Consider the following 56,574-nt stretch of genomic DNA (forward strand, 5'->3'; position numbering starts at 1 on the left):
GATGGTACTGCACCGGGGACGGTGTGGGAGAGTAGGACGCCGCCGGACAATCTTTGTGAAGGGCCGCCCCTGTTGGGGTGGCCCTTCCGCATTTGTTGGGGGTTTTTCCCCGTGTTTGTTCCTGGGATGTGGTGCCCCGGCTGTGGTTGGCTGGGGCTTTCGCATGTCCGGGGTTGGCGTGTCCGGGCTTTCGCGTATCGGACCCACCCGACTCCAACAGCCGTCCGCTGCCCGCATCGTGGAGCAGCCCGTGCCCAGATCACCCGCACCGCGTACCGCCTCGTGAAGGGGCGGCCACGAGTTCCCGTACGCTGAGGGTCGTGGAATATCGAGCCGTCGAGCAAGCGATCATGGCACGGGGAGTGGAGTGGGATTTCAGCCCCACTCTTGACCGGATCACCGCGCTGATGGAGATCCTCGGCGACCCCCAGCATTCGTACAAGGTCGTTCATGTCGCGGGCACCAACGGGAAGACGAGCACCGCGCGCATGGTCGAGGCTCTGCTGCGCGAGCGCAACCTGCGGGTGGGCCGCTACACGAGCCCTCATCTGCAGTCGATGCGCGAGCGCATCTCGATCGACGGCGAGCCCCTGTCGGAGGAGCGGTTCGCCGAGGTGTACCAGGACGTCGCCCCCTACCTTGAGATGATCGACGCCAGGGTGGGCAAGCTGAGTTTCTTCGAGGTGCTGACGGCGATGGCGTTCGCGGCATTCGCGGACGCCCCCGTGGACGTCGCCGTGGTCGAGACCGGCATGGGCGGCACCTGGGACGCGACGAACGTCGCTGACGGAACGGTCGCCGTCATCACGCCCATCTCGCTCGATCACACGGACTACCTCGGTCCGGACATCGCGACGATCGCCGGTGAGAAGGCCGGCATCATCAAGCCGAAGGCGACGGCCATGCTGGCGCAGCAGGCGCTACCGGCCGCCGAGGTGCTGATGCGGCGCGCGGCCGAGGTCGGTGCGGTGGTCGCCCGCGAGGGGCTGGAGTTCGGGGTGCTGAATCGCGAGCTCGCCTTGGGCGGCCAGATGCTCCAGCTCAGAGGCTTGAAGGGCGTTTACGAGGACGTGTTCCTGCCGTTGTACGGCGCGCATCAGGCGGGTAACGCCGTGGGCGCCCTGGCCGCGGTGGAGGCTCTGACGGCCGGCGACGACCCGCTGGGCGATGAGGTCGTACGGCAGGCCTTCGCCCAGGTGAGCAGCCCCGGGCGGTTGGAGATCGTGCGACGGGGCCCGACCGTCCTGATCGACGCGGCGCACAACCCCGCGGGCATGGAGGCCACGGTCGAGGCGCTGACCGAGGCTTTCGGATTCACCCGGCTCGTCGCCGTGGTGGCCATGATGGCGGACAAGGACGTGGACACGATTTTGGAACTGCTGGAGCCGGTGGCCGAGGAGATCGTGGTCACCCGCAACTCCTCGCCTCGATCGCTGAGCCCGGACGACCTCGCGGCGCGGGCGGAGGCCGTGTTCGGCCAGGATCGCGTCCACATCGAGGACCGGCTCGACGACGCCATCGACAGGGGCGTCGCGCTGGCCGACCAGGGCGACGAGTTCGGCTCGGGGGTCCTCATCACCGGTTCGGTCGTGACGGCGGGCGACGCGCGCATTCTCCTCAGGGCCGCCAAGTGAGCAGCGTCGTGTTCGAGGTGACCCCCGGCATGCGCCGGCTCTGCGCGACCGTCCTCGGGATGCAGGCGATCGTCGTCGCGCTCATCAGCCCTGTCGCGATCACCATCAACCACGTGTCCACGCCGCTCGCGCTGACCGTCGGGCTCGGGCTGGCCGTCCTGTGCGTGGTGGTCGCCGGCCTGCTGAAACGCCCGTACGCGTACATAGCGGGCACTGGGCTTGAAATCCTGACAATCGCTACAGGATTCCTGGTCCCGGTCATGTTCTTCCTCGGAGTGATCTTCACTGCCCTGTGGATAACGGCCATCTTCGTCGCTCGCCGTGTCGAAGGGGCAACGAAGCGCTAAAGTCGGCAACCATGGCCGTCCCTCCCGTACCGCAGGCACGGACCGCCGTGCCGGTCCGTGCCGTGCGCGTCCCCCTGCTGGTCGACGTCGTCATCGGGCTACTCACCCTGGTGGCCCTTCCGCTCGCGCTCGTCGCCATCCCGAACACGATCTCCGTCGTGGCGGCGCTGCTGCCGCCGGGCATGTCGCAGGTCGAGATGATCCGCGCGCATGGCCTTGCGTTGCCCGCCATGCTGGTGACCGTGCCGCTCGCCGCGGTGGCGGTGCGCAGGTTCCGCGCGGCGCCGATCCTTGTGGCGGGTCTCACGCTGCTCGCGCTCGCCGACGTCGCCGGGGGCTACACCGACACCGTCACGCTCGTCGGCGTGCTGCGGGTGCTCCACGGGATCGGCGCGGGCATGCTCGTGCCGGCCACTCTGGTCGCGGTCGCCGAACGCCCCCGGCATCGGGTGCTGCTGCCGATCTGGGCGGGCGCGCTCGCCGCCTCGCTGCTGTCGGCCCAGGCCCTCGCCCTGTGGGCGATCCGCGACGTGTCCTCCTGGCAGGTCACCCTTCAGCCGTACCCGCTGCTCACGGGGGTGGCGCTGGCGCTCGCCGCGGCATACCTGGTGCTCTGGATGATCTCCGGCGACGGCGGGACGCGGGCCGAAGGGAAGATCCTGCCCGCGGGCCGGCCGACGTCGGCGGAGCGCGGGCGGCTCGCGCTGGCCATCGTGCCCGCCGCGGCCATCGCGGTGCTGGGCGTCGGGATCACCTTCGACTGGCCGCCGCGCCTGGTCGTCATCGCCGCGGCGGTCGTGGTGGTGGCGATGCTGGCCCTCGCGGCGCTCGGCACGTTCGAGGGGCTCGGCGGCCGTACGCTCGCCTTCGTCAACGTCGCGGTGGGGCTGGTGGTGCTGCCGACCGCCGCGCAGATGACCTACATCGAGCTCGGCGGTCCCCTGGGCGGTCCCGGCCTGAAGGGCCTGTGGATGCCGTTCCTGGTGGCCGCGGTGATCGCGTTTGTGGCCGCCGTTCTCGCGGGGCGGACGCCCGAGACGTTCGCGGCCCGGATGACGGTCCTCGGTCTCGCGGCCGTCGTCGCGGGGCTGGCCGCGATCAGGCTGCTGGTTCCGGCGCCGTCGGGCACGCCGCTGGTGGTGCCGTTCGTCCTGCTGGCAGCGGGGTCGGCGGTGGCGCTGGTCGGCGCGTTCCGCACGGCGGGCCTCGGATCGGCGATGCTGGGGCTGTCGCTGTGCTTCCCGGCCGTGCTCGCGGGCTTCCTGCTCGGCACCGGCATCCAGGTGAACCGGCTGCAGGACGCCGCGGCGACCGCACAGGGCGACGGGAACGCCCTGGTCGACGGGTTCATCGACGCCTTACACATATGGGCGCTGGTCGGTGGGTTCGTCGTGGTCGGAGTGATCGTGCTCGCCTCCGTCCTGACCCGGCGGGCCGCCGCCGCGTCGGTGGACGGTGAGGTGGTGATCCCCGCGCCGACGCCCTCGCCCGAGGAGGACGACAACATCCCCAGGGGCGCCGGCCCCGCAGACTGACACCACCCACCACACCGCCACGCAACGCCGCGCTGCGCCACACAGCACCGCCGCACGTTGACACCGCCGCACACGGGGACGCCGTCTCGGACGATCCGCCCAGCCGCCACAGACCCGCCGCCACACACCCGCCGTCACCGGGCTCGCCCGATCGGCGCGGCGTTCCCGGACCGGTAAGCTGCCGTTGCGTCGGAGCTCCTCAGCCGGGAGCTCCCCAGACGCGTGACGAGTGGGCCTGCGATCCACCGGGCCACCGTGTACGGCGAGTCAAACGACCTTAGGAGAAGAGACCGTGTCCGAGCGTACGCTTGTCCTGATCAAGCCCGACGGGGTCCGTCGCGGCCTCATCGGGGACGTCATCGGCCGCATCGAGCGCAAGGGCCTCAAGATCGTGGCGATGGAACTGCGCACGCTCGACGCCGAGACGGCCAAGGCCCACTACGCCGAGCACTCCGAGCGCCCGTTCTTCGGCGAACTGGTGGACTTCATCACCGGAGGCCCGCTGGTCGCGATGGTGCTTGAGGGCCCCCGCGCCGTCGAGGCGTTCCGCGCCCTGGCCGGCCTGACCGACCCGGTGAAGTCCGCGCCCGGCACCATCCGCGGCGACCACGCCCTGGAGATCGGCGAGAACGTCGTCCACGGCTCCGACTCGCCGGAGTCCGCGGCCCGGGAAATCAAGATTTTCTTTCCGGACCGTTTCTAGTCTTTACCACGCGAGAGGCCTCGGTTCAAACCCGGGGCCTCTCGTGTTTTTCCAGGTGGTGACCGAGCTTAGGCAGGGGCACAGCGGTTTTTCCGGGGGCTTGAGAGGTCGATGTGCCCAGTCATGAGCACAGGCCGTTACGATTCGAATGCGATGCGTCATCCCGCACTCCCGCTGAACCCGGTAACCGCTCACCACCTGAAGGAAGGCTTCCTTCCGCATGGGCAGCAAGCTGACATTCCTGGGCCGTGACATGGCTGTTGACCTTGGCACGGCGAACACTCTCGTCTACGTCCGAGGGCGCGGCATCGTCCTGAACGAGCCGTCCGTCGTCGCCATCAACGTCACGACCGGAAAGATCGTGGCAGTTGGGATAGAAGCGAAGCGGATGATCGGGCGGACGCCCGGAAACATCGTCGCGATCCGTCCCCTCAGGGATGGTGTCATCGCGGATTTCGATGTGACCGAGCGAATGCTTCGGTACTTCATCCAGAAGATCCACAAACGGCGGCACTTCGTGCGCCCGCGCATCATCGTGGCCGTGCCGAGCGGCATCACCGCCGTGGAGCAACGCGCGGTGAAGGAAGCGGGCTACCAGGCCGGGGCCCGCCGCGTGTACATCATCGAGGAACCGATGGCGGCCGCCATCGGAGCCGGCCTGCCGGTGCACGAGCCGACGGGCAACATGGTCGTCGACATCGGCGGCGGCACCACCGAGGTGGCCATCATCTCGATGGGCGGCATTGTGACCAGCCAGTCGATCCGCGTCGGGGGCGACGAACTCGACCAGGCGGTCATCTCCTTCACCAAGAAGGAGTACTCGCTGATGCTGGGCGAGCGCACCGCGGAGGAGGTCAAGATCGCCGTCGGGTCCGCCTGCGTCACAGGCGAGGACTTCCATGCCGAGGTGCGCGGCCGCGACCTCGTCAGCGGCCTGCCGAAGACGGTCGTCATCAGCGCCGAAGAGATCCGCAGGTCGATCGCCGAGCCCGTCAACGCGATCGTCGACGCGGTGAAGTCGACGCTGGACAAGTGCCCGCCTGAGCTCTCCGGTGACCTCATGGACCGAGGGATCGCCGTGACCGGTGGCGGCGCCCTGTTGCGCGGCATGGTCGACCGATTGCGCGAGGAGACCGGCATGCCGGTCCACCTGGCCGAGAACGCGCTCGACTCGGTCGCGCTCGGCTCCGGGCGGTGCGTGGAGGACTTTGAAGCCCTCCAGCAGGTGCTCGTGCCGGAGCCCCGCAACTAAGGAGCGTCATGAGAGACACCCGCCGCGCCCGTCTCACGCTCGGAGTCCTCCTCGCCGTGGCGCTGATCCTCATCACGGTGGATCACCGGGCCGGGGACAACCACGTCCTCGGTCCGGTGCGCGACTTCGCGGGCGCCGTGTTCGGCAAAGTGGAGCGCGTCGGCGCCGCAGTCACCCGGCCGATCACCGGATTCGTCGGCATGCTGCGCGACGCGCCCTCCGCCCAGCGCGCCATCGCCGACCTGCGCAAGGAGAACGCGCGGCTCCGGGACGAGGTGTCGGCGCAGCGGCTCGACAAGGGGCGGGCCGAGAAACTGGACCGCATGCTCGGTCTGGCGGGGCTTGGCCGCTACCGCATCGTGCCGGCCCAGGTCGTCGCGCGGCGTACGGTGGCAGGTTTCGAGGACACGGTCGAGATCGACGCCGGCACCGGTGACGGGATCCGGCCCGACATGACGGTGCTCAGCGATGCCGGGCTGGTCGGCCGCGTCGTGCAGACAGGCCCGGCCGGCTCGACGGTGGCCCTGCTGAGCGACCCGGCCCTGTCCGCCGGAGCCAGGCTGGAGGGCGGCAACGAGCTCGGAGTCGTGAGCGGCCTCGGCGAGGCGGGCGGCGGCGGCAACCTCATCAGGTTCCGCCTGCTCGACTCCACCGTGCCGATCGGCGTCGGCCGCCGGATCGTCTCGTTCGGTTCTCAGCAGAGCAAGCCGTACGTGCCGGGAGTGCCGATCGGCGTGGTCGAGCGGGTCGACAACACGCCGGGTGAGGTGACCAGGACGGCCTACGCGCGGCCCTTCACCGACTTCTCCGCGCTGGACGTCGTCGGCGTGGTGGTCGCGGCGCCCAAGCGTGATCCGCGCGACGCGGTGCTGCCCGCGAAGCCGCCGCCGCCGAAGCCGCCCCGCGAGGACCAGCGGCGTGGTGACGACGGCCGCGGGCAGGGACGCACCTCGCTGGAGGCCGAGTGGGGGCTCGGCGATCGGGGTCGCGGCGCGGGCGACGAGTCGCGGGCCACGACCGAGCGGCAGGCGCGCGAGGGGCGGCCCGAGGCCGCGCCGGAGCGGCGCGGCCGGCACGGCACGCAGGCGGTGGACGGGGAGCAGTACGCCCAGGAGCCGCGCGCCCGCGAGCAGGACGCCCAGGAGCCGCACGCGCAGAAGGCGCCCGCCGTCCATGAACGACCCGCCGCCGTCGAGCCGCGCAACGCGCCTCGGCAGCACGACGGCGCCGCGGCGGACGACGCCCGCGGCGGGAGGAACTGACCGATGGCCCGCAACCTCCTCGCCGCGCTACTGCTCTTCGTCGCTCTGGTGCTCCAGGTCAGCGTGGTCAACCGGCTGCTGTTCTCCTGGGCGCCCGACCTGGTGCTGTTGACGGTCGCCGCGCTCGCGACCAGGCGCGGGCCCGTGCCGGGTGCGGTGATCGGCTTCTGTGGAGGGCTCGCCTACGACCTGCTGCCCCCCTCCAACCACACGCTGGGCCAGTACGCGCTGGTGCTGTGCGCCCTCGGCTACGTGGCGGGGCGTGTGGGAGAGCGAGTGCCGCTGCTCGCGGTGGCGGTGTGCGCGTTGGTCGCGCCCGGCATGCTGGCGGGCCTGGGCGCGCTGATCGGCGCCCCGGGGGTCACCTGGCCGGTGCTGGCCACGGCATGGCCCCGGGCCGCGATCTGCAATCTCGTGGCCGCTCCGCTGGTGCTCTGGGCGGTCAAGGTCACGCACGGCGGCCACCGCAGGCGTGCCGGTGGTGGCGAGCTCGTGCCGAGCTGGAGACGGGGGACGGCATGACACGTTTGCGCGGACGCCTGCTCGTCCTGCAGGTGCTGGTCATCGCCATGATCGTGGTGCTTGTCGTCCGGCTGTGGCAGGTCCAGGTGGTGCAGGGATCGCGGTTCGTCACGGTCGCGACGGAGACGCGCACCCGCGAGGTGCGGGTCCCCGCTCTGAGGGGGGCGATCCTCGATTCCTCTGGGCGCCCGCTCGTGCGCAACCGTACGACGCTGGTGGTCTCCGTTGACCGCGGCCGGTTGGAGCGGATGCAGGACGGCGGCGACGCGGTCCTGCGGCGGCTGTCCGCCGTGCTGAAGGTGCCGCTGTCGAAGCTGAAGCAGGAGATCCGTGCCTGCGGCCCCGGCATCAGCCGCCCGTGCTGGCCCGGCTCGCCGTACACGCCGATCCCGGTCGCCAGCAACGTCAACCCGCGGGCGGCGCTGCAGATCCTGGAACGCCAGGAGGACTTCCCCGGCGTCACGGCCGACATCCAGGCGATGCGTGACTATCCCAACGGCAAGGACGCCGCCCAGCTCCTCGGCTACCTGCAGCCGGTGACGCAGAGCGAGCTGGAAAAGCGCGAGGGTCTCAAGGCCGACTACTCGGGCGTCGACCTCACCGGCCGCGACGGGCTGGAGCGCACCTACGACTCCGCCCTGCGCGGCGCGCCCGGTCTGCGCAACGTCCAGGTCGACCGGATGGGCAAGGTCATCACGGTCAACCAGCAGTCCGACCCGGTCCCCGGCGACGTCCTGGTGACCAGCATCGACGCCAACGTGCAGCGCATCGTCGAGAAGTCGATCGATCAGGCCATACGGGAGGTGCCGAACTCGGACGGCGCCGCCGCCGTGGTGCTCGACATCAAGACCGGCCGCGTGATCGCGATGGCCAGCCGGCCGACGTACGACCCCAAGGTCTGGACGGGCGGCATCCTGGAGAAGGACTACCGGCGGCTGCTGTCGGACAAGTCGGGCAAGCCGCTGGTGTCGCGGGCGATCGCCGGTGAGTACGCCCCGGGTTCGACCTTCAAGATCAGCTCGGCGTCGGCGATGATCGCCGACGGCGAGCCCCTGCACGGCACCTATCAGTGCCCGGGTTCCTACAACGTCGAGGGCCGGGCGTACCCGAACGCGGGCGGCATGAGCCTGGGCGCGATCTCGCTGCACGAGGCGCTGGTCAAGTCGTGCGACACCGTGTTCTACAAGGCCGGATACGAGGAGTGGCTGCGCGACGGCGGCAAGACGCCCAAGGCCAAGGTCAAGGAGCCGATGCCGAACATGGCCAAGGCCTATGGCTTCGGCAAGCGCACCGGCATCGACCTGCCCGGCGAGTCCGCGGGCCGCATCCCGACCCGGGCGTGGAAGCTCGACCTGTACAACTCCACCAAGTCGGAGATGTGCAAGCGCGCCAAGATCGGCTATCCGGACATGAAGGACCAGAGCCGGGCCGCGTTCGCCAAGCGGCTCGCCAACGAGAACTGCCTGGAGGGCATGATCTTCCACGCCTACGAGGCGGTCAACCTCTCGATCGGGCAGGGCGACGTCCTGGTCACCCCCCTCCAGCTCGCTCGGGCGTACGCGGCGCTGCTGGGCGACGGCAACGTGCGCAGCCCGCGTGTCGGCTGGGCGCTGATGCGTCCGGACGGCACCCTTAAGCAGGAGATCCCGGTCCCGATCGTGGCCCACCTGCCGGTCAACGACGAGACCCGCACCTATATCCGCAAGGCCCTCAGCGAGGTCCCCTCGGACGGCACGGCCGCGGGTGCGTTCCGCGGGTTCCCGATGAACGTCGTCAAGATCGGCGGCAAGACCGGTACGGCGGAGGTCTACGGCAAGGAGGACACGTCGTGGTTCGCGTCCTTCGCACCCGCGGACAATCCCCGGCTGGTCACCGTCGTGATGGTGGCGCAGGGCGGCTTCGGCGCCTCGACCGCCGCGCCCGCGGCGCGGCGCATCTGGGAGGGGATCTTCGGCATCGGCAAGGGAGACGACGGCAAGCCGCTCAAGCCGGCGCTTCCGGACGGCAAACCGGTGACGCGGCTGCCGGCCATCAGCCGCGAAACGCAGTGAGGCGGACCTGCCATGACTGAAGCCCTCGGGGTACGGCGGAGGTCGTTCGCGAGCCGCGTCGTCGGACGGGGATCGGTCGTCTGGCGGATGGACTGGCTGCTGTTCGGCGCGGTGGTCGCGCTCGGCGCGGTCGGCACGCTGCTGGTGTGGTCGGCCACCCGGACGTGGTCGTCGATCGAGCCGACGGGCATGGCCAAGAAGCACGTGCTCAACCTGCTTATCGGCCTGGCCCTCTACAGCGCGATCGCGGTGACCGACTACCGCTGGCTGCGCGCGTACGCGCCGGTCCTGTACGGCATCGCCGTCGTCGGGCTGATCCTGGTCATCAGCCCGATGGGATCGACGGTCAACGGTCACCACTCGTGGATCCTGCTGGGCGGGGGTTTCGCCCTGCAGCCGGCGGAGCTCATGAAGCCGGCGCTGGTGGTGATGCTGGCGCGGCTGCTGGCCCCGACGTCCGAGAAGGGGAAGACCAAGGACCGGCCGAGGGTCACCGGAGTCGCGCTGTCTCTCGCGGTGGTGGGCGGCGCGGCGGCGCTGGTCATGTTGCAGCCCGACCTCGGCACCACGATGGTGCTGCTGGCGACGACCGGCGCGATCATCGTCTTCGCCGGGATACGCAAGCGCTGGGTGGTGGCCGGGGTGGTGCTCGCGGCCCTCGCCGCCATGGCGGTGTGGTCGCTGGGGCTGCTCAAGCCCTACCAGGTGGCGCGGTTCACCGCGCTCATCGACCCGTCGAGCGACCCGCGCGGCGTGGGCTACAACAGCACGCAGGCGCTGGTGGCGATCGGGTCGGGCGAGGTGTTCGGCAAGGGCCTGTTCCACGGCGGCCAGACCACGGGACGCTTCGTGCCCGAGCAGCACACCGACTTCATCTTCACCGTCGCCGGTGAGGAGCTCGGCTTCGTCGGGTCGGTCACCGTGGTGGCCCTGCTCGGCGTGGTGCTGCTGCGCGGCGCGCGGATCGCCCGGATGTGCGGCGACCGGTTCAGCGCGCTTGTCGCCGGCGGCATCGTCGCCTGGCTGGCCTTCCAGACGCTCGTCAACGTCGGCATGACCATCGGCATCATGCCGATCACCGGCGTGCCGCTGCCGTTCGTCTCCTATGGCGGCACGGCGACGTTCGCGAACATGACGGCGGTGGCCATCCTGCAGGCGATCCATCTCCGGTCGCGGCCCGGGTGACCTGTGCCCGCGGGCACGCGAGCCCGGACCCGGCGCCCACCCGCAGGGCGCCGGGTCCGGGCTCGCGGACGCGTGACGCGACGGTGTCGCCCACGCCGGACCACGCCGCCGCCCGGCCTCGCCGGGCGCGGGCGTCGACCGGATCTGGCGCCCCTTCTGAGGATGGAAGATCCGCAGGGGCCACTCTCCGGAGCCGATACCCTGGATACATGTCTGTCGAGTCGTTGTTTCCCCGCCTGGAGCCGCTGCTGCCCAAGGTGCAGAAGCCGATCCAGTACGTCGGGGGCGAGCTGAACTCGACGGTCAAGGACTGGGACGAGGCGACCGTCCGGTGGGCCCTGATGTACCCGGACGCCTACGAGGTCGGCCTGCCCAACCAGGGGGTGCAGATCCTCTACGAGATCCTCAACGAGCTGCCCGAGACACTGGCGGAGCGCACTTACGCGGTGTGGCCCGATCTTGAGGCGCTCATGCGGTCCGAGGGTGTCCCGCAGTTCACCGTGGACGGGCACCGGCCGGTTCGCGCGTTCGACGTCCTCGGGGTGTCGTTCGCGACCGAACTCGGCTACACGAACCTCCTCACCGCGCTCGATCTGGCGGGGATCCCGCTGGAGGCGGCGGACCGCACCGACGAGGATCCGATCGTGCTGGCGGGCGGCCACGCCGCGTTCAACCCGGAGCCGATCGCCGGCTTCCTCGACGCCGCCGTCCTCGGCGACGGCGAGCAGATCGCCATCGCGATCTCCGAGGTGCTGCGCGAGTGGAAGGCCGAGGGCTCGCCCGGAGGCCGCGACGAGCTGCTGATGCGCCTCGCCTCAACAGGCGGGGTGTACGTCCCGAAGTTCTATGACGTCGAGTATCACCAGGACGGCCGCATCATGCGCGTCGTCCCCAACCGCGACGGCGTGCCGACGCGCGTGTTCAAGCACACGGTCATGGACCTCGACGAATGGCCGTACCCGAAGAAACCCCTGGTCCCGCTCGCCGAGACCGTGCACGAGCGGTTCAGCGTCGAGATCTTCCGGGGCTGCACCCGGGGCTGCCGCTTCTGCCAGGCGGGGATGATCACCCGTCCGGTCCGGGAGCGGTCGATCACCACGATCGGCGACATGGTCGAGGCGGGGATCAGGGAGTCCGGCTTCAGCGAGGTCGGGCTGCTGTCGCTGTCCAGCGCGGACCACTCCGAGATCGCCGGTGTCACGAAGGGTCTCGCCGACCGCTACGAGGGCGGCCAGATCGGCCTGTCCCTGCCGTCCACCAGGGTCGACGCGTTCAACATCGACCTGGCGAACGAGCTGTCCCGCAACGGCCGCCGTTCGGGTCTCACGTTCGCGCCGGAGGGCGGATCCGAGCGGATGCGCAAGGTGATCAACAAGATGGTCACCGAGGAGGACCTCATCCGCACGGTCACCACCGCCTACTCCAACGGGTGGCGGCAGGTGAAGCTCTACTTCATGTGCGGGCTCCCGACCGAGGAGGACGAGGACGTCCTCGGCATCGCCGACCTGGCCAAGAAGGTCATCAAGGCGGGCCGCGAGGCGACGGGATCGCGCGACATCCGCTGCACGGTCTCCATCGGCGGGTTCGTGCCCAAGCCGCACACCCCGTTCCAGTGGGCCGCCCAGTGCGACCACGAGACGGTGGACCGCCGGCTGCGCGCGCTGCGCGACGCCCTGCGCTCCGACAAGGAGTACGGCAGGGCCATCGGCTACCGCTACCACGACGGCAAGCCGTCGATCGTGGAGGGGCTGCTGTCGCGGGGCGACCGCCGCGTGGGCAAGGTCATCCGGGCCGTCTGGGAGGACGGCGGCCGTTTCGACGGCTGGAGCGAGCACTTCTCGTTCGAGCGGTGGATGGCCGCGGCCGAGCGTGCCTTCGCCGACGAGCCGGTCGACGTCGACTGGTACACGACGCGCGATCGGGACGAGCACGAGGTGCTTCCCTGGGATCACCTCGACGCCGGCCTCGACCGCGAGTGGCTGTGGCAGGACTGGCAGGACGCGCTCAACACGGTCGAGGTCGAGGACTGCCGCTGGACGCCCTGCTACGACTGCGGTGTCTGCCCCACGATGGGGACGGAGATCCAGATCGGCCCGACGGGCAGAAAACTGCTGCCACTCACCGTGATCTGATGCTCACGGCTTATTCTGGAAGACGATCGACCGACAGCGGAAGGACGACGGAGCTCTGAAACCCGTTCCCGACGGGCCCGCGCCCGAACCCACCGTGCAGCGCCTTCGCGTGCGCTACGCCAAGCGGGGCCGCCTGCGCTTCACCAGTCATCGCGACATCTCCCGCGCCGTCGAAAGGGCGGTGCGGCGAGCCGGTATCCCGGTGGCCTACAGCGCCGGCTTCAGCCCCCACCCGAAGATCTCCTACGCGGGCGCCGCACCCACCGGAGTGGCGAGCGAGGCCGAGTACCTCGAGATCGGGGTGAACCGTCCGTGCGATCCGCGGCGGGTTCGCGACGACCTCGACGCCTCGCTGCCGCCGGGGCTGGACGTGCTCGACGTGGTGGAGGCGCGGGACGGGAACCTCGCCGACCGGCTGGAGGGCTCGATGTGGGAGCTGCGGCTCCCCGGGGTCGATCCCGCCGAGGCCGAGCGGGCGGTGAAGGAGTTCCTCGCCGCCGACCTGGTGGAGGTCGAACGTCTGACCAAGAAGGGAATGCGGCGGTTCGACGCCCGCCAGGCGGTGCGTTCGCTGGCCGTCGTGGGGGAGCCGGGAATTACGGCAGGTCAGGAGACCGTTCAACCGTGTGTCATACTTCGTATGGTTGTTCGGCACGAAACACCTGCCGTCCGGCCCGATGACGTGCTCATGGGTCTGCGTCTCGTGGCAGGCTTCGCGCCGCCGTCACCCGCTGCGGTGACCAGGCTGGCGCAGGGGCCGCTCGACGCGATGACCGGTGAGCCCGCCGACCCGTTCGCCTTCGACCGGGCAGGCGGAGACCGATAAGACTTGCCGCCGAGGCGCCGACAGGAAGCCCGGCGGACCGCGAGAGACGAGAGCCTTCGCGCGGCGCGGCAACGTGCCCGGAGGCTGACGGGAGAGCGCCCGCATGCTCGACAACGAGCCCACCGACGGGGCTGTGAGCCTTGACGGTGACACGACAACGGAAGAACGCGGCCAGGCCGGGGGACAGGTTTCCTCCGGTCCGTCCGGCGTGTCCACGACGACCCCGCGCCGCCGGGCGGCGAGCCGCCCGGCCGGGCCTCCGCCCGAGCCGGACGACCTGCCGCCGCCGGTGACCACGGTGGCCGCGGCCACCAAGCCGAAGGCGGTAGGAGGCACTGCGCCGAAGGCCGAAGGGGGCACTGCGCCGGAAGCGGCCGAGCCGACCGCGCAGCCCGCGCAGGAGGAGCCCGTCGCGAAGGAACGGCCCAAGCGCGTCACCCGCCGCCGCACGAAGACCGCCGAGGAGCCGGTTGCCGCGGAGCCGCCGGCCGCCCCGGAACCGGTGTCGGCCGTAGAACCGGTAGCGGCCACGGCTGAGCCGGCGCCGGCCGCTGACGACGAGCCGGCCGTGCCCGCGCGGCGTCGCCGGACCCGTAAGAGGACCGACGAGACCGAGTCGTCCCCGCAGCAGGAGCAGGCAGGGGAGACAGAGCAGGCCGGGGAGAGGGTGCAGGCCGCGCAGGCCGAGGAGCCCGTCGCCCCGAAGCGCCGCCGCCGTGCCCGCGCCGAAGAGCCGGAGCCGGAACGATCCAGGGCGATGAGCGCCGCCGAGGCGGAGGTCGCCGCTGCTCTGCGGCTCAACCTCCCCGATGAGGAGCCGCTGGACGACGAGCCGCTCGACATCGAGGACGTCGACATGGAAGACGTCGACGACGAGGAGAGCGGCGGACGGCCGGACGTGGTGGCCGATCCCTTCGGTCTGTCCGCGCGGCAGCCGTCCGTGCCCTCGGTGACCTTCCAGGCGCCGTCGGCGCTGTTCCAGCCGCTCTTCCAGGCCCCCGACCCGTTCGCGGTGCCCGTGCAGAGGCCCGCGGCACCCGCGGCCGCGCCGGTGCCGGCGGAGGACGAGGAGGCGGAGGCGGAAGAGCCGGAGGAGACCGAGGAGCCGGCCGAATCCGGCGAGGACGAGTCCGAGGGTGAGGGCGGCAGCCGCAGGCGGCGCCGTCGCCGGGGCGGACGCGGACGCGGTGCCCGCGCCAGGGACGCCGAGGACGGCGAGGAGCCGGAGGACGAGGGCGAGGAGCCCCAGGCCGCCTCGACCGAGGAGGACGACCGCGAGCAGGCGGAGGACGACTCCGAGGGCCAGGCCGGCACTCGCCGCCGTCGGCGCCGCCGCCGCCGGGGCACCGAGGAGGCCGAGCTGGCCCCCGACGACCCGCCGAACACGGTCGTTCGCATCCGGGCGCCCCGCGCGACCAGGTCCACCTCCGTGGACGAGGTCCAGGGCGTACGGGGATCGACCCGGCTGGAGGCCAAGAAGCAGCGCCGCCGTGAGGGCCGTGAGCTGGGCCGCCGCCGTCCCCCGATCATCACGGAGTCGGAGTTCCTGGCCCGGCGCGAGTCGGTCGAGCGGATCATGGTCGTGCGCCGTCAGGGCGGCCGCACCCAGATCGCGGTGCTTGAGGACGGCATCCTCGTCGAGCACTACGTCGACCGGGAGGCCAGCCAGTCGTACGTCGGCAACGTCTACCTCGGCAAGGTCCAGAACGTGCTGCCCTCGATGGAGGCGGCGTTCGTGGACATCGGCAAGGGCCGCAACGCCGTGCTGTACGCCGGCGAGGTGAACTTCGACACAGCGGGGCTGGAGGGCCAGCCCAAGCGGATCGAGGCGGCGCTGAAGTCCGGGCAGTCGGTGCTCGTCCAGGTCACCAAGGACCCGATGGGCCACAAGGGCGCCCGGCTGACCTCCCAGATCAGCCTGCCCGGCCGCTACCTGGTCTACGTGCCTGACGGTTCGATGACCGGGATCAGCCGCAAGCTGCCCGACAAGGAACGGGCCCGGCTCAAGCAGATCCTGCGCAAGGTCATGCCGGAGAACGCGGGCGTCATCGTGCGCACCGCCGCGGAGGGCGCCTCGGAGGAGGAGCTCAGCCGTGACGTCGCCCGGCTGTCGGCCCAGTGGGAGAACATCCAGCGCAAGGCCAAGTCGGCCAGCCCGCCGGAGTTGCTGTCCGGCGAGCCCGACCTGACCATCCGGGTGATCCGCGACGTCTTCAATGAGGACTTCGGCTCCCTGGTCGTCGAGGGCGACGAGGTGTGGACGACGGTGGACGAGTATGTCCGCTACGTCGCCCCGCACCTGGCCGAGCGGCTGTCGAAGTGGGAGGAGGGGACCGATGCGTTCTCCGCCTACCGCATCGACGAGCAGATCGCCAAGGCGATGGAGCGCAAGGTGTGGCTGCCGTCCGGCGGCTCGCTGGTGATCGACAGGACCGAGGCGATGACCGTCGTCGACGTCAACACCGGCAAGTTCACCGGGCAGGGCGGCAATCTCGAGGAGACCGTCACCCGCAACAACCTGGAGGCGGCCGAGGAGATCGTCCGCCAGCTCAGGCTGCGGGACATCGGCGGCATCATCGTGATCGACTTCATCGACATGGTTTTGGAGAGCAACCGTGACCTGGTGCTCCGGCGGCTGCTGGAGTGCCTGGCGCGGGACCGGACGAAGCACCAGGTGGCCGAGGTCACCTCGCTCGGCCTGGTGCAGATGACGCGCAAGCGGGTCGGTCAGGGCCTGCTGGAGGCGTTCTCCACGCCATGCGACTGCTGCCACGGGCGCGGGATCATCGTGTCGACCGAGCCGGTCGAGGCGAAGCCCGAGCCACGCGGCACGCAGGGCAAGATGGCCATCGAGAAAGCGGTGGCCGAAAAGGTGGGAGCAGGCGACGGTTCCGTCGCCGTGGCGGCAGGCTCGGTGCGCCAGAGCGTCACCGACGCCATCGACGCCGATTCCACCGACTCCGACGGGGGCGACAGCTCCGTGTCGTCTTCCCGGGGGCGGCGACGTTCCCGCAGGAAGACGGCGGAGTAACGACCTCGTCATCCGGCGATCCGCTCGGTTCGACCTGGGTACCGGCTATCCGGTACTCTGGTCAACCGGTGCGCCTGGTGTTGGCGTGCCTGGCTTCGCGCGCCTGCCCGGATCGCCGGTCGTGTATCGACAGCAGCTGGATGCGGGGCGCGGCATCTCAGCATTTAGCCAGTAGAAGGGTTCCGCGGTGTACGCGATCGTTCGTTGCGGCGGCAGGCAGCAGAAGGTCTCCGTCGGGGACGTCCTCGAGGTGGACAAGGTCGCCGGAGAGGTTGGCTCCTCGGTGTCGCTGCCGGCGGTGCTCGTCGTCAACGACGGCGATGTCACCACCGACGCTGCCACGCTTTCCCGGTTCCAGGTGACCGCCGAGATTCTCGGCGAGACCAAGGGACCGAAGATCCGGATTCTGAAGTACAAGAACAAGACCGGATACAAGAAGCGCCAGGGTCACCGCCAGCGGTACACCCAGGTCAAGGTCACCGGCATCAACCCCGGACAGTAGTTTCCCGGGGGACGACCCCCGCTTACCCCCGAAAGGGAGTGAACCATGGCACACAAGAAGGGCGCCTCGTCCACCCGGAACGGCCGTGACTCGAACGCTCAGCGCCTCGGTGTGAAGCGTTTCGGCGGTCAGCTGGTGAACGCGGGCGAGATCATCGTCCGTCAGCGCGGCACGCACTTCCACCCCGGCGACAACGTCGGCCGTGGTGGCGACGACACGCTGTTCGCCCTGGCCACCGGCCGGGTGCAGTTCGGCACCAAGCGCGGTCGCCGCGCGGTGAGCATCGTCCCGGCCGCGGAGTAGATCCGCCCGGGACACCAATAAGCAGCGCGATGAGGCGGATCGAGCATTCGGTCCGCCTCATTCGTTTTTCCGTACGGCAGTAAGGGGGAGCGGCTGATGGCCGATTTCGTGGACCACGTCGTCCTGCACATCAAGGCGGGTGACGGGGGCAACGGCTGCGCCTCCATCCACCGGGAGAAGTTCAAGCCCCTCGGGGGGCCCGACGGCGGCAACGGCGGACGCGGTGGCGACGTCATCCTGGAGGTGGATCCCAACACCTCCACCCTGCTGGAGTACCACCACCGGCCGCACCGCCGGGGAGGCAACGGCAAGCAGGGCATGGGCTCCAACCGGGACGGCGCCAACGGGGAGGACGTCGTGCTGCAGGTGCCCAACGGCACGGTCGTGAAGGACGCGGGGACCGGCGAGGTGCTGGTCGACCTGATCGGCGCCGGCACCCGGTACGTCGCCGCGCAGGGCGGCTTCGGCGGCCTCGGCAACGCCGCGCTGGCCAGCGCCAAGCGCAAGGCCCCGGGTTTTGCGCTGCTCGGCGAGCCGGGTGACGAGGCCGAGATCGTGCTCGAAATCAAGACCGTCGCCGACGTGGCGCTGGTCGGGTTCCCCAACGCGGGCAAGTCGTCCCTGATCGCGGCGCTCTCCGCGGCCCGCCCCAAGATCGCCGACTATCCGTTCACGACGCTCATCCCCAACCTCGGCGTGGTGACGGCGGGCGAGACGATCTTCACGGTCGCCGACGTGCCGGGGCTCATCCCGGGGGCGTCCGAGGGTCGGGGCCTCGGACACGAGTTCCTGCGGCACGTCGAGCGCTGCTCGACGATCGTGCACGTGCTCGACTGCGCGACGGTCGAGCCGGGGCGCGACCCGCTCACCGACTTCGAAGTGATCGAGGCCGAGCTGGCGGCGTACGGCTCGCTGCAGGACCGGCCGCGGCTGGTCGCGCTGAACAAGGTGGACGTCCCCGACGGCCGGGACCTGGCCGACATCGTCACGCCCATGCTGGAGGAGCGCGGACTGCGCGTCTTCGAGATCTCCGCGGCCAGCCACGAGGGCCTGCGGCCCCTGGCGTACGCGATGGGGGAGATGGTGGCGACGGCGCGGGCGCAGGCCCCCGTGGAGGAGCCCACGCGGCTGGTCATCCGGCCCAGGCAGTTCGGCGAGACCGGGTTCGCCGTACGCCGCATCGACGAGAACCGCTTCCAGGTGAGCGGCGAGAAGCCCGAGCGGTGGATCCGCCAGACCGACTTCTCCAACGACGAGGCCGTCGGCTACCTGGCCGACCGGCTCGAACGGCTCGGCGTCGAGGAGGCGCTGATCAAGGCCGGCGCGACGGCCGGCGCCGAGGTGGTCATCGGTCCGATGGAGGGCGGCTACGTCTTCGACTGGCAGCCGTCGCAGGGTATGGAGGCGACCATGGGCCCACGTGGCACCGACGCGAGGCTCGGCTGACCGGAGGGCCGGAGTGGGAGATGGCGTGACAGGCAGACAGCGGATCCGCGAGGCCGCGCGGCTGGTGGTCAAGGTGGGGTCGTCGTCGCTGACGACGTCCCGGGGCACGATCGACGTCGACCGGGTGGACGCGCTGGTCGACGTGCTCGCGGTCCGGCGCCAGGCCGGCACGCAGATCGTGCTCGTGTCGTCCGGCGCGATCGCCGCCGGGCTCGGGCCGTTAGGTCTGCGCGCCCGGCCCAAGGACCTGGCCACCCAGCAGGCGGCCGCCTCGGTCGGGCAGGGCGTGCTGGTCGCCCGTTACACCTCCTCCTTCGCCAGGTACGGCCTGCGCGTGGGGCAGGTGCTGCTGACGGCCGACGACATGATGCGCCGCATCCACCACCGCAACGCCCAGCGGGCGCTGGCCCGGCTGCTGGAGCTCGGCATCGTGCCCGTCGTGAACGAGAACGACACGGTGGCCACCGACGAGATCCGGTTCGGGGACAACGACCGGCTCGCGGCGCTGGTGGCCCACCTCACCCACGCCGACGGGCTGGTGCTGCTGTCGGACGTCGACGCGTTGTACGACGGAGACCCGCGCAAGGCCGGCGCCCAGCGGATCGCCGAGGTCCGGGGGCCCGAAGATCTGGAGGGCGTCGAGCTGGGCACCTCCGGCCGGGTCGGCACCGGCGGAATGATCACCAAGGTGGAGGCGGCCCGCATCGCGACCGGGGCGGGCGTCCCGGTCGTGCTCACGGCGGCGGCGCACGCGGCGCAGGCGCTCGCCGGCGCCGACATCGGCACCTGCTTCCACCCCGGCGGCCGCCACCCCGGCACCCGGCTGCTGTGGCTGGCACACGCGACGACCGGCCGGGGCCGTCTGCACCTGGACGCGGGCGCGGTCGAGGCCGTGGTCGATCGGCGCAAGTCGCTGCTGCCCGCGGGCGTCGTGAAGGTCGAGGGGGATTTCGCCGCGGGCGACCCGGTCGACCTGTGCGCGCCGACGGGCGCCGTCGTCGCCCGCGGTCTGGCGAACTATGACGCGGGGGAGGTCCCCGGCCTGCTCGGCCGCTCCACCCGGGAGCTGGCGAGCACACTCGGCCCGGAGTACGAGCGCGAGCTGATCCACCGGGACGACATCGTGATATTGGAGCCTGTTCACCACCACAAGTGACGGAGCGCGAGGCAATGTCTGAGGCAGAGGAATTTCTGAAGGTCGCGCGGGCGGCGAGGGACGCCGCGACGGTGCTCGCGCCGATGCCGCGCGCGCCGAAGGACGCGGCGCTGCGCGCCGTGGCCGACGCCCTGGAGGCGGCCACGGACGAGATCGTCGCGGCCAACGCCGTCGACGTGGACCGGGCCAGGGAGAGCGGCACCTCCGAAGCGATGATCGACCGGCTGCGGCTCGACGCCGGCCGGATCGCGAAGATCGCCGATGCCGTCCGCGAGGTGGCCGACCTGCCCGACCCGGTCGGCGAGGTCGTGCGCGGCAGCACGCTGCCCAACGGTCTGGAGCTGCGTCAGGTGCGGGTGCCCCTCGGCGTCATCGGCATCATCTACGAGGGCCGGCCCAACGTGACCGTGGACGCGGCCGCGCTCTGCCTCAAGAGCGGCAACGGCGTGCTGCTGCGCGGGTCGTCCAGCGCGTACTCCTCCAACAGCGCGCTGGTGCGGGTCATGCAGGAGGCGCTGGCGGCGACCGGGGTGCCGGCGGACGCCGTGCAGCTCGTGCCGGGGCAGACCCGCGAGTCCGTCAAGCACCTGATGCGCGCCCGCGGGCTGGTGGACGTGCTGATCCCGCGTGGCGGCGCCTCGCTGATCAACAGCGTGGTCGAGGAGTCGACCGTGCCGGTGATCGAGACGGGGGTGGGCAACTGCCACGTGTACGTGGACGCCGACGCCGACATCGACACCGCCCTGAAGATCCTGGTGAACGCCAAGGCGCAGCGGCCCTCGGTGTGCAACGCGGCCGAGACGCTCCTCGTGCACGCCGCCATCGCCGACGAGTTCGTGCCCAGGGCACTGACGGCGCTGAAGGACGCGGGCGTGACCGTCCACGGGGACGAGCGGGTGCGGGCCTACGGCGCCGACGTCGTGGCCGCCACAGAGGAGGACTTCACCAGCGAGTATCTCTCGCTCGACATCGCCGCCGCCGTCGTCGACTCGCTGGACGACGCGGTCGCGCACATCCGCAGGTACGGCTCGGCCCACACCGACGCGATCGTGACCCGCTCCCAGCAGGCCGCCCGCAGGTTCGTGGCGACCGTGGACTCGGCGGCGGTCGCGGTGAACGCCTCGACCCGGTTCACCGACGGCGGAGAGTTCGGCTTCGGGGCGGAGATCGGCATCTCCACCCAGAAGCTGCACGCCCGAGGCCCGATGGGGCTGCCGGAGCTCACCTCCACCAAGTGGATCTACACCGGCGAGGGCCACGTACGGGCGTGACCGTCAGACGCAGGTGAGCACGGGACGCGAGCCTGCGGCGGGGTGAGGCGGCCGGGCGCCCGGCGGTCCGGCCGGCCTCGTCGATCCGGGGCCGGTCGGCATCGGCTTGTCCGCGATTCGAACGGCGCGCCTCCGCCTATTCGGACGGCCGGGCCGCTATGGTTGGCGCTCCTATGGCTGGACGTCTCGGGCGGGTCGGCCCCTACGCGCTGCTGGAGCGGCTGGGCCGGGGTGGCATGGGTGAGGTGTACCTCGCCGTCGGCCGCCGGGGCGACCGCGTCGCGGTGAAGATGCTCCGCGACCCCATCGAGAACGATCCGGACGCCCGATTACGGCTCGAACGCGAGGTGCGGGCGCTGCGCCGGGTCGAGAGCCCGTACGTCGCCCAGGTGCTCGACGCCGACCTGTCCGGCGACCGGCCGTATCTCGTCATGGACTACATCGAGGGGGAGAACCTCCTTGACGGCGTACGGCGTGGCGGGCCGCTGAAGGAGTCCCGGCTCATCACGCTGGCGCAGGGCCTCGCGGCGGCTTTGGCGATCATCCACGCGGGCGGGGTCGTGCATCGTGACGTCAAGCCGACCAACGTCCTGCTGGGCGAGCACGGGCCGGTGCTGATCGACTTCGGCATCGCCCAGGTGCTCGACGCGACGCGGGTCACGGTGACCGGCACGTTCCTCGGCACGCCTGGCTACTGCGCTCCCGAGGTCTTCGCCGACGAGACCGTGGGGGAGCCCGCCGACGTGCACGGCTGGGCCGCCACGGTGGCGTTCGCCGCCACCGGACGGCCGACCTTCGGCCGGGGCACCGCCGAGTCCCAGATGTATGCGGTGCTGAACGGCAAGGCCGACCTGGTGGGGGTGCCGGCCGCCCTGCTGCCTCTCGTCCGCGCCGCCCTGCATCGCGACCCCGCCCGGCGGCCGACCGCCGCGTTGCTGGCCGACCGCCTGTCCCGGCTCGCGCGGGCCGCCGGGGAGGCGTCGGTCGCCGAGACCACCACACGTACGCCCGCGGAGCCGGCCCGGGCACGTGCCGGAGCCGACACGAAGCCGGCGGCGAAACCGGCGGCCGGGAAGGCCGCCAGGACAGAGGACAAGCCGGCCAGGAAGGGCACCCGGACGGAGGACAAGCCGCCGGTCAGGAAGGGCACCAGGGCGGAGGACAAGCCGCCGGTCAGGAAGGGCACCCGGACGGAGGAGAAACCGGCCAGGAAGGGCGCCGAGACCACGGCGCGGGAACGGGCGGCGGCGGCCGAGCGGGGCGCACGGCGCGGCGGCCCCGGCTCCGCCGCCGGCCCCCGGCGGGTGAGGTCGGCCACGGCCCTCGCCACCGCACCGGAGGGGGCGGAGGGGGCGCTCGGCATCCCGACCGGGAACGCGGCCCTGGTCTTGGTCGCGCTGCTCGCCCTTCCCTGCGTGGTGGCGTCGGTGGTCTACCCGCTCGCCACTTTCGCGATCACGGCGGCCCTCGCGGTGGTGATCAGGGCCGTGTGGACCAGTCACTGGCTGGTGCGCAGCCGCAAACCCGGCCGTGCCCGCGCCTGCCTGCGCGCGCTGGCGTTCCCCCTCACGCTGGCCGGTTCGCTGCTGTCGGCCGTCGCATGGCCGGGGCTGCCCGCCGTCGCGGCGGCGTTCGCGGCGCTGTGGGTGGGCTCCGGGGGTCGCCTGGAGCCCGAGTGGTGGTCTCAGGCGGTGCCCGTCACCATCGCCGGCGTGGCCTTCGGCGTCGTCAGTGGCGCGATCACCGGCCGGGAGATCGAGCGCGCGGGCGCGGCCATTCCGGGCCTGCGGCGGGAGGGCCTGCGCGCGCTCGCCGTCCTGGGCGGCTTCGTCGCGCTCTGCGCCGCGGCCGTCCGCGCCGTGGCCTTCTTCTTCTGACGCTGCCGGGCCGGTTCGCCGCTCACGTGTCGCGGCTCAATTCTCTGGTTCGGTTCTCCTGGCTCAGTTCTCGCGCCGGGAGAAACGGTTGAAGATGCGCTCGCCGGCGTTGACCGCGCCCTCGGCGACGTCGCGCAGCACGCCGATGAACGGGTCCTGCGACTGCGCCCACGACTCGCGGTAGGAGTTGGCCGCCGCCTTGATCTCCTCGGTGATGCTGGCGTTGCCGTCGTCCTCGCGGCGCGGGTACGTGCCGCCGATGATCCGGTCGTACTCTCCGCTGCGACGCCAGCGGTCGAGTTCGGCGACGCGGGTCACCGCGAACGGGTGGGTCGTGCCGAGCATGTTGAGGACCTTGAGCAGGCCGTCACGCACGTCGCCCGCGGTGTCGTACTCCCTGGCCTGGTCGAGGAACGCCTCGATGTTCATCTCGTGCAGGCGGGAGCCGCCGGCGAGCTTCATGAGCGCCCGCAGCGCGGCGTCGGGGTCCTGCCCGGCGAGCAGGCCGCCGCGGTCGGCGGACATCTCCGCCTTGCGCTGCCATTCCTCCAGGGCGGCGACGATGACCCGCAGGCCGATGTAGCCGAGCGGGATCCAGGCCACCCGGGTGGCCAGGCGGGTCAGGATCGCGAGCATCGTGCCGTAGACGGCGTGGCCCGACAGGATGTGCGAGGTCTCGTGGCCGATGACGAAGCGCAGCTCCTCGTCGTCCATGAGGTCGAGCAGCCCCGTCGAGACGATGATGAACGGCTCGTCGAACCCGATCGCCATCGCGTACGCCTTCGGGTCCTGCTGCACGTAGATCTCGGGGATCCGGTGCAGGTCGAGGATGTAGGCGCTGTCGCGGCCCATGTCGTGCAGGGCGCGAAACTGGGTGTCGGTCGTGCGCACCGCGGAGGCCAGGAACATCAGGCGGAGCCGCCGCTCGCTGAACAGGCCGGACGTGCGCTTGAGCACCGCGTCGAATCCGGACAGCGAACGCATCGCGACGAGCGCGGAACGGTCGGCGGGGTGTTCGTAGGCTCGCGAGCTGATGCCGGTCAGCTGCACGCGATTGCGATCGGGAGTGGTCATGTTCCGCATGCTATGTCTCACGCGCCGGACGCGCGCGGACGTGGGGGGAGCCCCGGCCGTCATGGGAGGCCCGGGTTCCGGTAACGTCCGCTAGGCGCGTTATCGTCCGTTTCATGCGTAATGGGACGACGATCCGGCGACTGGGCGTGATGGGCGGAACCTTTGATCCGATCCACCACGGCCACCTGGTGGCGGCCAGTGAGGTGGCCCACCACTTCAACCTGGACGAGGTGGTGTTCGTCCCGACCGGCCGGCCATGGCAGAAGGCCGAGCAGAACGTGTCCTCGTCCGAGGACCGCTACCTGATGACGGTGATCGCCACCGCGTCGAACCCGCGCTTCTCGGTCAGCCGGGTGGACATCGACCGGCCCGGCCCCACCTACACGATCGACACGCTTCGTGACATCGGCGCCGCGTACGGGCCGGACGTGGAGCTGTACTTCATCACCGGCGCCGACGCGCTCGCGCAGATCCTGAGCTGGCGCGACGTCGACGAGCTGTTCACCATCGCGCACTTCGTCGGCTGCACCCGGCCCGGCCACACGCTCCAGGACCCCGGCCTGCCGGCGGGCAAGGTCAGCCTGATCGAGATCCCCGCCCTGGCGATCTCCTCCTCCGAGTGCCGCGACCGGGTGGCCGCCGGAGAGCCCATCTGGTATCTGGTCCCCGACGGCATCGTGCAGTACATCAACAAGCGCGGCCTCTACCACGACCCGGAGAGCTGACGGCCCGTCGCGATTCCCGCAGACCGTACGCCGCGGCGAGCGCGCCGGTGAACGCCGCCGCGTACAGCACCGGACGGTAGGAGGTCAGGGCGAGGAGCCCGGCGCCGAGCGCCATCCCCACGGCGGTCGGGACGAACAAGACGGTGTTGGCGGTCGCGGACACGGTGGCCAGCAGGTCTCGGGGCGCGATCCGCTGTACGGCGGTGAAGGCGGCGACCAGCACCCAGGGCAACCCCAGTCCCGACAGCAGGCTCGCCGCCGTCACGACGGGCGTCCAGGGGACGGCACGCAGCGCCACCGAGGCGGCGAAGATGAGCCCTCCCACGGCGGACAGCCGCGCCTCGCCTGCCCGGCGCAGCAACGGCCCCGCGATGAGGCCGCCGAGGACCGTGCCGCCGCCCTGGACCGCGGACAGCACGCCGGTGAAGCCGGGCTCCCGGTGCAGACCGTGGTCGACCAGGGCGAAGACGATCGCGCCGTTGACGCCGGAGACCAGCATCAGGGCCGCTCCGGACAGTATGAGGCGGCGTAGGAGCGGGTCGCGGAACAGGAAGCGCGCCCCCTCGGCCGTCCGGGCCGCCCAGCCGCGCGTCACACGGGCGCGCCGTGCGGAGGCGGCCGGAAGTCGCAGCGTGCCGAGCAGCCACGCGCCGGCCGCGAAGGTGGCCGCGTCGAGCGCGACCACCGCGTCGCCGCCCGCGACGGCGAACAGCCCGGCGCCCAGCAGAGGCGCGGCGAGGCGGGTGCCCTCCGACGCGCTCATGCGCATCCCGTTGACCTCGGCCAGAAGCGCCTCCGGCACGGCCGCGGGCAGGACGGCCGCCTCCGCCGCGTCGAGCACGACGAAGCTCACGCCGTACAGCAGGAGCACCGCGAACAGCAGCCAGACCTGCTCGGAGGAGCGGACCAGGAAGAGCAGGCAGAGCGCGGCGCCCATCACGACGTTCGTCCAGACGAGGACGGGCCGCGCGCCGAGGACGTCGACCACCGCGCCGAGTGCGGGCCCGGCCGCCGTCGGCGCCCAGAAGCAGAACGACGTGAGGGCGGCGAGGCTGTCTGAGGCGGTCAGCGACTTCACCCAGATGCCCGCGACCAGGGACATCGCCATGGTGCCGAACCCGGAGACCACGACGGCGCTCAGGTAGCGACGGGCGTTGCGATCGGCGAGGGCGGCTTTCATGCCGGGGATCATTGCCGCATGGCCGAGCTGGCCGACGTACGGGTCCGGCGGGGCGGCCGGGAGCGCCGCTACCGGGCGGCGGGAGGCACACCGCTGACCGAGCAGCGGGACGGCTTCCCGCTGCTCGCCGAGGCGCTGGCGCGGTCGCTGCGCGAGCGGGCCGGGCGGCGCCGCGCGGGCGAGGAGGGGGTCACGGCCGACGCCGAGCTGTGGGTCGAGCCTGAGCTGTGGCACGACGTCCGCGGTAGGATCCTCGCCGCGATCGTGGACCTGCACGAGGGCGCTGCGGCACCGCGTACGCCGGGGACGATCCGGGTCGGCGCGACCGTCGCCGCCTTTCCCTTGACGGAATCCACGGGCCCTGCAGGACGTTGAACTCCTGATCCCGGGCATAACACCGGAATCGACAGGTGTGCCGGTAGGGTCTCCCCGGGAAAGCCGGTTGTACGGAGCACGCGGACTGTGCACCCTGGAAGAACCCGTCAACGGAGGACAGAACCGAATCGTGACAGCATCCGAGAGATCGATCCAGCTCGTGCGGGTGGCGGCCGAGGCCGCCGCCGAGAAGCTGGCCGACGACATCATCGCCTACGACGTGAGCGACCAGCTCGTCATCACCGACGCCTTCCTTCTCTGCTCCGCGTCCAACGACCGGCAGGTGCGTGCGGTCGTCGACGAGATCGAGGAGCGTATGCGTGTGGAGGCCGACGCCAAGCCCGTACGCCGTGAGGGCGAGCGGGAGGGTCGCTGGGTCCTGCTCGACTACCTCGACATCGTGGTGCACGTGCAGCACGAGGAGGACCGCAACTTCTACGCGCTGGAGCGCCTGTGGAAGGACTGCCCGTCCATCGAGCTGCCGGAGAGCGTCAAGCGGGTCGCCGCGCAGCGCGGGCACGGAGCGGCCCAGTGACGAACCCTGTCATCGGGGCGGCCCGATGAGCCGTCGCGTCGTCTGCCTGCGGCACGGGCAGACGCTCTGGAACGTCGAGAAGCGCTTCCAGGGGCACACCGACATCGCATTGGACGAGACCGGCGTCGCGCAGGCGGCCCGGGCGGCGTCCCTGCTCGCGGCCCTGCGGCCGACCATGGTCGTCGCCTCGGACCTTCGGCGCGCGTACGACACCGCCTCGGCCCTCGGCCGGCTCACCGGCCTCGACGTGGCGGTGGACAAGGACCTGCGCGAGCGCGGCGGCGGCGAGTGGGAGGGCCTGACCCGCGACGAGATCAGGGCGGGCTGGCCGGTCGAGTACGAGGCGTGGGAGGCCCCGGGCGGCGAGGACGTGGCGCACGTCGCCGATCGGGTCGCCGACGCGATCGGGCGCTGGGCGTCCCGCCTCGACGAGAACGGCCTGCTGGTCGTCGCCTCGCACGGCGCCGCGCTGCGGCTCGGCATCTGCCGGATGCTCGGGCTGCCGCAGGAGCTCTGGTCGGCGCTGGGCGGCCTCGGCAACTGCTCGTGGTCGGTGCTGGAGGAGGGCCGCCGCGGCTGGCGCCTGCTGGAGCACAACGCCGGGACGCTGCCCGAGCCGGTCAGCAGCGACGACAGCCCGGCCGCCACCGCGGACGCTTGAGACTCGGGTGACCTGGGTGACGATTAGGTAAACGGACGGGCATACCTATATGCTCTCCGAGCGCCGCGCCGGGAACACCCGGGGCGGTGGCAAGGGGCTATAGCGCAGCTGGTAGCGCACTTCCATGGCATGGAAGGGGTCTGGGGTTCGAATCCCCATAGCTCCACCCTTCACCTGACCTGTGGTCCCGCCGGGCCTCAATCGGCGAGCAGCGGGCCGCGACGAGCGCCGCGCGTCGAGACCAGCCCTCCCACCAGGCCGCTCACGGCGCAGACCAGGACCAGAGCCAGGTACTGCGGCACGGAGAACGCGAACCACAGCTCGCCCACCGCGGCCTTGCCCAGCGCTGCCAGCGAGGCGGCGGCGATCGACGTGCCGAGCAGCGCGCCCGCACCCGTCACCACCAGCGACTCCCAGCAGACCATCCGGGTGAGCTGGCCCGGCCGAGTTCCCACCGACCGCAGCAGCCTGATCTCCTCCGCCCGCTCGGCCATGGACATGGCCGTGGCGTTCAGCACCGCGACGACGGTGAACAGGACCGCCGATCCCACCAGGACGGGAGCGACCCACCTGTCGGGCCCCGTACGCGTCACACCCGCCGCCGCGTCGGAGGTCGATATAGCGAACAGGAACGTGCAGGCGAGCGCCACGGTCAGCATCACCGGGGAGGCCACGGACATCGCCCGGCGCGGCTGCGTGACCAGTGCCGACCTGGCGAGCATCCCGGCGCCCGGGTCGAGCCAGGCCACGGGTGCCGCGATGGTCCAGCCCGCCGCCTTCAGCGCGACGGGGCCCAGCGCCGACGCGCCGACGCACAGGGCCATCGTCGCCGCCAGCCCAATCGGCAGCGCGGCCACCGGCTTCACCCGGGGAACCAGCCACAGCAGCGCCCCGCCCCCGGAGAGCGCGGTCACCCCGAGGGCCGCTCTCGGCCACGGCATGATTCGCTGCTGCACCGCGCTGTCACGCAGCACCTCCAACGGGCCCACCCGCACGGCCTTGCGCGCGGCCGCCCGCGCGGCGACCAGCGTCACCAGCAACCCGGCCACCAACCCCAGGACGAACGGCCCCGGCGTCACCGTGACCGGAACGCTCACGGGAGCCAGCCCGATCGCATGCAGGGCCCACCCGATCAACCCGGCGTACGGCACGGCCAGCGCGCACCCGGCCCCGCTCGCCAGCACGGCCACCACCAGCGCCTCCGTCATGATCAACCGGCGCAGCTGCCGGGGCGTCATCCCGGCCGAGCGGAGCAGGCCCCACGTTCTGCGTTGCCGCAGCACGTGCAGGCTCAACGTGCCCGCGACCACGAACACCGACACGAAGATCGACACCAGGGTGGACAGGACCAGCAGCCCCATGACGCCGCCCAGGTCGTCGCGGCCGCCGGCGCCGGCGATCAGCAGGCCGCTGCCGCTCACCAGCGCCACCGCCATGAGCACCGCGGTGAACGACGCGGCGAATCCGGCCGGGTCGGTCCGCACGTTGTTCCAGGCGAGCACGAGCGTCATCGCCGGCCCCCCAACCGCAGGCTGATCTGCTCCGCAGAGGGCCGGTCGAGCACGTCCACGATCCGTCCGTCGGTGAGGAAGAGCACCGAATCGGCCCGGGCGGCCGCCTCCGGGTCGTGTGTGACCATCACGACCGTCTGGCCGAACTCGTCGACCGCCTCCCGGAGCAGGTTCAGCACCTCGTGCCCGGTGCCGCGATCCAGCGCGCCGGTCGGCTCGTCGGCGAACAGGACCTCCGGTCTGCCGAGCAACGCCCGGGCGACGGCCACCCGCTGTTGCTGACCCCCCGACAACTGTGCCGGGCGATGTCCCTCACGTCCCGCCAGCCCGACCCGATGCAGCAGCTCGCGCACGCGCGCCGGATCGGGCCGGCGCCGGGCGAGCCTGCTGGGCAGGATGACGTTCTGCCAGGCGGTCAGCGACGGCACGAGGTTGAACGCCTGGAAGATCACCCCGACTCGGTCGCGCCGGAGCACCGCCAGCTCCTGTTCGCTCATCTTCGTGATGTCCCGTCCGGCGATGCGTACGGCGCCCGACTGCGGGCGGTCCAGACCGGAGGCGCACTGCAGCAGAGTGCTCTTGCCCGAGCCGGACGGGCCCATCAGATCAGCGTCGCGTTCCGGAGCGGCGCTTTCACCGCGGTTGGCGCAGGGCGACCGATTCCGTGCTGCCCCTGCCGTAGGTCCTCGACACCTTCTCGAGGACGACAGCGTGATCGCTCATGACCCCAAGTCTGCCTCGCCGGGGCGGGGTCAGAGGCTCTTGAGATAGGCGAGCGACGGCATGAAGAAGTACTCGCCGCCCTTCATGGTCACGGTCTGGGGGACCTGAGGCTGGGGAGCGCTGAGTTTCGTGCTGTCCCACGCCTTCGGGTACCGCACCTTGACGTCCCGCTTGCCCTGGCCGATCACGGGGTCGTGACCGGTGCCCCCGGCCGGGAAATCGGGGTTGTCGGCCCAGGTCTGCTGGGTGAACTCGAACTGGCTCTGCAGGCTGGAGTTGAACGCCATGAACAGCAGGCCCACCCCGCCGGTCGGCCGGGTCGTCGCGGGCGCGTCGTCCCACGGCCTGTCGGTGCGCCCGCCGTACGTCTGGCCGCGCCGGGCCATCATGACGCCGAGCGCGCGCTCCAGGCCGCCGTCCCGCGAGTCGCGGGGGTTGGCCTTGCGGATGTGCGCGCCGACCGGGCACCTGGCACCGGGGTCGTCGCGGTAACTGAAGTCGTTCTGCACCGGGTGGCCCTCGGAGCTCGGCTTGCCGTGCAGCCGCAGCGGGGTGCCGTTGCGGAACCGGCCCACCAGCATCGCGCCCGCGAGCGGCCGGTCGTCTCCCTTCAGGCCGAGCGCGTCGGCGAGGGCCTCCTCGGCCTCGCGGAACGCGCGGACGTTCTGTTCCAGCTTGCGCAGGACGAGATAGCTGCCGAAGTGCCGGCTCGGGTGGGGAGCGAGGGGGTCGGGGACGAGCACGTGGCTCAGCGGGAAGAAGGGGTTCCAGTTGGTGCCGGACTCGGCGGCCACCTGGTCGGCGAGGAACAACGGCTGGCTGCGGCCGTCCACGTAGCCGAAGTGCTCGATGCCCCGGCCCTGGGCGTCGCGCAGGCCCTCGCCCTTCTCCTCGCCGACGATCTTCGCGGTCTTCGGCAGCAGCGCGAGGACGCGCTCGCGGGTGGCGGCGACCGGTCCGGGCGTGGCATCGCCGATCAGCACGATCGCGTGGATCTCCTCCTGGTAGTGCTTTTCCCAGGCGCCCACCGCCGGGTCGCTCAACGTGTCCTTGCGCCGCTTCATCCCCGACTTGAACGCGTTGTCGGTGAATCGGGTGGGCGAGTGGCCGACTTTCAGATAGCCGATTTTGCTGATACCGACGCCCACGTACGGCGTGCCGGATTTCTTCGTGCGGTTGAAGTCGCGGACCTCCTCCAGGTGCTTCCTGGCCGATTTCATGAGCGGCACGAGGGAGCGCAGGAAGCGCCTGCCGTCCGGGCCGTCGCCGAAATGCACGAGGAGCAGGGACATGCTTTCCCGGACGTGCGCCTGCAGGATGTTCGGCTGCAGGTTGTCGAGCATGGCCTTGGTGTCGGCGTCGAGTTTCGCCGAATCCCACGCGAGCGGTTTGCCGTTGGACAGGTCGACCGGCATGTCGAATCCTTCCCCGTAGTGGAAATGTCGGGCCCCCACCCGATAAGAGCCATCATTCACGGAAAATGTGCCGCGTACAGGGGAAATCGGCGGCGACGCCGGATGCCCACCGGGGCGTCCTCGGCCCGCAGGCGGGCGCCGGTATCGATCCATGCGTGATCGGCCAGGTCAGGCCTATTCCGCACCACCGGGGTAGTGATCGGTCATGACGAAGAAGCGGCCTGTCGGCATCGAAGAGGAGTTCCTTGTCGTTGATCTCGAGACCCGGCGGCTGACGCCGCTGGCGGAGTCGATGCTGGAGCGGCTGCCGGACGAGGGGTTCTCGGCCGAACTGCAGCGCTCGGTGGTGGAGACCAACAGCACCCCGATGGAGGACCTGGGCGACGTGCGGACCGAGATCCTGCGGCTGCGCCAGGCGCTCGTGTCGGCCGGTGAGCCGCTGGGGGTGGGCGTGATCGCCTCCGGCACGACCCCGATCACCGGCATCGAGGGCTACACGTTCACGCCGGGGGAGCGCTACGAGTACCTGTCGGAGTCCTACCGGTTCCTCGCCCAGGAGCAGCTCATCTGCGGGGCGCAGGTGCATGTGGAGATCGACGACAGGGACGTGGCGGTGCTCGCCGCCCAGCGCGTGGAGGCATGGCTCCCCCCGCTGCTCGCGCTCAGCGCCAGCTCGCCCTACTGGATGGACGAGGACAGCGGGTATGCCAGCAGCCGGGCACTGACCTGGCAGCGCTGGCCGACGGCGGGCCCGCTCGGCCCGTTCGCCGACGCCGCCGACTATGACAGGACGGCCGAGGACCTGGTGGCCTCCGGCGTCATCGAAGACCGGGGCATGGTCTACTTCGACCTGCGGCTGAGCGCCCACGTGCCGACGGTGGAGATGCGCATCTGCGACTCCTGTCCGCTCGCGGACGACGTGGTGCTGCTCGCCGGTCTCTTCCGCGCCCTCATGACGAGGGAGACGCAGGCCGTGGAGCGGGGCGAACCGCCGGTCGGCGAGCAGCGCCTGGCGCTGCTGCGGGCGGCCAACTGGCGGGCGGCCCGCGACGGGCTGGAGGGCGACCTGCTGTCGCCGGTGACGAGCAGGCCCGAGCCGGCGCCGCGGCTCATCACCGGGATGCTGGAGGAACTGCGGCCGACCCTGGAGGAGCTGGGCGACTGGGAGATCGTTTCGGAGCTCGCCGACGCGGCGCTGCGCCGGGGCAGCTCCGCCTCGCGCCAGCGGGGGGCGTACGCGGTCAACGGGAAGCCGCAGGACGCGGTCGACCTGCTGCTCGCGGAGACCCGGCAGCGCTAGGAGGCCGTGCGGCAGGGCGGGGAGGGCGTCCGGCAGCGCTGGGAGGGCGTGCGGCAGGGCGGGTGTGCGGGCCGATACCCTACTGGCCATGTCTGCGATCTCCGCCCTGAGCACGGCATGAACGGCGCCTACTCGGGCTGGCTGATCGGCGCCGGCCTGCTGCTGGCGCTTGTCGGCGTCGTCACCGCCGTACGGGACCGGCCGATGGGGCCGGTGCTGCTGGCCGGGCTGGGCCTGCTGGAGCTCGCCGTGCTCGCGCAGGCGGGCTTCGCGCTCGCCGGGCTCGGCCACGTGGCGGAGAAGGCGACCTTCATCGGCTACCTGGCGGGCACCGTGGTGATCCCTCCCGCGGCCATGTGGTGGGGCCGGGCGGAGCGTACGCGCTGGGGCCCGGGGGTCATCGCCGTCGCCGCCTTCACCGTGGCCGTCATGACCGGGCGGCTGCTGCAGCTCTGGAACGCGGGCGCATGAGCGCCCCCTCCGGCACGGGGCCGGGACGCGTGCTCGTGGCCGTCTACGGGATCTTCGCGCTGGCCGCGACCTCCCGCGCCGCCGTGCAGATCGCCACGAGGTTCGCCGAGGCGCCGCTGGCGTACGCGCTGTCGGCGTTCGCCGGAGTGGTCTACATCGTGCTCACGGTGGCGCTGGCCCGGAACGCCCGGCGGGTCGCGGTCGCCGCCTGCCTGGTCGAGCTGGCCGGGGTGCTGGTCGTGGGCACCCTGAGCCTGGCGGACTCCGCCGCGTTTCCGGAGGCCACCGTGTGGTCGGGGTACGGCAGCGGGTATGGCTTCGTGCCGCTCGCGCTTCCCGTGATCGGCCTCCTGTGGCTGCTCCGCGGCGTCCGGCGTTCGTAACCGACTTTCGGCGTTCGTAACCGACTTCTCCGCAGCTGGAACAAATGAGAGCGATGAGGGCTTTGGTATGGTGCCAATCGTAGGATGACCGGATGAGGGGAGATGTTGCGGCGATGAGTGCCGTCGTGACGCGGAGGGGCGTGCTGCGAGCACCATGGGGAGCACCATGGGGAGCACCATGGGGAGCACGGCGCGGATCGATGGCGTGGCTGATCGCCGGGGGTATCGCCCTCGCCGCTCTGAACCTGCGCACCGCGGTGACCAGCGTGGGGACCGTCCTCGATCAGGTGAGCGCGGGCCTGGGCCTGTCGGGAGCGATGACGGGGCTCCTCACCACGCTGCCGGTGATGAGCTTCGCGGTGTTCGGCGCCCTCACGCCGGTCATGTCCCGCAGGATGGGGGAGCAGCGGCTGCTGCTGGCCGCGATCGTCCTGCTCGCGGCGGGACAGGCCGTGCGCTCCCTCGTCGACTCGGCCGTGCCGTTCATGGCGGCCAGCACGGTGGCGCTGGCTGGTGGCGCGGTGGGCAACGTCGTCATCCCCGCGCTGATCAAGAGGCACTTCCCGCGGCGTGCGGGTGCGATGACCACCGTCTACTCGACGGCCCTCGCGGCCGGGACGATGGTCGCCGCCGCCGCGACCGTTCCCGTGCAGCAGGCCGCGGGAGGCAACTGGCACGTGGCACTCGGGGTGTGGGCGGTTCTGGCCGCCGTCGCCGCGATTCCGTGGCTCGCGCTCAGGCGCGGTGAGCCGGAGCGGCGCGACACATCCGCGAGGGCCGGAGCCGAGGGCCTCCTCCGCAGCAGGCTCGCCTGGGCCGTGGCCGGATACTTCGGCTCGCAGTCGCTCATCGCGTACGTGATGTTCGGCTGGCTGCCGCTGCTGCTGCGGGACAACGGCTACACCGCAGGCCAGGCCGGCCTGGTCCTCGCCGTGTTCACCGGGCTCGGGATCCCCGTCTCCATGGCGGTGCCCGCCCTGGCCGCCCGGCTGTCCAGCCAGCGCCCACTGGTGATCGCGTTCGCCGTCCTGTACGCGGCCGGCTTCGCGGGCCTGCTCACCGGGCAGGCGCTGTGGGCGTGGTCGATCCTCGTGGCCGTCGGCGGGGGCACGTTCCCGCTCGCGCTGGCGATGCTGGCCATGCGGACCCGCACGGCGGCGGGCACCGCCGCGTTGTCGGCCTTCGGACAGAGCGCCGGATACCTCATCGCGGGCGCCGGGCCGATCACGTTCGGCCTGCTCCACCAGGTGAGCGGCGGGTGGGTGCTGCCGTTCGGGCTGCTGTTCGCCGCGCTCGCCGTGCAGGTGGTCACCGGCTGGTACGCGGCGGCCGGCCGCACCCTGGAAGACGAGATGCCGTCGACGCCCACTGGGCGGCCGGACGACCACGTCTCGCGGGGCGTGCGCGACCTCATCGCGGGCCGGGTGCGCCGGTCGGGCGAAAAGGCGCGGCACGCGCGGTCTCGTGACGAGTCCGGGGCGGCGCGGCCGCGGCTGGCCCGCCCGGCCGGGCGGCACGGTGCGCGCAGGGGAGGCGAGCGCCGCAGGCCGGCCTCCCGCTGAGGCCGTGCACGGGTTTACGTCCTTGTCTCGGGGCAGGCGGTAGTGCAGAAACCCACGAGAGAAGGAGAAGGCATGAGCTCGATCGAGCAGTCAGTCGATGTGAATGTCCCGATCCGCACCGCGTACAACCAGTGGACGCAGTTCGAGAGCTTCCCGGAGTTCATGGAGGGCGTGGAGTCGGTCAAGCAGATCGGCGACACGCGCACCGACTGGGTCGTCGAGATCGCGGGCGTCCGCCGTGAGTTCGAGGCGGAGATCACCGAGCAGCACCCCGACGAGAGGGTGGCCTGGCGCTCGGTGGACGCGCCGCGGCAGGCCGGCGTCGTCACCTTCCACCGGATCGACGACGGCACGACCCGGGTCACGCTGCAGATGGAGTACGACCCCGAGGGCTTCCTGGAGAAGGCGGCGGACGCTCTGCAGATCGTCCGCATGCGCGTCAAGGGCGACCTGGAGCGTTTCAAGACGTTCATCGAGTCACGCGGCGGCGAGACCGGCGGCTGGCGCGGTGAGGTCCCCGGCCCGCACCAGCAGGGCGGCCTGGGCACCGGCGGCTCCGGCACGGGCTACGACATCGGCGAGCCGATGCCGCCCCGGACCGTGAACCCCGAGTATCCGCGCGAGACGCCGCTGCCGCCGCCCGGCACCGGCCCGATCCCGCCGGCTCCCGGCACGGGTCCCGCCCCCGGCGCCGGCCCGATCCCGCCGCGCGACACGCCCGGTCCGGTGATCTGATCAGACAGCACGCGTAATAGGCCCGTCTCTCGCCGAATCTAGAGGCGGGCCTATATGTTATATGCGAGTGATCGGTAATTTATTTAGCCCTGATATGATGGAAAAACATTGTTATAACCTCGCGGGCGTATCTCATCGCAGCAATCGAAAGGGATGTCGCCCGTGTGTTACGAGCCCGATGCCGTACCGCCCGTCCACGGTTCTCCGATCACGACCGTCACGTCCGAACGTCTCGTGCTGACCTCGGCCGACGGCGCGAACTTCGCGGCTCATCTGTCCCGCCCCGGCCGCGCGTCCGGTCCTGCGGTGCTCGTCCTGCCGGACAACCGGGGCTTGTCGGGATTCTACGAGCGCCTCACCGAACGGCTCGCCGAACAGGGGCACACCGCGCTCGTCATCGACTATTTCGGGCGGACGGCCGGGACCGGCCCGCGGACCGCCGACTTCCCCTTCATGGAGCACCTGGGCAAGGCGCACAAGGACGGGCTGTTCGCCGACATCGCCGCCGGAGTCGCACGCCTGCGCGCCGGAAGCGACGGGGAAATCGTCTCCCTCGGCTTCTGCTTCGGCGGCAGGCTCGCGTTCATGACGGCCCGGCCCGCATTCGGGGTCGCCGGCACAATTGGCCTGTACGGATATCCGGACGTGCTGTTCGGCAACCCCGGCCCCACCCAGATGGCGGGCGAGTTGCGCGGACCGATCCTGGGATTGTTCGGAGGCGCGGACGAGGGCATCTCCCCCGAGGTGGTGAGCGCGTTCGGCGAGGCGCTGGAAGGCGCGGGGGTGGCGCACGAGTTCGTCACCTACGCGGAAGCCCCGCACAGCTTCTTCGAGCTGGGCCGCCCGGAGCTGGCCGAGGCCTGCGCCGACGCCTGGTCACGCATCCTCGGCTTCCTGAAGCGGACAGCCCGAGGCGACCTGACCTCGCCTCGGGCTGCCACGATGCAAGACTAAGCCTTCGGGCTCCCGCCGCGCGCACCGGCACCCCCGAAAGTGCCCAAATGGTGATGCGGCCGAACGTGCGGACACGTTACGGTGCCCGCGTGACATTGATCGTCTCTCCGCCGCCCGCTCGCTAGCGGGCGGCGTCATCCGGTGAGCCGGGCCCGGGCGGCCCGGCCGGTGGCCCCTGCCCGCCTGCGGGAATCGGGCCCACCTCACTGGAGAGACATCGATGAACCATGCTCCAGCCCTGTCCGTACGGCAGGGCCTTGTCTACGTGTCCACCGCCGCGGTCGCCTGGGGGACCGGGGGACCGGCGGGAGCGCTGCTGCACGGCGCGGGACAGCTGAGTCCCGTCGCCGTGTCGTTCTGGCGCTTCGTCTGCGGCGCGGTGCTCCTGCTCGCGGTCGCCCGCAGCCGCCCCTCCTGGCGGGCGGTGCTGCTCGTCGGCCCGGCGATGGCGGTGTGCCAGGCGGCCTACTTCGCGGCCATCGCCGAGGCCGGGGTCGCGGTCGCCACGATGATCACGATGGGCGCCACCCCGGTCCTGGTGGCGGCCGCCGGCCGGGTCTTCCTGGGCGAGCCGCTGGGCCGTACCGGCCTCGGATGCGCCGCGCTCGCCGTCGCCGGCCTGGCCATGCTCACCGGAGGCGCGCAGGCCGTCACCCCGGCGGGCGCCGGCTACTCGCTGCTGTCGGCGGCGGCCTACTCCCTCGTCACCCTGATGACCCGCCGGATGCCCGCCGACGGCGTGGCCGTGTGGGGGTTCGCCGGGGGCGCGGCCTGCCTGCTCCCGCTCGCCGCCGCCGGAGGACTGCTGCCCGCCGGGCACGCCGTGGTCAGCGTGCTGCTGCTCGGCTACCTGGCGGCCGTGCCGACGGCGCTCGCGTACGGGCTGTTCTTCGCCGGGCTGCGCGTCGTCGGCGGCACCACGGCGGCGGTCCTGTCCCTGCTCGAACCGCTGGTCGCCGCCGTCATCGGCGTCGTGCTGCTGGGGGAGCGCCTGTCCGCCGTGCAGGTGGGCGGGGCGGCCGTGCTCGGGTGCGCCCTCGCCTGGCTCGCCGGAAGGGAACTTCGCGACGCCCGGAGCTAACGCAGGGGCCGGAGAGCCTGTTAGCGATACCATGAGCTGGGGAGTGCGCGCACGCGGTCACCAGGCGGAACGTTCCCCATCGGGCTCGTGACGGAACAGTGATCATCACAGTATTGACACGGCTCGCTGTTATCGCAAACAGTCAGGAAACCTGATCCGGAATGAGCGGGGCGCGGCGGATGACGAAGGTCCGGCCTGGAGAGAGCCCGACCGAACGCCCGAAGGCGGCGGTCATGGAGGACGTCGCGGAGCTGGCAGGCGTCTCGGCGATGACGGTGTCGAGAGTGCTGAACGCCCCGGAGAAGGTGCGCCCGGAGACTCGGGCGCGCGTTCTCGCGGCGGTCCGCGAGCTCGACTATCGGCCCAATTCGGCGGCGCGGGTCCTGGTGACCGGCCGCTCGGGGGTGCTGGGGGTCGTCTGCTTCGACACCACCCTGTACGGCCCGGCCTCCACGTTGTTCGGCATCGAGCAGGCGGCGAGAGACAGCGACTACCTGGTCAGCATCGCCAGCCTGCCCGCGCTCAACCGCACCTGGATCACCAGGGGAATCGACCGCCTGCGGTCCCAGTCGGTGGACGGCGTCATCGTCGTCGCACCGCACGAGTCGGCCGCCGAGGGGCTCAGGAACCTTCCCCCGGGCCTTCCGGTGGTCGACGTCGGCGGGGGAACGGACCTGCCGGTGCCGGTGGCGGCGGTGGACCAGTACGCCGGTGCCGCCCGCGCCACCCGCCACCTGCTCAGTCTCGGTCACCGGACCGTCCGGCACCTGTCGGGCCCGCCCAACTGGATCGACGCGAGCGGCCGGGTGGCCGGCTGGCGGTCGGTGCTGGAGGCGGAGGGCAGGGAGATTCCCGAGCTGCTGGTCGGCGACTGGACCGCCTACTCCGGCTATGAGATCGGCAAGCGCCTCGCCCACGAGCCCGACGTGACGGCGATCTTCGTGGCCAACGACCACATGGCGATGGGTGTGCTGCGAGCCCTGCGGGAGATGGGCCGGCGGGTCCCCGAGGACGTGAGCGTCGTCGGGTTCGACGACGTTCCCGAGGCGGCCTACTTCTGGCCGCCTCTGACCACCGTACGGCAGAACTTCGGCGAGGTCGGCAGGCAGGCGTTCCAGCTCCTGCTCGACCGCATCGCCGGGGGGGAAGGCGAGGCCAGGCGCATGGTGGAGCCCGAACTCGTGGTGAGGGAGAGCACCGGCGTCAGCCGCTGAAAAGGCGTGCGCCCGCCTCGGTGATCGGGCACGGGCGGAGCGGTGCGGGCGTGTCCACGCCTGCCGCCGCGGGGGAGGAGCCGCCCGGGGCGATGGCGCACCCCGGACGGCCGCGTGTTACGGCTTCACCTCCAGCGTCACCGTGGTGGCCGACGGCCGGAAGCGGGCGTCGCCGGAGTAGGAGACGGCGAGCTGGTGCGTGCCGGCCGGCAGGTGGAGGCCGAGCTCGGTCTTGCCCTGGCCGCCCGGGTTGAGCGTCCCCTCGCCGAGGATCGTCGCGCCCTCGGACACGGTCACCTCACCGGTCGCGCCCTTCGGGTCCACGCTGTAGTGGACCTGGACCTTCTTGCCCTGCTTCACCTGCGTGGGTGAGGCGTGGGCGGTGACGGTGCTGCCGGCCCGGGTGTCCCTGCCGAGGCGGATGAACGTCACCGAGTGGGCCGGGAAGTCGTAGGTGAAGGCGGAGGAGAATCCGCTCACCTCCCGCTCGACCGGGGCGATCCTCGTGGGTTCGGTGAGCGAGTTCACGGCGGCGGGGTCACCCGTGAGCGAGGTGACGACGGCCTTCGGCGCGATCGGGGCGGTGCCGAGGTCGACCGTGCTGCGCACGGCGGTGTCCTGGACGTTGACGGCCTTGATCACCACGTCGCCGGTGTCGCCGTCCTTCGAGACCACCTGGTAGAGCGGCTCGACGGCGGCGTTGTCGATGAAGTCGTTGATCTTCTGGCCGTCCAGCCACGTGGTGACGCGCCGCCCGGCGACCCGAGTCTTGATCTTGTAGTCGCGGCCGGTCTGTACCGTGGTGCCCGACGTCGCGATCGACGACTTGGCGCCGTTCGTCGCCTTCTCGACGGCCGTTAGGTGCTCGGCAGCACGGTGTCGCCCACGTTGCGGGAGAACATGCGCTGCACGTAGTAGCTGGGCGAGCCGTACACCTGGTCGTTGTCGAACCAGATGAGGTCCGGCGTCCAGTTGACGTAGTCGACGTTGGACAGCAGCGGCGCGTACGACGCCAGCTCGACGACGTCGGAGTTGCGCTCGATGCCGGTCAGGTACGACGCCTCGGTCAGCGCGTTCCAGTACGTGTTGCCGTTCGAGGCGTACTCGCCGACGAACACGTGCGGGCCACTGCGGTCGTAGGTGTCGTAGCGGTGGTTGTTGGCCAGGAACCAGCTCGGGTCGTTGTAGTAGTGCTCGTCGACCAGGTCGGCCTTCTGGTCACGCGCGAACTGCCGCATGCGGTCGAACCAGCTGCCCTGGGACGACTGGCCGGCGTTCGAGCGGGATCGGGGCGGCGGTTTCGGCCTGAGCGGGCGTGGTGGAGAGCGCCCCGCTCACGACACCGCTCACCATGGCCGCCGACATGGCCGCCGACAAGGCCCTTCTGCTCATTCGGGGGGCTCCTCCGGTTTTTGATAACGAGATAGTCGCGAAGTGAGCGCTAACAAATGGGATTCGGACCCCAGTTAAAGGTCATGTGGCATGTCCGTCAATAGGACGTGAACGCGATGTTTCGGTGTGACCGGACCGTGATGGGCCATCTCCTTGACGGGGGGTCGTGTTAACGCTCACAGTCTTCCTCAAGCAGTTGAGAGGAGCGCCAGTGGGACCCAACGTCGACCGCCGCCCGCCCGTCATGGCCGACGTGGCCAGGCTGGCCGGAGTGTCGCACCAGACGGTCTCGCGGGTGCTCAACGACCATCCGAACGTCCGCGCCGAGACCCGTACCCGGGTCATGCGGGCCATCGACCAGCTCGGTTACCGCCGCAACCTCGTCGCCCGGGCACTGGTCACCAAGCACTCGCGCACGCTGGGCGTGGTCAGCTTCGACACGACGCTGTACGGCCCGGCAAGCACGGTATACGGAATCGAGCAGGCCGCGAGGGACGCGGGCTATTTCGTGAGCATCGTGAGTCTGCGGACGATCGACAGGGCCGGGGTGAACGACGCGATCGGCTACCTCGCCGAGCAGGGCGTGGACGGCATAGTCGTCGTCGCCCCGCAGCGGTCGGCGGCCCGGGCACTCGACGACCTGCCGGCGGGCATGCCCGCCGTGGCCGTCGAGGGCTGGCACCAGGGCGAGGTCTCCGCGGTCAGCGTCGACCAGGTCGAGGGCGCCAGGCTGGCGGCCTCGCACCTGCTGGAGCTGGGGCACGAGACCGTCTGGCACATCAGCGGCCCGGCGGACTGGCTGGAGGCCGAGGGCCGGATCGAGGGCTGGCGCGCGGCACTGACCGCCGCGGGGCGGCCCATCCCCGGCATGCTGACCGGTGACTGGAGCCCCCGATCGGGCTACCGGGCCGGCAAGGAGCTCGCCGCCATGGCCGACGACGTCACCGCGGTGTTCGTCGCCAACGACCAGATGGCGCTAGGCCTCCTGCGCGCGTTCACGGAGGAGGGGGTGAAGGTCCCCGAGCAGATCAGCATCGTGGGCTTCGATGACATCCCTGAATCGGAGTTCTTCTCCCCGCCGCTCACGACCATAAGACAGGACTTCGGGGCCGTAGGCAGGCGCAGCATCGACGTACTGCTCCGGCAGATCGAGTCGGGCGAGGGGCTCACTCATGAGCGCCTCGTCGTGCCTCCCCAGTTCGTACTCAGGGGAAGCACAGCCGCGCGCTAGCCGCACGGAGACACATTGGATGATCAGCGCTGCACCGTAGGTGTTAGCGCTCACTTTAGAAAGGATCCCACAGTGTTGAAGAGGATCTCGGCACTGATCCTGGCCGGTGCCACGGCCCTGACGATGACCGGTTGCGGTAGCAGCGACAGCGGCGACAGCAGCGTCGGTTCGTCCGGCGGTGGCGCGAGCGACGGCAAGATCGTGATGGGCTTCGCCCAGGTCGGCGCGGAGAGTGGCTGGCGTACCGCCAACACCAAGGACATCCAGGAGACCGCCAAGGAGGCGGGTATCGACCTGAAGTTCTCCGACGCGCAGCAGAAGCAGGAGAACCAGATCAAGGCGATCCGCTCCTACATCCAGCAGAAGGTCGACGTCATCGCCTTCTCGCCGGTCGTGGAGTCGGGCTGGGACACCGTCCTCAAGGAGGTGCAGAACGCGAAGATCCCGGTCATCCTCACCGACCGGGCCGTGGACTCCCAGGACACCAGCCTGTACAAGACCTTCCTCGGCTCCGACTTCATCGAGGAGGGCAAGAAGGCCGGTCAGTGGCTGGTCGACCAGTACAAGGACAGCAAGGACGACGTGAACATCGTCCAGCTGGAGGGCACCACCGGGTCGGCGCCGGCCAACGACCGCAAGTCGGGCTTCGAAGAGATCGTCAAGGCCGACCCGAAGTTCCACATCATCGCCTCGCAGAGCGGCGACTTCACCCGGGCCAAGGGCAAGGAGGTCATGGAGGCCTTCCTCAAGTCCAACCCTGACATCGACGTGCTCTGGGCGCACAACGACGACATGGGTCTCGGCGCCATCGAGGCGATCGAGGGCGCGGGCAAGGTCCCGGGCAAGGACATCAAGATCATCACTGCCGACGCGACCCACGACGGCATGCAGGCGCTCGCCGACGGCAAGATCAACTTCATCGTCGAGTGCAACCCGCTGATGGGCAAGCAGCTCATGGACCTCGCCAAGAAGGTCGTCAACGGCGAGCAGGTGCCTCAGCGGGTCGTCACCGAGGAGACCACCTTCACCCAGGAGCAGGCCAAGGAAGTCCTGCCCAGCCGCAAGTACTGACCGGAAACCGGGCCGCCCCCACCGGGGGGCGGCCCGGCCCTGAGGGATCGAGCGATCCGTAGGGGCGCGCCGCCGGTCTGGGCCGAGGAGCGCGCGGGAGCCGCGAATGCGTGGCATCGCGTGCCTCCGGCACGACCGGGCGGGCGGCGCGCTCCCGACGGTGAGCGGGAGACACGGAAACACGGGAGAGGGGCACCGCATGGCCGCACCCGCGCCGATCCTGCGGATGAGCGGGATCGGCAAGCAGTTCCCCGGCGTGAAGGCGCTGGACGGCGTGGACTTCCGGCTGCTGCCGGGAGAGGTCCACGCGCTCATGGGAGAGAACGGCGCCGGCAAGTCAACCTTGATCAAGGTGCTGACCGGGGTCTACGACATCGACGCCGGAGAGATCGAGCTGGAGGGCAGGCGGGTCGCCTTCTCCAGCCCGCTCGCCGCGCAGCAGGCGGGCATCAGCACCGTCTACCAGGAGGTCAACCTCTGCGCCAACCTGTCGGTGGCGGAGAACATCTTCATCGGACGTGAGCCGCGCCGCTTCGGCCGGATCCAGTGGAAGACGATGCGCCGCCGGGCCGTGGAGATCCTCTCCCGGCTCGACCTCGACCTCGACGTGTCCGCCCCGCTGGCGTCGTACTCGCTGGCGATCCAGCAGATGGTGGCGATCGCGCGGGCCGTGGACATCGACGCGAAGGTGCTGATCCTCGACGAGCCCACCTCCAGCCTCGACGCGGACGAGGTCGCCCAGCTGTTCCGGGTGATGCGCAGACTGAAGGAACAGGGCATCGCGATCCTGTTCGTCTCGCACTTCCTCGACCAGATCTACGAGATCTCCGACCGGATGACGATCCTGCGCAACGGCACACTCGTGGGGGAATACCGCACCAGTGAGCTGAGCCAGGTCGAGCTGGTCGGCAAGATGATCGGCCGCGAGCTGGCCGACCTGGAGAAGCTGGAGGCCCGCCCGTCCGCTCTCGAGGCCGCGCCGCTGGTCGAGGCCGAGCAACTGGGGCGCTCCGGGGCCATCGAGCCGTTCACGCTCACCATCCACGAGGGTGAGGTCGTCGGCCTGGCCGGGCTGCTCGGCTCGGGCCGTACGGAGATCGCCCGGCTGCTGTTCGGGGCCGACCACGCGGGCACGGGCTCCTTGAAGATCGGCGGCGAGCAGGTCAACCTGCGCACGCCCCGATCCGCGGTCTCCCGGAATCTCGCCTTCTGCTCGGAGAACCGGCGGGCCGAGGGGCTCATCCCCGACCTCACCGTCCGCGAGAACATCATCCTCGCCCTGCAGGCCGTGCGCGGCTGGACCCGGCCGATCCCGCGGCGCAAGCAGGACGAGCTGGTCGACAAGTACATCACCGCGCTGAACATCCGCCCGGCCAACCCCGAGCAGCTCGTCAGGAACCTCAGCGGCGGCAACCAGCAGAAGGTGCTGCTGGCCCGCTGGCTCATCCTGGAGCCGCGCCTGCTCATCCTCGACGAGCCCACCCGGGGCATCGACGTCGGCGCCAAGGCCGAGATCCAGCGCCTGGTCGCCGAGCTGTCGGACGGCGGGATGGCCGTGCTGTTCATCTCCGCCGAGCTGGAGGAGGTGCTGCGGCTCAGCCACAAGGTCGGCGTGCTGCGCGACCGCAGGCTGGTCGCCGAGCTGGACAACGACGAGGGCCTGACCACCGACGCACTGACGGAGACGATCGCGAGCGGAGCCCGATCATGAACCGGATCCTGAAGCATCGCCTGTTCTGGCCCGTGGTCGTCCTGGTCGCGCTGCTGCTGCTCAACCTCGTCTTCACCGACGGCTTCTTCAGAATTCAGATGAAGGAGGGCCATCTCTACGGCAGCCTCATCGACATCTTCCGCTTCGGCGCGCCGCTGATCCTGGTCGCGACCGGCATGACGCTGGTCATCGCCACGAGCGGCATCGACCTGTCGGTCGGGTCGGTCGTGGCGATCGCGGGAGCGCTGGCCTGCATGCAGATCAGCGACCTGAGCGACCAGAACTCGGTGACCGGCGTGCTGTCGGCCGTGGGCATCGCGCTGGTGCTGTCGGTGGTCCTCGGCCTGTGGAACGGCTTCCTCGTCGCGGGCATCGGGATCCAGCCGATCATCGCGACGCTGATCCTGATGGTCGCCGGGCGGGGCCTGGCCCAGCTCATCACCGACGGCCAGATCACCACGGTCCAGAGCTCGTCGTACAAGCTGATCGGCGGCGGCTACTGGCTCACGCTGCCGTTCGGGATCATCATCGTGGCGGTCGTGCTCGCGCTCACCGCGTTCCTCACCCGGCGCCTGGCGCTCGGCCTGCTCATCGAGTCGGTCGGCGGCAACGCCGAGGCGAGCCGCCTGGCCGGCATCAGCGCCCGCGGCGTGCTCATCATGGTGTACGCGTTCTGCGGGCTGTGCGCGGGCATCGCGGGCCTGATGATCAGTTCGAACGTCTCCAGCGCCGACGGCAACAACGCCGGTCTGTGGATCGAGCTGGACGCGATCCTCGCCGTGGTCATCGGCGGCACCCCACTGTCCGGCGGGCGGTTCTCGCTGAGCGGCACCGTGCTGGGCGCTCTCATCATCCAGACGCTGACCACGACCATCTACTCGATCGGTGTTCCGCCGGAGACGACGCTGCTGTTCAAGGCGCTCGTGGTGACGATCGTCTGCCTGATCCAGTCCCCGGCCTTCCGCTCGAAGGTGTTCCACCGCCGCAGGCGCCCTGTCGCGGCGTCCGCGGCGCCCGAAGAGAAGGTGAGGGTCTCGGCGTGACGAGCATCACCGGTCTGCTGGACCGTCGCCGTACGATTCCGCAGAAGTACATCCCGGTCCTGGTGACCGCGGGCCTGTTCGTGGCCATGTTCGTGACGGGCGGCATCCGCTACGAGAACTTCGCCACCGGGCAGATCATCCTCAACGTCTTCATCGACAACGCGTTCCTGCTGGTCGTCGCGGTCGGCATGACGTTCGTGATCCTCACCGGCGGCATCGACCTGTCGGTCGGTTCCGTGGTCGCGCTCGCCACGATGCTGAGCGCCAGCCTGCTGAAGGACGGCTGGCCGGCGTACGCCGTCATGGTCCTGGTGCTGGTGATCGGCGGGGTGCTGGGCCTGGCGATGGGCGCCATCATCCACTACTTCGAGATCCAGCCGTTCATCGTCACGCTGGCCGGCATGTTCCTCGCCCGCGGCCTGTGCTACACGATCAGCACCGAGTCGATCCCGATCGACAACCCGACGTTCACCGACATCGCCCAGACGCGGGTCAATCTCGGCGGCGACCTGTCGGTCTCCCCGAGCGCGGTGATCGCGGTGGTCGTCGTGGTGATCGCGGCGTACGTGCTGCACTACACGCGGCTCGGCCGCAACGTCTACGCGACCGGCGGCAGCGAGCAGTCGGCCCTGCTCATGGGTCTGCCGGTGGCCCGTACGAAGATCGCGGTTTACACGATCAGCGGGTTCTGCTCCGCTCTCGGCGGTCTGCTGTTCGCCTTCTATTCCCTGTCCGGCTACGGGCTGAGCGCCGTGGGCATGGAGTTGGACGCGATCGCCGCGGTCGTCATCGGCGGCACGCTGCTGACCGGCGGGAGCGGCTTCCTGATCGGCACCGTGCTCGGCGTGCTCGTGCTGGGGCTGATCCAGACGATCATCAGTTTCGAGGGCACGCTCAGCTCCTGGTGGACCAGGATCTTCATCGGCATGCTGCTGTTCGTCTTTATTCTCCTTCAGCGCGTATTCTCAGGCGGATCGCGCCGCCGAACCCCCTGACGTGCGGAAAGCCTTACCCCTTCGATCGGCCGCTCACAGTTGCGCGGCCAGCCCCCACCAAGGAGATGCACATGAGGTTGTTGAGAATCGGGGGCGCGGTGTCCGCCATCGCGCTCGCCGCGACCATGACGGCCTGCGGCTCCAGCCAGAAGACGGTGGACGCCGACACGTCCGCGTCGTCCGCGGCAGGCAACGCCGGAGCCCTGGTCGGCGTCACCATGCCCACCAAGTCGTCGGAGCGCTGGATCCACGACGGCGACAACGTCAAGCAGCAGCTTGAAAGCCTCGGCTACAAGGTGGACCTCCAGTACGCCGAGAACGACATCCCCACCCAGGTCAACCAGATCGAGAACCAGATCACCAAGGGCGCCAAGCTCCTGATCATCGCCTCGATCGACGGCACCGCGCTCACCTCGCAGCTGCAGGAGGCCGCGGACAACAAGATCCCGGTCATCGCCTATGACCGTCTCATCCGCAACAGCCCGAACGTCGACTACTACGCCACCTTCGACAACTTCAAGGTCGGCGTGCAGCAGGCGACCTCGCTGCTGAAGGGTCTCGGCGTCGACGGCGGCAAGAAGGGCCCGTTCAACGTCGAGTTGTTCGGCGGCTCGCCCGACGACAACAACGCCACCTTCTTCTGGAACGGCGCGATGTCGGTGCTCCAGCCGAAGATCGACGACGGCACGCTGAAGGTCAAGAGCGGCCAGCTCGACTTCAAGCAGGCCGCCATCCTGCGGTGGGACCCCGCCACGGCGCAGAAGCGCATGGAGGACATCCTCACCAAGACCTACACCGGTGACGCCAAGGTCGACGGTGTGCTCTCGCCGTACGACGGGCTGTCCATCGGCATCCTGTCGGCGCTCAAGAGCTCCGGCTACGGCACCAGCGGCCAGCCGTACCCGGTCGTGACGGGCCAGGACGCCGAGCTGGCGTCGGTCAAGTCGATCGTCGCCGGTGAGCAGTACTCGACCATCTTCAAGGACACCCGCAAGCTCGCGGAGCAGACCGTGAAGATGGCGGACGCGGTGCTGAAGGGTCAGAAGCCCGAGGTGAACAACGAGAAGGACTACGACAACGGCAACAAGGTCGTCCCGTCGTACCTGCTCGACCCGGTGGTCGTCGACAAGGACAACTACAAGGACGTCATCGTCGGCAGCGGCTACTACACCGAGGACCAGCTCAAGTAGGGATTGGGGCCCGGGGAGCAGTCCCCGGGCCCTCCCTGAGCGGGGGGCACATGACCGAACACATCTTGCGAATGAGCGGGATCACCAAGACATTCCCCGGAGTGACGGCCCTGCAGGACGTCAACCTGGCGGTACGGCGGGGTGAGATCCACGCGATCTGCGGTGAGAACGGCGCCGGCAAGTCGACGCTGATGAAGGTGCTGTCCGGGGTCTATCCCCACGGCCAGTACGACGGCGAGATCGTCTTCGAGGGCAATCGCTGCGAATTCGGCGGCATCCGCGACAGCGAGCGCGCCGGCATCGTCATCATCCACCAGGAGCTCGCGCTCAGCCCGCAGCTGTCGATCGCGGAGAACATCTACCTCGGCAACGAGCGGGCCAGGCGCGGCATCATCGACTGGAACCGAACCAACTACGAGGCCGGCGAGCTGCTGAAGCGGGTCGGCCTGCGCGAGAACCCCACGACGACCGTCTCCGACATCGGCGTGGGCAAGCAGCAACTCGTCGAGATCGCCAAGGCGCTGTCGAAGGAGGTCAAGCTCCTCATCCTCGACGAGCCGACCGCGGCGCTCAACGACGAGGACTCGGCCCACCTGCTCGACCTGCTGCGCGGGCTCAGGGACGAGGGCATCACGTGCGTGATCATCTCGCACAAGCTCAACGAGGTCATCGCGATCGCCGACTCCGTCACGATCCTCCGTGACGGGCACACGATCGAGACGCTGGACATGGCCGCCGACAGCGTGACCGAGGACCGCATCATCTCCGGGATGGTCGGCCGCGCCCTCGACAACCGCTTCCCGCCGCGCACGCCGGCGATCGGCGAGGAGGCGTTCCGCATCGAGGACTGGACGGTCTACAGCCCGAGCCAGCCCGGCAGGAAGGTGGTCGACGGGGCCTCGCTCATGCTGCGGCGTGGTGAGATCGTGGGCCTGGCCGGGCTGATGGGCGCCGGGCGCACCGAACTGGCGATGAGCGTGTTCGGGCGGACGTACGGCGTGCACATCTCCGGCAGGGTCTTCAAGGGCGGCAAGCAGATCGAGCTCCGCACCGTGCAGGACGCGATCAGGCACGGCGTCGCCTACGCCACCGAGGACCGCAAGAGATACGGCCTCAACCTCATCGAGGACATCAAGCGCAACATCAGCGCGGCCTGGCTCAAGGGCCTGTCCAGGCGCGGCTGGGTGAACGAGTACGAGGAGTACCGCGTCGCCCAGCAGTTCCGCGGGAGCATGAACATCAAGGCACCCAGTGTGGACAGCGTCGTCGGAAAGCTGAGCGGCGGCAACCAGCAGAAGGTCGTGCTCTCCAAGTGGATCCTGACCGAGCCGGACGTGTTGATCCTCGACGAGCCGACACGGGGCATCGACGTCGGCGCCAAGTACGAGATCTACGTGATCATCAACCGTCTGGCGGAGCAGGGCAAGGCCGTGCTGGTGATCTCGTCTGAGCTGCCCGAGTTGCTCGGCCTCTGCGACCGCATCTACACGCTCTCGGAGGGGCGCGTCACCGGAGAGGTGCCGCGCGAGGAGGCTACACAGGAACGCCTCATGTATCTCATGACCAAGGGACAGGAGTAGCTCGCATGAGCAGCATCACACCCGCCGACGTGGAGGTCGGCGCCAAGGGCGGCGGGGGAGCGCCGGGGCGGCCGGGCCGGGTGTCGGTCGGCGGGCTGTCGCTCAACCTGCGCTCCAGCGGCATCTACATCGCCTTCGCACTGATCATCGTGTTGTTCTCGGTGCTGACCGACGGCGCACTGCTGCAGCCGCAGAACATCTCGAACATCATCGTCCAGAATTCCTACATCCTGATCCTCGCGATCGGGATGATCCTGGTCATCATCGCGGGCCACATCGACCTGTCGGTCGGCTCGGTGGTCGCGGTCACCGGCGCGCTGGCCGCGGTGCTCATGGTGAACATGGGCGTGCCCTGGCCGGCGGCCCTGCTGATCACGATCGTGGCCGGGGCGCTGATCGGCGCCTGGCAGGGATACTGGATCGCGTACTTCGGCATTCCCGCCTTCATCGTCACGCTGGCCGGCATGCTGCTGTTCCGGGCGCTGACCCTCACCGTCCTGGGCAACCAGGGCATCGGTCCGTTCCCCGACCAGGTCCGCACGCTGGCCAACGGCTTCACCAACGGCTGGCTGGGCAACGTCGGCCTCGGCCCGCTGGGGGGCGCCGACCTGTTCAGCCTGCTGGTCGGCGTCATCGCGATCGTCGGCATGGCCTTCGCGCAGTGGCGCTCCCGGAGCGCACGCAAGGGCTACGGCCAGGCGGTCGACCCCCTGGCGCTGTTCGTGCTGAAGATCGCGGCAGGAGCCGCGCTGATCCTCTTCCTCGTCGTTCAGCTCGCCCGCTTCAAGAACCTGCCGTGGGTGCTCGTGCTGCTGGCGGTGCTCGTGCTGGCGTACTCGCTGATGGCGAACCGCACGGTGTTCGGCCGGCAGATCTACGCCATCGGCGGCAACCTGCAGGCGGCCGTCATGTCCGGCGTGAAGGTCAAGTCGGTGGTCTTCTGGATCTTCGTCAACATGGGCGTGCTGTCGGCCATCGCCGGTGTCATCTTCGCCGGTCGGCTCAACCAGGCGGGCCCCACCGCGGGCAACAGCTTCGAGCTGGACGCGATCGCCGCGGCCTTCATCGGCGGCGCGGCCGTGCAGGGTGGCGTGGGCAAGGTGGTCGGCGCGATCACCGGTGGTCTGATCATGGCAGTGATCAACAACGGCATGTCGCTGATCGGCTCGCCGAGCGAGCGGGTCATGCTCGTCAAGGGCGCCGTGTTGCTCGCCGCGGTGGCGTTCGACGTGTGGACCAAGCGCAGGGCCGGCACCTCGCGCTGATGGCCGTGGACATCGATAGAAACCGGTTTCGGACCACCGGCCGCATCGCCGGCCGGTGGTCCCCGCTCCGGGCATGGCCGGCGCAAGAGCCTCTGGAGGTTGTGTGTTGAACGTTGACAGTGATCGTTATGTGGTCGGTGTGGATTACGGCACGTTGTCCGGCCGCGCCGTGGTCGTGCGGGTGAGCGATGGCGCGGAGCTGGGCAGCGCCGTGCACGAGTACGCCCACCGCGTGATCGAGGAGGCGTTGCCGGGCTCCGGCGTCCGCCTCGGGCCGGACTGGGCTCTGCAGTCGCCCGCGGACTGGATCGACGTGTTGCGGCACGCGGTGCCCAAGGCGCTGGCCGCCGCGCAGGTCCCGGCCGAGCAGGTGATCGGCATCGGCACGGACTTCACAGCCTGCACCATCCTGCCCGCCACCGCCGACGGCCACCCGTTGTGCGAGGAGTTTCCCGAGCGGCCGCACGCCTGGCCGAAGCTGTGGAAGCACCACGCGGCCCAGTCGCACGCCGACCGCATCAACGCGCTGGCCGCCGAGCGCGGCGAGGCGTGGCTGCCCCGGTACGGCGGCAAGATCTCCTCCGAGTGGGCCTTCGCCAAGGGCCTGCAGCTGCTGGAGGAGGACCCGGAGATGTACGACCGGGCCGACCGCTGGATCGAGGCCGCGGACTGGATCATCTGGCAGCTCACCGGAGTGGAGACCCGCAACGTCTGCACCGCCGGGTACAAGGCCGTCCACCAGGACGGCGCCTATCCGTCCGAGGACTTCCTGGCCGCGCTCAATCCCGCCTTCTCCGGCTTCACCCGCAAGCTCGGCCAGGAGCTCGCTCCGCTCGGCGGCCTCGCCGGCCGCCTGACCGCGCTCGCCGCCGAGTGGACGGGACTGCCCGAGGGGATCGCGGTGGCGGTCGGCAACGTCGACGCCCACGTCACCGCCGCGGCGGCCGACGCCGTGCGGCCCGGCCAGATGGTCGCCATTATGGGCACCTCCACCTGCCACGTCATGTGCTCCGACCAGCTCGCCGAGGTTCCCGGCATGTGCGGCGTGGTGCGCGACGGCATCGTCCCCGGACTGTGGGGCTACGAGGCGGGCCAGTCGGCCGTCGGCGACATCTTCGGCTGGTTCGTGGACAACTGCGTGCCCGCGTCGTACGCGGACCGGGCCGCCGAGGAGGGGCTCGGGCTGCACGAGTACCTCACCTCCCTCGCCGCCGAGCAGAAGGTCGGGCAGCACGGGCTGGTCGCCCTCGACTGGCACGGCGGCAACCGCTCGGTCCTGGTCGACCACACCCTCTCCGGCGTCGTCGTCGGCCAGACGCTCGCGACCCGGCCCGAGGACGTCTACCGGGCGCTCATCGAGGCCACCGCGTTCGGCGCCAGGACGATCGTGGAGACGTTCGAGGCGGCCGGGGTCCCGGTGGAGGAGTTCGTGGTCGCCGGCGGCCTGCTCAAGAACGGCTTCCTCATGCAGACGTACGCCGACGTGCTGCGCCGCCCGCTGTCGGTGATCGGCTCCGACCAGGGGCCGGCCCTCGGCTCGGCGATCCACGCGGCGGTCGCCGCGGGCGCCTACCCCGACATCGCCGCGGCCGCGGCCGACATGGGCAAGCGCCAAGCCGCCGTCTACGCGCCCGACGCCGGGCGCGCCGACGCCTACGACCGGCTGTACGCGGAGTACCGCAGGTTGCACGACCACTTCGCGGACGGCGGGATGCTCCACCGGCTGCGCGCTATCAGGAACGAGGCCAGTGCATGATCGATGAACTTCGCAGGGAAGTCTGCCGGCTCCACGCCGAACTGGTGCGATACAACCTGGTCGTCTGGACGGCCGGCAACGTGTCGGGCAGGGTGCCGGGCGAGGACCTGTTCGTCATCAAGCCCAGCGGGGTGTCCTACGACGACCTGACTCCCGAGTCGATCGTGGTCTGCGACCTCGACGGCAACCTGGTCGAGGGAGACCTGTCTCCGTCCAGCGACACGGCGGCGCACGCCTACGTCTACCGGCACATGCCGGAGGTCAACGGCGTGGTCCACACCCACTCCACGTACGCCTCGGCGTGGGCGGCCCGCGGCGAGGCGATCCCGTGCGTGCTCACCGCGATGGCCGACGAGTTCGGCGGTGAGATCCCCCTCGGGCCGTTCGCGCTCATCGGCAACGACGACATCGGCAAGGGGATCGTCGCGACCCTGTCCGGCCACCGTTCGCCCGCCGTGCTGATGCAGAACCACGGGGTGTTCACCATCGGCGACTCGCCGAAGGCGGCCGTCAAGGCCGCCGTCATGTGCGAGGACGTCGCCCGCACCGTGCATGTCTCCCGGCAGCTCGGTGAGCCCCTGCCGATCGCGCAGGGCGACATCGACCGCTTGTACGACCGGTATCAGAACGTCTATGGACAGAGGAGTCACCTGTGAAGCTTTGGTTCCTGACCGGTAGCCAGGGTCTGTACGGCGAGGACACGCTGCGGCAGGTGGCCGAGCAGTCCCAGCGCATCGCCGAGCAGTTGGGCGAGGCGCTGCCGTTCGAGCTCGAGTGGCGGCCGGTGCTCACCGACGCGGCGGCCATCCGCCGGGTGTGCCTTGAGGCCAACGGTGACGACGACTGCATCGGCCTGATCGCGTGGATGCACACGTTCTCCCCGGCCAAGATGTGGATCGCCGGTCTGGACGCGTTGCGCAAGCCGCTGCTGCACCTGCACACGCAGGCCAACGTGGAACTGCCGTGGAGCTCCATCGACATGGACTTCATGAACCTCAACCAGGCCGCCCACGGCGACCGTGAGTTCGGCTACATCCAGACGCGCCTCGGCGTGCCGCGCAAGACCGTCGCGGGCCACGTGAGCGACCCGGCGGTGGCGGCGCGGATCGCCACCTGGGCCCGCGCCGCGGCCGGCCGGGCCGAGGTCGGCTCGCTGCGCCTGGCCCGCTTCGGCGACAACATGCGCGACGTCGCCGTGACCGAGGGCGACAAGGTCGAGGCGCAGCTGCGGTTCGGGGTGTCGGTGAACACCTACGGCGTCAACGAGCTGGCCGAGGCCGTGGACGCCGCCGCGGACACCGACGTGTCCGCCCTCGTCAAGGAGTACGAGGACCTCTACCGGATGGCCCCGGAGCTGCGCGCGGGCGGGGAGCGGCACGATTCGCTGCGTTACGCGGCCCGCATCGAGCTGGGCCTGCGGCACTTCCTGGAGGGCGGCGGCTTCAAGGCGTTCACCACGAACTTCGAGGACCTGGGCGGGCTGCGCCAGCTTCCCGGCCTGGCCGTGCAGCGGCTCATGGGCGACGGCTACGGCTTCGGCGGCGAGGGCGACTGGAAGACCTCGGTGCTGCTGCGCACGCTCAAGGTCATGTCGGAGGGCCTGCCCGGCGGCACCTCGTTCATGGAGGACTACACCTACCACCTCACCCCGGGTGAGGAGCTCATCCTCGGCGCGCACATGCTGGAGGTCTGCCCGACGATCGCCGCGGACACCCCCGCGTGCGAGATCCACCCGCTGAGCATCGGCGGCCGGGAGGACCCGGTGCGGCTCGTGTTCGACGCCGCCCCCGGCCCCGCCGTCGTGGTGGGCCTGTCCGACATGGGCGAGCGGTTCCGGCTGGTGGCCAACGAGATCGACGTGGTCGCCCCGCCCGAGCCGCTGCCCGCCCTGCCGGTCGCCCGTGCGGTGTGGAAGCCCCGGCCCGACATGCGCACCTCCACCGAGTCGTGGATCACGGCGGGGGCCCCGCACCACACGGTGCTCTCCTCGGCCGTCGGGTCCGAGGAGCTGACCGACTTCGCCGACATGCTCGGCGTCGAGCTGCTCGTCATCGACGAGGCGACCACCTCGCGCCAGTTCACCAAGGAACTGCGCTGGAACCAGGCCTACTACCGGCTCGCGCAGGGGTTCTGACCCGAAAGAAGTGAGGGGAGGGCGGCCTGGCCGCCCTCACACTCGGGCCCTTCCCCTCGGGGAAAGGGCCCGTTCGTGTGTCGGACGCTGCGCGTCAGGCCGCCCGCCGGGACGGCGATCGGGAGGCGAGGACGGCCCGTGCCGCCGCGAGTGCGCTGTTGATCGACACCTCGGAGAGCAGGCCGGGCGCCGCCACCTGGTCGCCGGTCAGCCAGACGCCGTCGCCGCGCTGGACCGCCGGCCGGTCGCGCCACATCCTGCCGGGCAGGTCGAGCGCGCCGCTGCGCCCGGCGGCCACGGCGTCGCGGCGCCAGGTCACCCGCTCGCGCCAGCCCGGGAGGGCGAGGTCGGCGATCCGCTCCAGCCGCCCGAGCGCGACGGCTTTCGGCTCGCCGGGACGCATGGGCATCTCCAACTGGACGAGGCTTTCCCCGGGTGGGGCCAGCGACGGGTCGGGCAGCGAGTAGTTCTCCAGGAAGCCGCCCTCGTCCAGGTCGCTGACGAGGAACAGGTCCCCCGGGTCGGCGCGTACCGCGAGGTCGAGCAGGACCGCCCGGTCGCTCTCCCCGCGCAGCGAGTCGTCGCCCAGCAGGCCGCGGGCGGCGTCGAGGGAGGTGGCGACGATCACCGGTCCCTCCGGCAGCCGGTCCGCTCGCGACCCGGTCTCGATGCGTACGCCGAGGTCGCGCGCCCGCGCGGCCATCCGGTCGATCACCCGTCCCCAGCCGCCGACCACATAGCGGACGGCCGGGTAGCGCGGAGCGGTGACACGCAGGAGCCGCTCCCAGGCGAAGGCCGCCGACAGCCGGCCGGGGTCGGCGTCGTAGGTGACGACTCCCAGCAACCCGGCGGCGGCCCGTGCGGCCTCGGCGCCGAATCGGCGGGTGGCCCAGGAGCCGAAGTCCTCGTCCACCGGTGCCCGCAGGCCACGCCGGGCGATCATCCGCAGCAGCCCGGCCGTGGGCCGCCCGGTCAGCCTCCCGTCCCGGCGGAACCGCGCCCGCGCCAGGTGCCCCGGCCGCGGCAGAGCGCAGGGCCGGACGAGTCCCCGCTCGTCCAGCCAGCGCCAGGGCCGGCCGTCGGCGTAGAAGACGTGGGTGCCGTCGTTGGCGACGTACGGCGTAGCGGCGGAGCGGGCGCGCCCGCCGAGGGTGTGGTGCGCCTCGTGCAGGACGACGGCCGCGCCGCCCTCGGCACAGGCGATGGCGGCGGTCAGCCCGGCAAGCCCGCCGCCCACGATCGTGATGGTTTCTCTCATGCACTCCCGGACGCGTTCGGGCCCGCCATTCGTGACATCTTGTCCGGGTTGGCGATGAGGTAGACGGTATGGATCAGGCCGTCGCTGATCATCAGTGAGATGACCGTGACGGGACGGCCCTCCAGGCGGGCGACGATCGCGGGCCCGCCGTTGACTTCCGCGATCTCCAAGTCCATCTCCCCGCCAGGGGGAGCGCCCAAGGAGTCCAGGAAGCGCCGGCGGCCCTCCGGGCTCGCGATCGCGAGGAGGAAGCGGGCGACCGATGCGACGCCGGCCAGCTCTCGCAGCGGCGCCCTGACCTTGCCGCCGCCGTCGCCCACCATGCGGACGTCCGCGGCGAGCAGCGCCGTCAGGGCCTCGATGTCCCCTTCAGCGCAGGCCGCGACGAAGCGCTCGGTGATCGTGCGCCGCTCGCGCCGGTCCACGTCGAAGCGCGGCCTGCGCTCGCGCACGTGGTCGCGGGCGCGCCTGGCGAGTTGCCGTACGGCAGGCTCGCCCCGGCCGAGGATCTCGGCGATCTCCGCATGGGAGAAGCCGAACGCCTCCCGCAGGACGAACACGGCCCGTTCCAGCGGGGACAGCGTCTCGAGCACGACGAGGAGGGCCAGTTCGACGCTGTCGGCGCGTTCCGCGGGCTCCGCGGAGTCCGGCGCGGTGACGACCGGCTCGGGCAGCCAGGGCCCGACGTACGCCTCCCGCCTGGCCCGCACCCGGCGCAGCCGGTCGATGGCGAGGTTGGTGGTGACGCGTACGAGGTAGGCCTTCGGGTCGGCCACCGACGCTGCGTCCACCTCCGCCCAGCGCAGCCACGCCTCCTGGACCACGTCCTCCGCGTCCGCGGCGCTGCCGAGGACGCGGTAGGCCACCCCGACGAGCAGGCTCCGGTGCTCGGTGAAGACTTCGATGGTCATGTCACGTCAGACGTATCATGCCCGCCTTGTGTGACATCGGCTCGTCCGGTTACCGTCCCCGCGCGGACTCCTATACACTGACTGCGTCGCAAGGGGCTATAGC

Annotated in this window: 50 protein-coding genes and 2 tRNA genes (1 of these 52 only partly in view); 43 read left to right on the plus strand and 9 right to left on the minus strand. The window is 70.7% G+C overall.

Features of this window, described 5'->3' with window-relative positions; genetic code table 11:
- Positions 1–350: 350 nt before the first annotated feature.
- The 18 genes from ACGFIB_RS09415 (at position 351) to ACGFIB_RS09500 (ending at position 23,035) form a co-directional block, all read left to right on the plus strand.
- Complete coding sequence (locus ACGFIB_RS09415; RefSeq protein ID WP_142573317.1) at positions 351–1,634, plus strand: bifunctional folylpolyglutamate synthase/dihydrofolate synthase; 1,284 nt, start codon at positions 351–353, stop codon at positions 1,632–1,634.
- 8 nt (positions 1,635–1,642) lie between these two features.
- Positions 1,643–1,981 (plus strand): DUF4233 domain-containing protein, encoded by a 339-nt coding sequence (locus ACGFIB_RS09420; RefSeq protein ID WP_317984477.1) that lies wholly within the window; start codon positions 1,643–1,645, stop codon positions 1,979–1,981.
- An 11-nt stretch (positions 1,982–1,992) separates the two neighbouring features.
- Positions 1,993–3,516, plus strand: coding sequence for a hypothetical protein (locus ACGFIB_RS09425; RefSeq protein WP_393370073.1), 1,524 nt, complete (start codon positions 1,993–1,995; stop codon positions 3,514–3,516).
- Positions 3,517–3,808: 292 nt separating this feature from the next.
- Positions 3,809–4,219, plus strand: a complete 411-nt coding sequence (gene ndk, locus ACGFIB_RS09430; RefSeq protein WP_142573261.1) for a nucleoside-diphosphate kinase — start codon at positions 3,809–3,811, stop codon at positions 4,217–4,219.
- A gap of 220 nt (positions 4,220–4,439) precedes the next feature.
- A complete protein-coding gene (locus ACGFIB_RS09435) occupies positions 4,440–5,471 on the plus strand; it encodes a rod shape-determining protein (protein ID WP_142573259.1) in 1,032 nt (343 codons plus the stop codon).
- 8 nt (positions 5,472–5,479) lie between these two features.
- Complete coding sequence (gene mreC, locus ACGFIB_RS09440; RefSeq protein ID WP_393370077.1) at positions 5,480–6,733, plus strand: rod shape-determining protein MreC; 1,254 nt, start codon at positions 5,480–5,482, stop codon at positions 6,731–6,733.
- Between the two features lie 3 nt (positions 6,734–6,736).
- Positions 6,737–7,255 carry a rod shape-determining protein MreD gene (mreD, locus tag ACGFIB_RS09445; protein WP_357245639.1) on the plus strand — a complete coding sequence of 173 codons (519 nt, stop codon included), beginning with the start codon at positions 6,737–6,739 and terminating at the stop codon, positions 7,253–7,255.
- Positions 7,252–9,306, plus strand: coding sequence for a penicillin-binding protein 2 (gene mrdA / locus ACGFIB_RS09450; RefSeq protein WP_357257434.1), 2,055 nt, complete (start codon positions 7,252–7,254; stop codon positions 9,304–9,306). Before mreD ends, mrdA begins: the two co-directional genes overlap by 4 nt.
- 12 nt (positions 9,307–9,318) lie before the next feature.
- Positions 9,319–10,491 (plus strand): rod shape-determining protein RodA, encoded by a 1,173-nt coding sequence (gene rodA, locus ACGFIB_RS09455; protein WP_393370082.1) that lies wholly within the window; start codon positions 9,319–9,321, stop codon positions 10,489–10,491.
- A 209-nt stretch (positions 10,492–10,700) separates the two neighbouring features.
- Positions 10,701–12,623 carry a TIGR03960 family B12-binding radical SAM protein gene (locus tag ACGFIB_RS09460; RefSeq protein ID WP_393370085.1) on the plus strand — a complete coding sequence of 641 codons (1,923 nt, stop codon included), beginning with the start codon at positions 10,701–10,703 and terminating at the stop codon, positions 12,621–12,623.
- Between the two features lie 109 nt (positions 12,624–12,732).
- Entirely contained in the window at positions 12,733–13,449 is a 717-nt protein-coding gene (locus tag ACGFIB_RS09465) for a TIGR03936 family radical SAM-associated protein (RefSeq protein WP_393370087.1), read from the plus strand.
- Positions 13,450–13,552: 103 nt separating this feature from the next.
- A complete protein-coding gene (locus ACGFIB_RS09470) occupies positions 13,553–16,480 on the plus strand; it encodes an Rne/Rng family ribonuclease (protein ID WP_393370090.1) in 2,928 nt (975 codons plus the stop codon).
- Positions 16,481–16,667: 187 nt separating this feature from the next.
- A complete protein-coding gene (gene rplU, locus ACGFIB_RS09475) occupies positions 16,668–16,982 on the plus strand; it encodes a 50S ribosomal protein L21 (RefSeq protein ID WP_030505848.1) in 315 nt (104 codons plus the stop codon).
- Positions 16,983–17,027: 45 nt separating this feature from the next.
- The gene (gene rpmA / locus ACGFIB_RS09480) at positions 17,028–17,285 is read left to right on the plus strand and encodes a 50S ribosomal protein L27 (RefSeq protein ID WP_030505847.1); all 258 of its coding nucleotides are present in this window, start codon (positions 17,028–17,030) and stop codon (positions 17,283–17,285) included.
- A 96-nt stretch (positions 17,286–17,381) separates the two neighbouring features.
- Positions 17,382–18,731, plus strand: a complete 1,350-nt coding sequence (gene obgE, locus ACGFIB_RS09485; RefSeq protein ID WP_142573244.1) for a GTPase ObgE — start codon at positions 17,382–17,384, stop codon at positions 18,729–18,731.
- A gap of 25 nt (positions 18,732–18,756) precedes the next feature.
- The gene (proB, locus tag ACGFIB_RS09490; protein ID WP_229689891.1) at positions 18,757–19,887 is read left to right on the plus strand and encodes a glutamate 5-kinase; all 1,131 of its coding nucleotides are present in this window, start codon (positions 18,757–18,759) and stop codon (positions 19,885–19,887) included.
- 14 nt (positions 19,888–19,901) lie between these two features.
- Positions 19,902–21,158, plus strand: coding sequence for a glutamate-5-semialdehyde dehydrogenase (locus tag ACGFIB_RS09495; RefSeq protein ID WP_357245658.1), 1,257 nt, complete (start codon positions 19,902–19,904; stop codon positions 21,156–21,158).
- Positions 21,159–21,331: 173 nt separating this feature from the next.
- The gene (locus ACGFIB_RS09500) at positions 21,332–23,035 is read left to right on the plus strand and encodes a serine/threonine-protein kinase (RefSeq protein WP_393370093.1); all 1,704 of its coding nucleotides are present in this window, start codon (positions 21,332–21,334) and stop codon (positions 23,033–23,035) included.
- Positions 23,036–23,098: 63 nt separating this feature from the next.
- Here the strand turns inward: ACGFIB_RS09500 and ACGFIB_RS09505 are convergent, their stop codons facing one another.
- Complete coding sequence (locus ACGFIB_RS09505) at positions 23,099–24,109, minus strand: M48 family metallopeptidase (protein WP_373292608.1); 1,011 nt, start codon at positions 24,107–24,109, stop codon at positions 23,099–23,101.
- A gap of 113 nt (positions 24,110–24,222) precedes the next feature.
- Between ACGFIB_RS09505 and nadD the strand changes: the two genes are divergently transcribed.
- A complete protein-coding gene (nadD, locus tag ACGFIB_RS09510) occupies positions 24,223–24,834 on the plus strand; it encodes a nicotinate-nucleotide adenylyltransferase (RefSeq protein ID WP_357167914.1) in 612 nt (203 codons plus the stop codon).
- Here nadD and ACGFIB_RS09515 read toward each other — a convergent pair.
- Positions 24,797–26,014 (minus strand): MFS transporter, encoded by a 1,218-nt coding sequence (locus tag ACGFIB_RS09515; RefSeq protein ID WP_393370097.1) that lies wholly within the window; start codon positions 26,012–26,014, stop codon positions 24,797–24,799. The genes nadD and ACGFIB_RS09515 overlap by 38 nt on opposite strands.
- Before the next feature lie 18 nt (positions 26,015–26,032).
- Here ACGFIB_RS09515 and ACGFIB_RS09520 point away from each other — a divergent pair, with 18 nt between their 5' ends.
- The 4 genes from ACGFIB_RS09520 (at position 26,033) to ACGFIB_RS09535 (ending at position 27,751) form a co-directional block, all read left to right on the plus strand.
- Positions 26,033–26,389 (plus strand): hypothetical protein, encoded by a 357-nt coding sequence (locus tag ACGFIB_RS09520; RefSeq protein ID WP_393370100.1) that lies wholly within the window; start codon positions 26,033–26,035, stop codon positions 26,387–26,389.
- A gap of 130 nt (positions 26,390–26,519) precedes the next feature.
- A complete protein-coding gene (gene rsfS, locus ACGFIB_RS09525; RefSeq protein ID WP_142573231.1) occupies positions 26,520–26,924 on the plus strand; it encodes a ribosome silencing factor in 405 nt (134 codons plus the stop codon).
- Positions 26,925–26,949: 25 nt separating this feature from the next.
- Positions 26,950–27,585: a histidine phosphatase family protein gene (locus tag ACGFIB_RS09530; RefSeq protein ID WP_142573229.1), complete on the plus strand. Its 636-nt coding sequence runs from the start codon at positions 26,950–26,952 to the stop codon at positions 27,583–27,585.
- Positions 27,586–27,678: 93 nt separating this feature from the next.
- Positions 27,679–27,751 (plus strand) — tRNA-Ala (locus tag ACGFIB_RS09535).
- A 31-nt stretch (positions 27,752–27,782) separates the two neighbouring features.
- Here the strand turns inward: ACGFIB_RS09535 and ACGFIB_RS09540 are convergent.
- The 3 genes from ACGFIB_RS09540 to ACGFIB_RS09550 form a co-directional block, all read right to left on the minus strand.
- On the minus strand, positions 27,783–29,096 hold the full coding sequence (locus tag ACGFIB_RS09540) for an FtsX-like permease family protein (protein WP_393370103.1): 1,314 nt from the start codon (positions 29,094–29,096) through the stop codon (positions 27,783–27,785).
- A complete protein-coding gene (locus tag ACGFIB_RS09545; RefSeq protein WP_393370106.1) occupies positions 29,093–29,698 on the minus strand; it encodes an ABC transporter ATP-binding protein in 606 nt (201 codons plus the stop codon). The genes ACGFIB_RS09540 and ACGFIB_RS09545 overlap by 4 nt, the downstream gene beginning before the upstream one ends.
- 150 nt (positions 29,699–29,848) lie before the next feature.
- Positions 29,849–31,234 carry a Dyp-type peroxidase gene (locus ACGFIB_RS09550; protein ID WP_357245674.1) on the minus strand — a complete coding sequence of 462 codons (1,386 nt, stop codon included), beginning with the start codon at positions 31,232–31,234 and terminating at the stop codon, positions 29,849–29,851.
- 205 nt (positions 31,235–31,439) lie between these two features.
- Between ACGFIB_RS09550 and ACGFIB_RS09555 the strand changes: the two genes are divergently transcribed.
- The 8 genes from ACGFIB_RS09555 (at position 31,440) to ACGFIB_RS09590 (ending at position 38,934) form a co-directional block, all read left to right on the plus strand.
- Complete coding sequence (locus ACGFIB_RS09555; protein ID WP_393370110.1) at positions 31,440–32,534, plus strand: carboxylate-amine ligase; 1,095 nt, start codon at positions 31,440–31,442, stop codon at positions 32,532–32,534.
- Between the two features lie 117 nt (positions 32,535–32,651).
- Complete coding sequence (locus tag ACGFIB_RS09560; RefSeq protein ID WP_142573213.1) at positions 32,652–33,005, plus strand: hypothetical protein; 354 nt, start codon at positions 32,652–32,654, stop codon at positions 33,003–33,005.
- Positions 33,002–33,388 (plus strand): hypothetical protein, encoded by a 387-nt coding sequence (locus ACGFIB_RS09565; RefSeq protein ID WP_142573211.1) that lies wholly within the window; start codon positions 33,002–33,004, stop codon positions 33,386–33,388. The genes ACGFIB_RS09560 and ACGFIB_RS09565 overlap by 4 nt, the downstream gene beginning before the upstream one ends.
- A gap of 200 nt (positions 33,389–33,588) precedes the next feature.
- On the plus strand, positions 33,589–34,950 hold the full coding sequence (locus ACGFIB_RS09570) for a CynX/NimT family MFS transporter (protein WP_393370114.1): 1,362 nt from the start codon (positions 33,589–33,591) through the stop codon (positions 34,948–34,950).
- A gap of 72 nt (positions 34,951–35,022) precedes the next feature.
- Positions 35,023–35,685: an SRPBCC family protein gene (locus ACGFIB_RS09575; RefSeq protein WP_357245681.1), complete on the plus strand. Its 663-nt coding sequence runs from the start codon at positions 35,023–35,025 to the stop codon at positions 35,683–35,685.
- 162 nt (positions 35,686–35,847) lie between these two features.
- Positions 35,848–36,639: a dienelactone hydrolase family protein gene (locus tag ACGFIB_RS09580; protein ID WP_393370118.1), complete on the plus strand. Its 792-nt coding sequence runs from the start codon at positions 35,848–35,850 to the stop codon at positions 36,637–36,639.
- A 220-nt stretch (positions 36,640–36,859) separates the two neighbouring features.
- Entirely contained in the window at positions 36,860–37,720 is an 861-nt protein-coding gene (locus ACGFIB_RS09585; protein WP_357257411.1) for a DMT family transporter, read from the plus strand.
- 233 nt (positions 37,721–37,953) lie between these two features.
- Positions 37,954–38,934 (plus strand): LacI family DNA-binding transcriptional regulator, encoded by a 981-nt coding sequence (locus tag ACGFIB_RS09590; protein WP_357257409.1) that lies wholly within the window; start codon positions 37,954–37,956, stop codon positions 38,932–38,934.
- Positions 38,935–39,051: 117 nt separating this feature from the next.
- Here ACGFIB_RS09590 and ACGFIB_RS09595 read toward each other — a convergent pair whose 3' ends face one another.
- Together ACGFIB_RS09595 and ACGFIB_RS09600 are read right to left on the minus strand one after the other, a co-directional pair.
- Positions 39,052–39,906, minus strand: a complete 855-nt coding sequence (locus ACGFIB_RS09595; RefSeq protein WP_393371436.1) for an Ig-like domain repeat protein — start codon at positions 39,904–39,906, stop codon at positions 39,052–39,054.
- A complete protein-coding gene (locus ACGFIB_RS09600) occupies positions 39,792–40,172 on the minus strand; it encodes an alpha-L-arabinofuranosidase C-terminal domain-containing protein (protein ID WP_357257407.1) in 381 nt (126 codons plus the stop codon). The genes ACGFIB_RS09595 and ACGFIB_RS09600 overlap by 115 nt, the downstream gene beginning before the upstream one ends.
- 398 nt (positions 40,173–40,570) lie before the next feature.
- Here ACGFIB_RS09600 and ACGFIB_RS09605 point away from each other — a divergent pair, with 398 nt between their 5' ends.
- From ACGFIB_RS09605 to araA, 11 genes are all read left to right on the plus strand, one after another.
- Positions 40,571–41,557, plus strand: a complete 987-nt coding sequence (locus ACGFIB_RS09605) for a LacI family DNA-binding transcriptional regulator (protein ID WP_357246029.1) — start codon at positions 40,571–40,573, stop codon at positions 41,555–41,557.
- A gap of 72 nt (positions 41,558–41,629) precedes the next feature.
- Complete coding sequence (locus tag ACGFIB_RS09610; protein ID WP_357245693.1) at positions 41,630–42,628, plus strand: ABC transporter substrate-binding protein; 999 nt, start codon at positions 41,630–41,632, stop codon at positions 42,626–42,628.
- Between the two features lie 199 nt (positions 42,629–42,827).
- Positions 42,828–44,339, plus strand: coding sequence for a sugar ABC transporter ATP-binding protein (locus ACGFIB_RS09615; RefSeq protein WP_393370124.1), 1,512 nt, complete (start codon positions 42,828–42,830; stop codon positions 44,337–44,339).
- Complete coding sequence (locus ACGFIB_RS09620; protein ID WP_142573198.1) at positions 44,336–45,382, plus strand: ABC transporter permease; 1,047 nt, start codon at positions 44,336–44,338, stop codon at positions 45,380–45,382. Before ACGFIB_RS09615 ends, ACGFIB_RS09620 begins: the two co-directional genes overlap by 4 nt.
- Entirely contained in the window at positions 45,379–46,377 is a 999-nt protein-coding gene (yjfF, locus tag ACGFIB_RS09625) for a galactofuranose ABC transporter, permease protein YjfF (protein WP_229689890.1), read from the plus strand. Before ACGFIB_RS09620 ends, yjfF begins: the two co-directional genes overlap by 4 nt.
- 71 nt (positions 46,378–46,448) lie before the next feature.
- Complete coding sequence (gene chvE, locus ACGFIB_RS09630) at positions 46,449–47,567, plus strand: multiple monosaccharide ABC transporter substrate-binding protein (RefSeq protein WP_357245699.1); 1,119 nt, start codon at positions 46,449–46,451, stop codon at positions 47,565–47,567.
- A 50-nt stretch (positions 47,568–47,617) separates the two neighbouring features.
- Positions 47,618–49,147 (plus strand): multiple monosaccharide ABC transporter ATP-binding protein, encoded by a 1,530-nt coding sequence (gene mmsA, locus ACGFIB_RS09635; protein WP_393370127.1) that lies wholly within the window; start codon positions 47,618–47,620, stop codon positions 49,145–49,147.
- Positions 49,148–49,152: 5 nt separating this feature from the next.
- Positions 49,153–50,412: a multiple monosaccharide ABC transporter permease gene (gene mmsB, locus ACGFIB_RS09640; RefSeq protein ID WP_357245703.1), complete on the plus strand. Its 1,260-nt coding sequence runs from the start codon at positions 49,153–49,155 to the stop codon at positions 50,410–50,412.
- 73 nt (positions 50,413–50,485) lie between these two features.
- Positions 50,486–52,168: a ribulokinase gene (araB, locus tag ACGFIB_RS09645; protein ID WP_357257403.1), complete on the plus strand. Its 1,683-nt coding sequence runs from the start codon at positions 50,486–50,488 to the stop codon at positions 52,166–52,168.
- Entirely contained in the window at positions 52,165–52,824 is a 660-nt protein-coding gene (locus ACGFIB_RS09650; protein ID WP_142573189.1) for an L-ribulose-5-phosphate 4-epimerase, read from the plus strand. Before araB ends, ACGFIB_RS09650 begins: the two co-directional genes overlap by 4 nt.
- A complete protein-coding gene (araA, locus tag ACGFIB_RS09655) occupies positions 52,821–54,302 on the plus strand; it encodes an L-arabinose isomerase (protein ID WP_357245706.1) in 1,482 nt (493 codons plus the stop codon). Before ACGFIB_RS09650 ends, araA begins: the two co-directional genes overlap by 4 nt.
- Before the next feature lie 94 nt (positions 54,303–54,396).
- On the opposite strand, the gene ACGFIB_RS09660 is transcribed toward araA, so the two are convergent.
- Together ACGFIB_RS09660 and ACGFIB_RS09665 are read right to left on the minus strand one after the other, a co-directional pair.
- On the minus strand, positions 54,397–55,560 hold the full coding sequence (locus ACGFIB_RS09660) for an NAD(P)-binding protein (protein WP_393370132.1): 1,164 nt from the start codon (positions 55,558–55,560) through the stop codon (positions 54,397–54,399).
- Positions 55,557–56,471 (minus strand): RNA polymerase sigma-70 factor, encoded by a 915-nt coding sequence (locus ACGFIB_RS09665; RefSeq protein WP_357245711.1) that lies wholly within the window; start codon positions 56,469–56,471, stop codon positions 55,557–55,559. Before ACGFIB_RS09665 ends, ACGFIB_RS09660 begins: the two co-directional genes overlap by 4 nt.
- Before the next feature lie 92 nt (positions 56,472–56,563).
- Here ACGFIB_RS09665 and ACGFIB_RS09670 point away from each other — a divergent pair.
- Positions 56,564–56,574: transfer RNA gene (locus tag ACGFIB_RS09670), tRNA-Ala, on the plus strand (it continues 62 nt past the right edge of the window).

The organism is Microbispora bryophytorum (genome assembly GCF_043197435.1).
Classification (GTDB): Bacteria; Actinomycetota; Actinomycetes; order Streptosporangiales; family Streptosporangiaceae; genus Microbispora; species Microbispora bryophytorum.

Coding starts and splice junctions, on each gene's coding strand:
- ACGFIB_RS09415 (WP_142573317.1), top strand. CDS start 351: ATGGCACGGGGAGTGGAGTGGGATTTCAGCCCCACTCTTGACCGGATC.
- ACGFIB_RS09425 (WP_393370073.1), top strand. CDS start 1,993: ATGGCCGTCCCTCCCGTACCGCAGGCACGGACCGCCGTGCCGGTCCGT.
- ACGFIB_RS09435 (WP_142573259.1), top strand. CDS start 4,440: ATGGGCAGCAAGCTGACATTCCTGGGCCGTGACATGGCTGTTGACCTT.
- mreC (WP_393370077.1), top strand. CDS start 5,480: ATGAGAGACACCCGCCGCGCCCGTCTCACGCTCGGAGTCCTCCTCGCC.
- mreD (WP_357245639.1), top strand. CDS start 6,737: ATGGCCCGCAACCTCCTCGCCGCGCTACTGCTCTTCGTCGCTCTGGTG.
- mrdA (WP_357257434.1), top strand. CDS start 7,252: ATGACACGTTTGCGCGGACGCCTGCTCGTCCTGCAGGTGCTGGTCATC.
- rodA (WP_393370082.1), top strand. CDS start 9,319: ATGACTGAAGCCCTCGGGGTACGGCGGAGGTCGTTCGCGAGCCGCGTC.
- ACGFIB_RS09460 (WP_393370085.1), top strand. CDS start 10,701: ATGTCTGTCGAGTCGTTGTTTCCCCGCCTGGAGCCGCTGCTGCCCAAG.
- ACGFIB_RS09470 (WP_393370090.1), top strand. CDS start 13,553: ATGCTCGACAACGAGCCCACCGACGGGGCTGTGAGCCTTGACGGTGAC.
- rpmA (WP_030505847.1), top strand. CDS start 17,028: ATGGCACACAAGAAGGGCGCCTCGTCCACCCGGAACGGCCGTGACTCG.
- obgE (WP_142573244.1), top strand. CDS start 17,382: ATGGCCGATTTCGTGGACCACGTCGTCCTGCACATCAAGGCGGGTGAC.
- ACGFIB_RS09495 (WP_357245658.1), top strand. CDS start 19,902: ATGTCTGAGGCAGAGGAATTTCTGAAGGTCGCGCGGGCGGCGAGGGAC.
- ACGFIB_RS09500 (WP_393370093.1), top strand. CDS start 21,332: ATGGCTGGACGTCTCGGGCGGGTCGGCCCCTACGCGCTGCTGGAGCGG.
- ACGFIB_RS09505 (WP_373292608.1), bottom strand. CDS start 24,109: ATGACCACTCCCGATCGCAATCGCGTGCAGCTGACCGGCATCAGCTCG.
- nadD (WP_357167914.1), top strand. CDS start 24,223: ATGCGTAATGGGACGACGATCCGGCGACTGGGCGTGATGGGCGGAACC.
- ACGFIB_RS09515 (WP_393370097.1), bottom strand. CDS start 26,014: ATGAAAGCCGCCCTCGCCGATCGCAACGCCCGTCGCTACCTGAGCGCC.
- ACGFIB_RS09520 (WP_393370100.1), top strand. CDS start 26,033: ATGGCCGAGCTGGCCGACGTACGGGTCCGGCGGGGCGGCCGGGAGCGC.
- ACGFIB_RS09530 (WP_142573229.1), top strand. CDS start 26,950: ATGAGCCGTCGCGTCGTCTGCCTGCGGCACGGGCAGACGCTCTGGAAC.
- ACGFIB_RS09540 (WP_393370103.1), bottom strand. CDS start 29,096: ATGACGCTCGTGCTCGCCTGGAACAACGTGCGGACCGACCCGGCCGGA.
- ACGFIB_RS09545 (WP_393370106.1), bottom strand. CDS start 29,698: ATGGGCCCGTCCGGCTCGGGCAAGAGCACTCTGCTGCAGTGCGCCTCC.
- ACGFIB_RS09550 (WP_357245674.1), bottom strand. CDS start 31,234: ATGCCGGTCGACCTGTCCAACGGCAAACCGCTCGCGTGGGATTCGGCG.
- ACGFIB_RS09555 (WP_393370110.1), top strand. CDS start 31,440: ATGACGAAGAAGCGGCCTGTCGGCATCGAAGAGGAGTTCCTTGTCGTT.
- ACGFIB_RS09560 (WP_142573213.1), top strand. CDS start 32,652: ATGAACGGCGCCTACTCGGGCTGGCTGATCGGCGCCGGCCTGCTGCTG.
- ACGFIB_RS09565 (WP_142573211.1), top strand. CDS start 33,002: ATGAGCGCCCCCTCCGGCACGGGGCCGGGACGCGTGCTCGTGGCCGTC.
- ACGFIB_RS09570 (WP_393370114.1), top strand. CDS start 33,589: ATGGCGTGGCTGATCGCCGGGGGTATCGCCCTCGCCGCTCTGAACCTG.
- ACGFIB_RS09575 (WP_357245681.1), top strand. CDS start 35,023: ATGAGCTCGATCGAGCAGTCAGTCGATGTGAATGTCCCGATCCGCACC.
- ACGFIB_RS09585 (WP_357257411.1), top strand. CDS start 36,860: ATGAACCATGCTCCAGCCCTGTCCGTACGGCAGGGCCTTGTCTACGTG.
- ACGFIB_RS09590 (WP_357257409.1), top strand. CDS start 37,954: ATGGAGGACGTCGCGGAGCTGGCAGGCGTCTCGGCGATGACGGTGTCG.
- ACGFIB_RS09600 (WP_357257407.1), bottom strand. CDS start 40,172: ATGCGGCAGTTCGCGCGTGACCAGAAGGCCGACCTGGTCGACGAGCAC.
- ACGFIB_RS09605 (WP_357246029.1), top strand. CDS start 40,571: ATGGCCGACGTGGCCAGGCTGGCCGGAGTGTCGCACCAGACGGTCTCG.
- ACGFIB_RS09615 (WP_393370124.1), top strand. CDS start 42,828: ATGGCCGCACCCGCGCCGATCCTGCGGATGAGCGGGATCGGCAAGCAG.
- ACGFIB_RS09620 (WP_142573198.1), top strand. CDS start 44,336: ATGAACCGGATCCTGAAGCATCGCCTGTTCTGGCCCGTGGTCGTCCTG.
- chvE (WP_357245699.1), top strand. CDS start 46,449: ATGAGGTTGTTGAGAATCGGGGGCGCGGTGTCCGCCATCGCGCTCGCC.
- mmsA (WP_393370127.1), top strand. CDS start 47,618: ATGACCGAACACATCTTGCGAATGAGCGGGATCACCAAGACATTCCCC.
- mmsB (WP_357245703.1), top strand. CDS start 49,153: ATGAGCAGCATCACACCCGCCGACGTGGAGGTCGGCGCCAAGGGCGGC.
- araB (WP_357257403.1), top strand. CDS start 50,486: ATGGCCGGCGCAAGAGCCTCTGGAGGTTGTGTGTTGAACGTTGACAGT.
- ACGFIB_RS09650 (WP_142573189.1), top strand. CDS start 52,165: ATGATCGATGAACTTCGCAGGGAAGTCTGCCGGCTCCACGCCGAACTG.
- ACGFIB_RS09660 (WP_393370132.1), bottom strand. CDS start 55,560: ATGAGAGAAACCATCACGATCGTGGGCGGCGGGCTTGCCGGGCTGACC.
- ACGFIB_RS09665 (WP_357245711.1), bottom strand. CDS start 56,471: ATGACCATCGAAGTCTTCACCGAGCACCGGAGCCTGCTCGTCGGGGTG.